Origin of the sequence: Micromonospora sp. NBC_01699 (genome assembly GCF_036250065.1) — a bacterium.
Classification (GTDB): Bacteria; Actinomycetota; Actinomycetes; order Mycobacteriales; family Micromonosporaceae; genus Micromonospora_G.
In genome coordinates this window covers 1,841,526-1,898,496 of sequence record NZ_CP109199.1, presented here as the reverse complement: position 1 = coordinate 1,898,496, position 56,971 = coordinate 1,841,526, and the positions used below count along the sequence as shown (strand labels likewise).

Here is a 56,971-nt window from a genome sequence, read left to right as displayed (position 1 = left end):
CCCGGCTGGTACGCCGCTCTGGCTGCGGTCACCCCACCGTCGGTGTGGACCACGGGCTCGGACCGGGCCGACTTCGACCGCGCTCGGGTCGAACTGGGCGCGGGACCGGCGGTGCTGCGTGACTACAGCAAGTCGATGAAGCACTACTGGAACGAGGCGACGTTCATCCCCGACCTGGAGGACGGCGCGGCTGCGTGGAACGTCGCCAGCCGGTTCCTGGAACTGCGCGACGACGACTTCGTGGGCGGTTTCGTACTGCGACGCTTCGAGCGGTACACCTCCGCCGAAGTACGTACATGGTGGGTCGACGGCGTTTGCGTCCTGATCGGACCGCATCCCGACAGCCCGCACGATCCCGCCCCGGCCGGGATCGACCTGGCCCCGCTCGCACCGATGATCGCCCGGCTCGGCCTGCCCTTCGTCACCGTCGACCTCGCACTGCGCTCGGACGACGTATGGCGTGTCATGGAACTCGGCGACGGGCAGGTTAGCGACCGGCCAGCCACCATCGAACCTCAGACGATGATCACGGCCCTGCTTGCCCAGGCCCGCTGACCGGCAGCAGTGTCTGCCTGAATATCCGCTCATGCCGCTGGTCGGGCGTCGCGGCGTCCTGGTCAAAGTGCGGCACTGCGGGGTGGCCCGACGCAGCGGCACGAGATGCCGCGACTTGGGCGCACACTTCCGCCGCACCGCATCCGGCGATGCTCAGGCGTGTTGTATGGACTGAGCGGCCGCTACCACCGCGCTCAACTGCTCGCTGTCGAAACGTCGGGATCGCCAGGCCAGCGCGGCAATCTCCGCGCTGGCCGGGTGTACCCGCGCGTCCTCGACGACCGGCCCGATCCCGGTCAGCGCGACCATCTCGCTGGGCGGATAGCCCAGCAGGTGCGCGAACGCCGTCACGTACTGCGGGGTAATGACGACCGTGCCTGGGCCCAGCCCGAAGATGGTGGAGTCGGAGACGTACGGACCGTCGCCGATTGCCTTGAGGATCCGCGCATTGTGTGGGCGAATGTTGCGATTGCGCAGTAGACGAAGCAGCAACGCTCCTGGAGAGTCCGGATAGTCGTCGCCCGGCGCAGACCCGATCCGCGGCTGGGCCGGCAGCGACTTGACCAGCGCCTCCATCTGACGACGTTGGTCCGCGTCCATCCGGGCAACGTGCCGAACGATCGAGCCTACGTCCCACGGCGACGTCGGCCAAGCCGAAGCCAGGTCATCCGGCACGGGCAGCCCGGCGATGACGAAAAGGTCGGCAGCGTGAATGCCAAGCGCCGGCGCCAGGTTCCGGACGAGGTCGGGGTCTGGTACCGCACCGTCTTGGATCACCGCAGCGAGCTCCCCGCCCGGCACACCGGCGTCTCGGGCAAGGACGGCTTGCATCTGCCCGATCGACGCGGCGAAATTCGGCCGACGCTGCGACAGCAGACGCCACAACCGCACGCCGAAAGGCGACTCTCTCACGGCATACGACGCTACGGGCTGCCGGCATACGCCAACTGACCCGTCCATGCATCCGGATCTGCCGCTCTCCGGGCGGTCACCTCAACTTGCCGGGTCGTACGACCAGTGCAGCGCGACGTCGGGCTTCATCCGCAGCCACAGCGCGGAGGCCGGCGAGCCATCCGGGAAATCGAGCCGTAGCAACTCGCGACCATGGATTCGTTTGACTCCGATGCCTCGAACGCCGCGCAGATCAAGGTCGAGCAGCTCGGCTCCGTCGGGGATGGTCCGCAACCGTAGCCGTACAACCTGGTATCCCGGCGCGACGTACATCTCGATGTCGTAACTGGCTCGCGTGGTTCGGAACGTCACCGCCGTGTAGGGCCACGGCTCGCGCCAGTCGAACTTGTGGTCGGTCTCATGTTCGTCGTCCGCGTACCGATAGACCGGCTCCGCCTCGAAAGCCAGATCAGGTCCTCGTAGCTGGGAACGGGCTCCATGACCACCAGGGAATCCTTTCATGAAGATTGGAGAGGTCCGCACGGCATCCGGACATGCCGCCGGCCGTGCGCCACAGGAACGGAGGCAGTGGTACACGGCGCGGTTGTAGCACCAGTACGCACGTAGCCGCCGATCACGCGGTCACGCCACACCGGGCGGATGTGTCCTACGCTGCACCGATGGTTGACGTGTCGGGCGACTTCGAGATCCACATCACGACCTACGCCCACCATTCCGAGCAGTTGGCGTCGTTCGCTGAACGGCATCGGGTGAAGTTCTTTCATGTCCTGCTCGATCGTGGCGTGCACGTCTCTCAGCCGATGCTCACCCTGACCGGCCAGGGAACCCTGGACCGCCAGCGTTCCCTGGCGAAACGCTGGAATGATCGGATGCGCGAGGCGGGGATGTACCCGTGCCGGACCAAGATCGAGGCGACGCCATGGAGCGACGGGGTACCGCAGACGGATCCTGATGCGGCAGCCGAGCCCGGCGGCCGATACTTCGAGCATCACATCAAGGTGCTGCTGTCGAGCGTGACAGTGCCGGACCTCATGGCCATCACCGACCTCGTCGCGTCACACGGCGCGCGGTTGTCGAGAAACGCTCGACGCCAGCGAGCGGGCGGCGCACAGGAGCGGTTCGTCAACCAGCGTTGTCACGGCGTCGGCCTGGCCACAGCAAAGCAGCGGCTGGACAAGCTGGTGACCGAGCTACACGCGGCGGGATACGAGGTCCTGACGGTCGAACAGGAGTACGTCGTGTTCGACAGCAATCTCGAACACGACTCGGGTTGGCTGAGCACCACCGCACCGGACGGCTGGGCATTCGATATGGAGGCACGGATGCGCGCCAAGCCGGCAGGCTCCGAGTACTACCCACCCACCTACCAACCGCTTCCCCCAAGCCCGGTCGTACGGCAGACAGCGGCCTTCGACCCTGCCATGAAGCAGTACTCGAGCGCGTACCGCCCCGGCGAGCCGACGTTCCTGGCACCGGCGGCCGGCCGGCGATGGACAACCGCCCGGCGTACGGGCGATGAACCATGTCCTCACCGTCATCGCCGGGACCAAGTGGGCCGAGCATCTCGTGTTGCGGGGTAGCGTCACGATGACGGCCTGGGTCGGTGAGGCCGCACGCGAGCCGGGCGACCTCGACTTCGTCGTCACCCCGCACACCATCACCAGCGACAGCACCGAAGCACGAACCCTGTTCGGAGACATCGTTGCCGCGCTCACCGCCATCCCGGGCGCGGGCCTGCGGCCGGAGCGGCTGACCGAGTCGGCCATCTGGACGTACGAGCGTGCTGACGGACGTCGGCTCGTCATCCCGTTCAGTACAGCGGAGGCCCCCGACGGCAGCGTGCAGGTCGACATCGTCTTCGGCGAACGACTACCCCTCCCGCCCCACGTACTGGTACTGCCCGACGTCGACGTGCCACTACTGGCCGCGACCGCCGAACTCTCACTGGCCTGGAAGCTGTTGTGGCTGGCCACCGCCCGCTCCCGGCAGCTGACGATCGGGCCGATGACCGAGGACAAACTCCGCGAGGTGATCGTCGAGCCCGCCCGCCGCGCCCGCGCCCAGGTCGAAGAAGGTTTAGTCGAGGTGCTACTGCGCGACACCGCCCCAGGCTCCGGCTCGCTTCCGCTGCTGTCCCACGCGCTGCTCGCCACCTGGTCGCGGGGCGGCGGCCGGATGACCATCGGCGGTTATCGGCAGATCGGCGGGATCACCGGCGCCGTCTCCGATACCGCCGAGTCGGTCTTCGCCTCGCTGACCCGGCCGCAGCAGGAGCTGGCCCGCCGCCTGTTCCTGCTGCTGGTGCACGTAGCTCCGGAGACCGAGGACACCCGGCGGCGGGTCACCGCACCCGCCGGCTCACCACTGGCTCTCCTGCCGCTGCAGGCGCATTTCGAGTGGGAACTCAAGGAGACCGCGCTCAACCAGACCGCAGGCGAGCTGAAAGCCACCGCGATGTGGGCCAGCGACCAGGTCCGCAGGGACATCGACACCGCCGTACGCCAGTGGCTGGGCCCAGGCCAGCCGAGCCGCGCCCTCGCGATGAAAGCCCGGTCGGTGCTCGCCAGGGCCATGACGAAGGCCCGGCGTCACGCCGAGGCAGCCGAACACTTCGCCGCAATCGGACCACACGTCAGCGAATACCCCTGGTACGCGGGACCGAGCGAGGCTTCCTGGAGGCGCGCAAGCAGGCCGTCCGAGCCGCGCGTTGACACCAAGCTCCCACGCCCCAACGATGTCACGCTAATCAACGTGCCTACAGCGAACGCCCCCTGGGTTGGAAAGAGATCACCCTTGCGGCGCGCCACCGCTCGTAAACGTTTCTGACCCTGAGAAGAGGTCAGGACCAGGACACGCGCCGCGCGGTGACCGCTTCCGACTTCGGGAAGAGGTCCCGACCACGACACGGACCGGGCGGTGACCGCTTCCGGGTTTCGGAAGAGGTCAGCTCCCCGCATCGCACCTGACCAGCGCCTTGATCAGAAAACGACGTTGACATACACCTTCGAATCGAAGGCAACAGAGATCAACTCGGCGCCTACTCCCAGTTCTGCTCCCAACTAAACGTTCAGCAGGCCAGCAGGTCCTTACAAACGGCTCTCCCGCACCTGACTCCATCAGGAGAGATAGAGAACGGTTGAGGTCCGAACAGCGCCGTTGCACTCTTCATGTCAAGGAACGGTCCGCGACCCTCTGACCAGCATGGATGTCGCCGCCCCTGGTAGACGCCGGGACGATCACAGCAACTCAACCAGGTTGAACGCCGTTCAGCACCCTTGGGCGCGCCCCGCTGCTCCCAAACTGCTACCCAACGCCCCCCTTCGGTGGCTACGTCGGCGACAGCCATCATGGCGCAGACGCCAACGAGGATAGGCGGGCCCCACATATCCGCTCATGCCGCGATCCGCGCCTGGGGTAGCGCCACAGCCTGATGATCAGGCGGCGCCGCCCGTGCCGATGCGCCCGCGACGCTAGGGTCTCGGTGTGATGCCAGAGCAGAGGGGCCGGATCATCCTGCTCAACGGCGCCTCAAGTTCCGGCAAGAGCAGCATCGGTCGGGCACTCCTGCCACTCCTGCCCGACCCCTGGTTCCTCGTTCCCATCGACGCGGTCGGTGCCATGCGCTCCACCGTTCACACCCGTGTACTCGATGACACGGAGGTCGGCAAGATGCTGAAAAGGACTCGTCTCGGCTATCACCGAGCCGTGGCCGCGCTCGCCTCCGCAGGGAACGACGTCATCATGGACTATCCACTGAGCGAGCAGTGGCGCGTGGAGGACCTGCTCGATGTCTTGGAGGGATACGACGTCACCCTCGTCGAGGTTCGCTGCGCCCAAGTGGAACTGGACCGGCGCGAGCGGCAGCGCGGGGACCGGCCCGCCGGTCTCGCCCGTACTCAGGCCAGGGTCTACGCGCACGGCGAGTTCGACATCGCCGTAGACACCACAAGCACCGGCCCCGACGCCTGCGCAACCGCGATCGCGGATGCGCTCGGCGCGGTCCCGTCGCCAAAGGCATTCGACCGGCTCCGTCGTCGTGAAAACTGACTGCCCGCCCATGCCGCGATGCGCGCGTCGCTGAAACTGCGCGCCGTACGATCTTGGTCGTGTACACCACCGCGCTGGCACCGATCGACATGGACGCGGTCTTCCCGCAGCTGGCTGCGTTTAAGCGGATCACCACTCGACTGCATCCGCGTAAGGGCTCGCCCTCTGTCGACCACGGCTCGGTAGGCGGTCCGCTACTGTGGCCAACGGACGAACCATGGCCGACCTGTGACGACGCGGGTCTGGACGAGCACCCGGCCGACACCCCGATGCCCCTCGTTCCCGTCCTACAACTCTTTGCCGAAGATATCCCCGACCTGCCGTTCCCAGAAGGCTCGGACGTGCTGCAGGTGCTGTGGTGCCCCTTCGACCATTATCCCTCCAGTGCTCCTGTCCCTCGGTTGCGTTGGCGACGGCGGTCGACGATCGGGCCCCGGCTGGCGGCGATGCCGAACCCGCACCCCGACGCCGACACCCGGTACGTCCCCGACCCCTGTGCCATCGATCCCGAGCAGGTAGTCGAGTACCCCTCCTACGACCTACCGGAAGAGGTGTGGTCCCAAATCCGGAACACGCTAGTCCGTGTCGAGGCCGACACCGGCTGGCAGTACGACACCGACCTGGCAGTCGCCTCCGGCATCAAGACCGGCGGCTACCCGGGCTGGACCCAGTCACCCGACTGGCCGATCTGCGACTGCGGCATCCAAATGGAGCACCTGCTCACCATCGCCAGCTGGGAATTCAGCCGAGGCGACGAGCACCGCTGGCCCCCACTCGAGAACCGTCACGCCATGACCGGATGGAACTTCGACAGCCCCAATGACCACCCGTGGCGGGCGCTGCAGAACCCCACCGGTCTCATGCTCGGCGACGCCGGAGGAATCTACGTCTTCGTCTGCACATCCTGTCCAAACCGCCCCTACGACCACCGATTCGACTGCTCCTAACCCGAGAAACTCACCACCCAACAACCCACCGATCCCCTTCTGCCGCAGCGAGGGTGAAGCGGCCCGGCGACCGTGTACATGTGCGAGCCCGAGCACTTCCGACCTTGGGAAGAGATCAGGACCAGGACACGCGCCGCGCGGTGACCGCCTCCGACTTCGAGAAGAGGTCAAGCTCCACATCGACCCTGGCCAGCACCCATACCAGGCGCCGGAGCGGAGCACTCTTCCGAAGCCATGCGTGTCGAGGCAGGTCGTAACCCCTGCTCCCAAATCTGCTCCCAAGGAAACGTTCAGCAGGACGAGTGCCCGTTACCGCACTTTCCCCCGCGCCTGACTCTGTCAGGCAAGATAGAGAGCGGTTGACGTCTGTTCAGCGTCGTTGCACTCTTCATGTCAAGGAACGGTCCCCGACGCCGTGACCTGGAACAACCCGAGCACCCGCAGGTTACGCGGAGCGGATTTACGCATCTCAACCGCGTTGAGCGCCGTTCAGCGCCGTTGGGAGCGCCCCGCTGCTCCCAATCTGCTCCCCTACATCTACGCCGAACGAGCCATCGGACCACCGGCGACGGGCCGCCTATCGCACCTCCAAGATGACCGGAACTGCCAATGAGCGGATGTCGTTGGCCCTCGGGTGACGTTAGGGTTCGGCCCATGATCGCTGCTTCGTCGACGGATCCTGATCCAACCTCGACTCCGCTGTTGCGCGGCCTGGCCAGGAATCCGGCGATACCGCTGGATGTGCTGCTTCAACTGGTCCAGGTGTGGCCGGAGCAGGCGTGCGAGGGGCTGCGGCACCGGGTTCAGTTGCCGATGCCGGTTCAGGATGCCATGGCACGTCATCCGTCCCGCGCAGTTCGTGTCACGCTGGCCGAACATCCCGAGGTTGCTCCGCAAACCCGTGCCAGATTGTTGGACGACCCGGAGTGGCAAGTGTGGATTCGGGCGTTCGGGCGTCCCGGGCAGCAGCCACTTCCCGATGACGTGTTGGTGCGGTTGCTGACCGCGCTCGACGAGCTACCTGCCGAGGTGCCGTTCACCAGCGAGGAACTAATCGGGGAACTGTTCGACGCGATGCAACATGAGCGACGACTGTTCCTGCTGGCAGCCGGGCACCCACAGCCCGGGATACGCCAGTTCGCCGCTGGCTCTCTGGACCGGTTGGACGATTCATCACGGGAGACACTGCTCCGGGACCCGGTTCCCGAGGTCCGAGCGACTGCAAAGAAGGCCCGGGCGGAACAGCGGCGGATCATGCTGCCCGCAGACCTGCCCACCGAGCATTGCCATGCGTATTGGTGGGTGCTGCAGCGACCCCTTTCCCGAGCCCTGATGGACCAGGTGCTGGCCAGCGGTGACGTGGAAGCGCTGCACTTCGTTGCCACTAACCCGTCAACCTCGCCCGACGTTGTTGAGACGTTACTAGGCCACCCCGCTGCCGAAGTCCGCCGGGAAGTCGCCACTCGTGCCGACCTGACCAACGAGCAACTGCTCAGGCTCGCCGCCGACCCGACTGCCGAGGTCCGCACCGCCGTCTCCATTCATCCCAGCCTCACCGAACAGCAACGTTCCGGCATCAGCATCGACATCACGACGGTTCCAGGCGACGGGCACTACAGCGCTCGAATCGGGTGCCGCTCCGCGGTCCACTACCTGGCGGACGAGTCGGTGCCGCGTCTCGGCGACGCGCTGCGGTGGGCGAGGTCCGTCAATCCGCTACTGCGTCGCCGCGCGGCCCGTCATCCGGAACTCCCCGCGCCCCTGATCCCCGCCCTCGCTGCGGACAGCGACCTCGGCGTCAGGGTGCTGCTCGCCCAGAACCATCCCAAGGCGCCACCGACGCTGTTGCTGCGCTGCTTCCTTGAGTACGACGGCTGCGGCCGGGACCGCCTCAGCTCGCTGCCATACTTTCCCATCACGGGACTGGCCCGGTTCGCCACCCATCCCGATCCAGCAGTACGACGCCTGGTCGCCCTCGACCCACACGCCGACCCGCGACTTGTCGACCGCATGTCCACCGATCCGGCGATCGCCGTACGGCAAGCGGTGGCCAACTGCCCACGCCTTCCAATGAACCGGATCATGGCCCTGCTCGACGACCCAGACCTAGCCGAGTACGCGGCAGCCAACCCGGCCCTACCGGTTCAACAGATGCTCCACATTCTGAACAATCACGCACGATAGACGGTCGAAACGAGGCCACCACATAAGCTCAGCTATCTCAGTCGCAGACCCCGATCCGTTGCGCTCGGTGGCCCGCCGTGAACACGCTTGCCCAGCACCTCACACCTCAGACGTTCGGCCGACTCCTGTCCGACCCCCGCCCGGCACCAGCTGACCGCCGCCGCCATCCACACATGCACCCATGCGTGTGAGTCCGTACGCCGGCAGAAGTCCGATCGATCGGCTCTGCCAAGATCGAGTGTACGGATCTGCCGCCGACCGAGCGTGGAGTCCGGTATGGCCGTGACGCTCCGTGCGCTTCTCGTTGGGATCGAGCTGACTAATACGATTTCCGGGCGTCTCAGGTTCGGGTCGAGCGCGTACTGCTTTAGTTGGTCGGCTGGACCGCCGTCCAGACCTCGGGCAAGAAGTGTCCATGCAATCGCGTGGACATCCGAGCTCCCGCCGGGCACACTGCCGCGGGTGAGTGCGACGGATACCGACTTGGCCTTGCGATACCTGGCTGAATATGGGCTCACGCCGATCGGGCCCAATCGGTGGAGGTGGGGCGGCACACCCCCAGAGGAGATGTCGGACGAGGACGTGGCCTTCCACACGGCATTCGAGATCACTGCCGACGCGGGCCTGGCTGCCGTCCAACGCGTGCACACGGCGCTCGGACTGCTAGACCTGACCTGCGCCTTCGAGGTGCTGACCCATTTGAAACGCCTACGTCTGCGACAACGCCGACCCGGCGGTCGCCGACGCCTTCTGGGCCGGCTTCCGCGCCCGGATGGCAGTCCCCGAGCCGATCGAGCACCTGCGGTTGCACTTGCAGACGTACTGGTTTGTGGGGCACACCGCTGGGACCGCCTTCGACGCGCTGCTCGGCGATGATGTGCGCCGTCTCGCAGCGGCTGGCCGTCTGCACGAGCTGACCACCGGTCCGCTGCACCTGCGCGCCCGCCACGTCCTGGAAGACTCGGGTTCGGTCGGCTGGAACGACAAGCGCGACGTCTATCAGGCCGCCGCTGCTGTCGCTGAGCTTCGTCCAGCGGTCTTCCGCGCCCTGCTCGGCAGCTATCACGCCGTCTACGGCAGCCTTGCCTCGGCCGAGGTCCTGGCCCTGCTGGACAGCCTGCACCTGCCCACCGACACCGAACACCTGCCACAGCTGCGCGCGGTCCTGCGCAAGGGGGTCGAGAACCACTACAACGACCCCGCCGCCTGGCAGGCGTGACGCGTTGCACACGGCCGACCTCCAACGCCCATAGATACGCTTTGTTAGCACATCGCATCCATCCGGATCTGCCGCTGAACGCGCTGCTAACCGTCGCAGCGGCGAGGCTGGTCATCATCAATCGTGCCGACGTGGATGCGTCTGGTGGAAGACAGGTAGCGCGCGGTGGCTTACCCGCCAGCGGGACGCGGACCTACGGCAACGTCGCCGCCTTCCACGCCTCGGTAACGCACAGTTCGTCATAATCCCACCATCCGTCGCGCTCGCCCGTGTCTAGCAGTTCGCGTACCAGGTACAGATCGGCGTCGGGCGGGACGTCGATCACGGCGAGCCCGAACATGCCGGAGCCCGTGATGCCTAACACGGTGAACTTGTCCAGGATGGTGTCGACAGGAGGCTTGAACGGACCGAGTGGGCCGTCGGGTGCAAGCATCACCCGGATGGCGCAGAAGCCGGACGCCTCCAGTTTTTCCTGCGCCCACAGCTGACCGTCCGTGCCCCGCTGGACATGAAAAATGTCGCCCTTGGCAGCGTTCAGCGCGGCCCACGGCGCACTCTGCAACCGGACCCGGTCCGGCGCCAGCGCCTCGGCGCCCATGCCGCAGCCGGTCGCCGGCCCACCGGACATACGGAACCACACCTGGACCCAGCCCGGCGGCAGTTCGACTGCAACGCGACTCGACGAAGACACCGCTCAAGCATGCCGCAGCGGGCGCCTGACCTACAGCCCACCGAGGCGTGATTCCAACCAACCGTGATCAAGGCGCCATCGCGGCTCGCCACCAGACTGGCCGTAACAGCATCCGCACATGCCGCCGTCCGTACGCGCAGCCAGACGACGAGCCGTCACGGTCAGTGTTCGGCGTCCCGTGTGCCCGGCATCCTGAACTGCCGCAGGCAGGGCGCGGTAGCGCTGACCGTCCGGCACTATCAGTAACCGTCGACCAATGCGTGCCCAGAGTGCAAGAACGCCCCCGGGGCACGCCGTTGACGCGCGCTCACGGCCGTCGGTGGAACTGGTCCTCGCACTCGTCGCAGCGCAACCACTGCGCGAGCTCACCCCACGGAGGCTGTCCGGGCACAAGAACCAGGAGCTCCCACGGATACTCGCACAGGGCGTTGTCAGTATCGCGTACCTGCAGGTGGCAGGTGGCTGTCGGCTTCTCCGGTTCGACCTCGTACTCCAGCCGCGTCTGAACCTCTCCAAAGAACATAGTTAGGGCATCCCACCGCCGACTTGGTGGCCACCCGAGGCGCTCTGTGGCGACGAGGTACGGCATGTTTTGCATTCTCGCAGGGCGGTCCAGAGACTTACTCTTCTGCCGCCGATCGTGCGCGGCGGCGCCGGATCGTCCGTCACGATGGGTAGCCATCAGCGGTGGCGCGTCAGGTGCGAGGGCTTCCGGTCGTGCCGATGAGCGAGCGGTCCGGCTAGGCGGTGGCATGGGCCGTTGAGCCTCAGTGGCGGATGGTGTGGCGTGGTCAGGTTCTCCCAGGAACTCAGATCAGCAGCAGGGTTTTCCCCACGGCGGTGCGGTTTTCGACCGCGGCGTGCGCGTCGGCGGCACGCTCCAACGAGAAGGTCTGCCCGATGATCGGCCGGACGACTCGCGCCGCCGCCCGGGCAATTATCTGCTCCGCCCACCGCACGATTTCCGGCCCGAAATCGAATAGCTGCTCGATTCCGATCACCTCCACGCCCCTGTGACGCGCCTCGGCGGGCTCGATGAGCGTGACCTCACCGCTGGAGGTGCCGTGTACCGAGAAACGGCCACCGCGGGCCGTCACCTCGAACGCGGCCCGCCCGATCTGGCCGCCGACACCGTCGAACACCACATCCGGTCCCATGCCACCGGTTGCTTCGAGTACCAGCTTGGTCCAGCCCGGTTCGCAGTAGTCGACCACTGCGTCGGCGCCCAGTTTCCTGACCAGATCGAGCTTCCGCGATCCGCGAGCAGCTCCAACCACCCGCGCGCCCGCCGCACGGGCGAGCTGCACCAGCAGGCTGCCCACCCCACCCGCCGCCGCTTCGACGAGAACCCAGTCACCGGCGCCGATCTTGGCGTGTTCGGCCAGTCCCTGCGCCGTGCTGCCGTCGCTGTACAGGGCGGTGGCCTCCGGCAGCCCCAAGCCGTCCGGCACCGGAAACAGGTCCCCGACCAGTGCCACCACCCGCTCGGCGAAGGCGCCGGTCTCTCCCGTACTGGCCAAAACACGCCGCCCCAGCCAAGCCGGATCCACCTGCGCTCCGACCGCGCTCACACGCCCGGCTACCAGACCGCCCGGCACGTACGGCAACCGCGGCCGTTCATGCCACCTGTCGGTGCCACGCCGGATCTGCGTCTCGACGAACGTCATGCCCGCCACCGCCACGTCGACGACGACCTGGCCCGGTCCGGCTACCGGGTCCGGAGCCTGGCCTGGAACCAGCACCTCGGGCCCCCCAAAACGAACTGCCTGGACCACTCGCATACCACCCGCTCCCATCCCTTCGCCAACGCGAACATCGAGAGCATGCAACCTCAAGTTAGGTTGAGGTCAACCGACACATTTCGACGATACCCGGGCTCCCACCGTCGCCGCGCCAAGCCGTTGTCTGAACACAACCGAAACATCCGCACGTGCCGCAAACCATGCGCGCGAACGCCGGAGCGCCTGTCACCCTCGGTAGCCCTCGATGCTGGTACGCCCAAGTGAAAGGGCATCCGGTCGTGCCGAGGTGAGTGCGTCTGCCTGACCGGGCATCAGGTGTCGTACTCACCGCTGTCCCATGGGTCGGTGAAGGCCATGTAGTCGCCGGGCTCCAAGGTGACCCACCATGCGTCGTCGTCCTCCTCCGGCTCTCTTGGGATGAGGCCGAAGGTCGTACCGAACCGATTGATTGCGAAGGGCTCGACCTCGATGCGGGTGAACGTGACCTCCCCAAGCTCCTTCAGCCGGGCGTCGTATGCCGCCCGGCGCGCCGCGCGGTCCATCTGGGCTCTAGGCCGTGTTTCAAAAGTGATTGCTGTTTCCCTGAGCGTTGCGTTCTGCGGCGGCATGCCACCAGCCGGGCGGGGTCGGCCCGGTGACCGTCGCGGTCGGCTGGTCGGGATGCAGCCCGAGGCGGCGCAGAGCGGCAGCCTGGATACGGACGTCGAACCAGCCGTGCCAGTGACCATCAGGGCCAATACCGCAGGCCAGACCCCAGTAGACCTCGCTCGACTCGAAGGGCATCCAATCGATGCCCCGGTCACGCAGTCAAGCGCGGGCCGCAGCCAACGGCCGCGGACAGCCAGGGGTGTTCTCGTAGGCTGCGATAGTGACCCAATCAGCGTTCATGGTGACCATGATGCCTGGGCAGACCTTCTTGCGGCATGGCAGCTTCGCCGCCTGGCGGTGCATAGAAGGGGAGATCGTCGGATCCGAAGCTCGGCGTGTCGGTGATCGATAGACGGTGAGGTCTCCGGTAGGTGGTTCAACGACGAAGAAGAACCCATAACCGGAGACCTCGTGGCCACCTTAGCGGTGACGAGGCGACACGACCTGACCGACGCCCAGTGGGCGGCGCTGGTGCCGTTGCTGCCCAGGCCACGTGGGTCAGGACGTCCGCCGAAGTGGAGCAGACGGCAGTTGATCGACGGGATCCGGTGGCGGACACGGGTCGGCTCGCCGTGGCGGGACGTGCCCGCACTGTATGGGCCCTGGCAGACCATCTACGGACTGTTCCGTCGGTGGCAGCGTGCCGGGGTCTGGCGGGACGTCGTCACCGGGTTGCAGGCGAGGGCGGACGCGGCTGGGTTGATCACTTGGGACGTCAGTGTCGACTCCACCAGTGCCCGCGCCCACCAGCACGCCGCCGGCGCCCGTACCCGCCCGGAGTTACAGGTCGAGTCCCCCGGTGGTGTCGATGACGAACCCGACGATCACGCCCTGGGACGGTCCCGGGGTGGGCTGACCACGAAGCTGCATCTCGCCTGTGAGCAGGGACGCAAGCCGCTGTCGACGGTGTTGACCGCCGGACAGCGTGGGGACAGCCCGCAGTTCGTCCCAGTCCTGGCCGGTATCCGGGTTCCTCGCCCCGGCGCCGGCCGCCCCCGTACGCGACCGGACCGGGTCTTGGCCGACAAGGCATACAGCTCCCGCGCCAACCGCCTGTATCTGGCCCGTCGAGGGATCGCCGCGACCATTCCGATCAAGATCGACCAGGCCGCGAGCAGACAGAGGAAGGGCTCGAAGGGCGGAAGGCCACCAGCCTTCGACCCCATCACCTACCGGCAACGCCACGCCGTCGAATGCGGCATCAACCAGCTCAAACGCAACCGAGCCCTGGGCACCCGCTATGACAAACTCGCCGTCCGCTATCAGGCCACCGTGCACATCGCCACGATCAACGAGTGGCTCCGACCAGGCTTATGAAACACGGCCTAGCGCTCGTTGAACCATGGACAGCAGGTTCGTCAATGTCTGCCATCGCTACGGGCGATGGGCCGACGGTTGGCAGCGGGACGACGGGTGGGATGCGGATCGCGACCAACATCGTCGAGCCCGGGACGAGTTGTGCCCGGTGCTGGTAGAGGAGTGATATGCGCGCGATCGCCAAAGGGCTCACCGTGCTGGCGGCGCTGGCCGTCATGGCCGCCTGCGAGAACACGGGCAGGATCGCCGAGCCACCAGTCGACAAGCTGCAGGGGCGGCCCTTCCCGATTGTGACCGGCACTCCGGCCGTTCAGAAGGCTTGGACCTCGTGTGAGACCGACGCCCCCATGGAGATCGGCGGGCCCCCGTCGGACGCCCTCATCCTGCCGCGCCTCGACACCGGTTTCGCGGCCACCGTCGCAGTCCACTGCCAACTCGAACCCGAACGACGCGCCGACCGTGGTGAGGACCTGGTCCTGACCGAGGGCCGGGCCACCGACCTGACCACCTTGCTCGCCGCACTGCGACTACCCGACGACACGTTCATCCCCGACGCCTGCACCGCGGATATGCCCTGGGTGCCGAACCTGCTGCTACTCGACGCCCACGGCCACTGGATCCGGCCAGGGCTCCCCACGACCGGCTGCGGCAAGGCACGTACCGAGGTAGAGGAAGCCGTACGCGCCCTGCGGCTGACCACCATCAAAGAGAAGGTCATACGAGAGATCCTGTCGTCCGGGGCCGCCGTCTCCGGCTGCACCCAGGAGTGGCAAGACATGGTGGCCATCGAAACCAGCGGCCCGACGCCCCGCGCGCTCCCGAGCCACGTATCGCTTCCGTTCGAGCCCACGTCACAGATGCGTCTGTGTGTGTTCCGGGTACCGGCCGATCGACAGGGAACACCCGACGTCGCCGGAACCTTCGACTACGGTCTGCTCCTTCCGGAGCAGCGACGCGAGGTCATCGCGCGCACGTTGGCCTCGATGCCCCCGGCGCAGGAGTGCACGGGCCCGGCAGACCGGTTCGCCGTTCTGCGGGCCTCCAACAACACCGGCGGCGAGATCTACGTCGAACTCGACCACTGCCGGCGCATCCTGACAAGACCGATGTCCGGCCCACCGACCCTGGCCCAGGCCGACCACACGCTCATCGAACTACTAGGAAGATGACCGCCGGAGCCCACTGGCACGGGCGTGAGCGATCACCACCGCGTGCAACCAACTCGGGCCACGCCGTCAGGGGCGCCAGCCTTGAGAGGACGTCTGATTCACGTACTTTGCCGGTTATATGGGTTTAGCCGTATCGCCAGGTTGGGGTGGTTTCGGCGGTGAGGCGTTTGGCGAGGTTGTCGATCATGGCGATGGTGATCATGCTCTCGGAGTTGTCGGGTCGGGCTTCGTAGTCGCGCACGAGCCGGCGGTGGTGCATGAGCCAGCCGAGGGTGCGTTCGACGACCCATCGCCGTTTGACCACGCTGAAGCCTTTGACCTGCGGGTCTTTGGTGACGATCTCGACGTCGACGCCGAGTGCGGCGCCGTGTTCGACGACCCGGTTCTTGAATCCGGCGTCGACCCAGGTCTTGGTCAGGGTGGGGTAGGCGGTGGTGGCCTGGTCGAGCAGGTCCATGCCGATGGTGTTGTCGCTGGCGCTGGCGGCGGTGACGATGACGGCGAGGAGGAGGCCGAGGGTGTCGGTGATGATGCCGCGCTTACGGCCCATGATCTTCTTCCCGGCGTCGATGCCCTGTGTGGACAGTGAAACGTTGCTGGAGGTCTTCACGCTTTGGCTGTCCATGATGGAGGCTGTGGGTTCGATGGTGCGCCCGTGGTGGTCCCACGAGGCCGGTGAGGTCGTAGTTGAGTTCGGTGAAGATGCCTTCCTTGCTCCAGGCGGCGAAGTAGCCGTAGACCGTCGCGTGGGGCGGGAAGTCGTGGGGCAGGTAGCGCCAGGCGATGCCGGTGCGGTTGACGTACAGGATGGCGTTGAAGATCTCGCGTAGGTCGTGGGTGGGGGCGCGGCCACTGACGCCGGCGTCGGTGCGGGCCTGTCGCCAGGCGGTCAGGCGGGGTGCGATCAAGGCCCAGCGGGCGTCGGACAGGTCGCACGGATAGGCTCGCCGTTCAGTCATGAAGCAGGAGTACGGCGTCCGCGTGCCGGCTCAACGGACGTCATGTGCGTCGATTCCCGGCGAAGGTGAATCAGACACGATCGAGGGTCTAATTGCGCCGATTCCGGTCAGGGCTGAGTCGAGTGGGATGTGTTCTTTCTGGGTTGGATCGGGCATCTTGCGCTACCACGATCGAGACGTGAATCGGCCGCTACTGGCGCAAAGGTGAAACAAACGTCCAGTGAGAGGGCGGTTCGTGAGGTTAGATCCGTTTCGCAGTCAGGACCAGCCCCGACCAGCGGAGTCCGGCGTAGCCACCCAGGCGCCGATGGATGAATCGGCGCCTACCGGGAACTAGCTGGATCAGGCCGGCTGGTCGCCCGGGCCTCAGTACCAGTCCAGCGAAAACGAAGCATTGACCCAACGCAAGGACGAATCCACTCACAGTAATTTCGCAGCTTCCGGCATCCATCGGCGCCGATCACAGATTCCGGGGTCCACTGGGGACAGCCAACATCGACTGCTCGACATTTGTCGGCACGCGGGTCAGCATTTGCCCAGCATGACATCCGAAACGAGCCATGATCAGCCGAAGTCAACCGAAAGATCAACTCAGTCGCCGCCACGGCCCTGAGCTGGCAAAACAGCCTAAGCAATGCCGTTGAGCAGCTGTCTTGCCATGACGATCCGCTGCACTTGATTCGTACCCTCGTAGATATGGGTGATCTTCGTGTTGCCCCGCAGTAGAACGTCTGCCCAAACCACGGCCGGATGGCGATCTCACCCAGAGCAATACCCGTGCATGATCTCGATACGAGTGCGACGGTCGACACAGCCGCTACGCATAGATATATGGCGATTCATTGGCTTCGCCGGGTAGTGATACTCATGTGCGTAAGTTCTGTTACGGCGGGGGTGAGCGGCGTTGGCTGTGCTTCTTCAGGCGGGTGTGTGTATGGCGGCCAGGTAGGCGAGCGCCTCGGCGCTGCGGCTGCCCGGTGCCGGCGTGCCGACGAGCAGTTGCTGACCGGGCGCGTCGCGGACATCGAAGGTCTGGTACGTGAGCTCGATCCGCCCGGCGTCCGGGTGGTGGAAGACCTTGAACAGGCGGGTCAGGCCGCGCACGGTCTGGTCCTCCCACAGGGAGCGGAACTCCGGCGAGGCCCGCCGCAGGTCGGCGACGAGCGCCTGGATCTCCAGGTCGTCGGGGAAGAGACCGGCGTTGAGGCGCAGGGCGTGCACGGTGTTCTCCGTCAGGGTGGGCCAGTCCGGGAAGACGGTGCGTGCCTGCGGGTGCTGGAACAGCACCCGCAGCATGTTGGTCGTGCCTGCGAACGGGGAGAGCAGTGCGGCGGCGACGCTGTTGGTGGCGAGTACGTCGAATGCGGGATTGAGCACGTAGGTGGCCGCGGTGGGGAAGGCGTCCAGCAGTTGTAGCAGCGTGGGATGGACCAGGTCCCGGGAGCTGGAGCTGTTCGGGCCGAGCCGGGGATTCAGCCCGGCGAGCCGGAAGAGGTGGCCTCGTGCGTCCGGGTCGAGCCGCAGTGTCCGTCCGATCGCGTCGAGTATCTGTGGGGACGGGTTGCGCTCCCGGCCCTGTTCGAGGCGGGCGTAGTAGTCGACGCTCACGCCGGCCAGCACGGCGATCTCCTCGCGGCGCAGCCCGGCTACCCGGCGGTCGCCGCCCCCGCGCAGCCCGACATCTCCGGGGTCGACCTGGGCGCGGTGGGCTCGGAGGAACTCCCCAAGAGCGTTGCTGCTGCGCATGTCAACCAGGGTAGAGCCCCTGGTCGGAGACGTGCCAGGGTGCCGTACTCCCTGGTAGCTGGGCCCTGCCATCCACCCTGCGTCGCGCGCAGCATGGGTTCCACCGCCAGCGAATTCCGCCGGAGGACGACATCACCCCTGGAGACGCCATGCCCTTCGCCGACGACCTCATTGGGGAGCACGCGGCCAGAATGTTGATCCGGGCGGTGGCGTCCGCCGCCCCGGGGACGCCACTCACCGCGCTCCGCTCCGCCGCCGGCGACCTCGCCAGCCGTTCGCTGCGGGAACGTGCTGACCTGCTCAGAGACGCCTTCCTGGCGGACCTCCCCGGCGGGTACGCCCACCTCGCCCGTACCGTTCGCCGGGCCGGACGGGCCGGACGGGCCGGACAGCCGCCCTTCTATGGAAGGTTGATCTGGCCAGTCACCAACGCGATCGCCGCCAAGGCGGTCGCCGACGGCGGGTCGGAGGCATTCGATGACGCGATGGCCCTGCTGGCCGAGTTGACCGGCCGCCTCACCTCCGAGTTCGCCCTCCGCACGCTGCTCAACCACGACCTCGACCGCGCGCTCGCGATCATCCACACCTGGACCGCCTCACCAGCCGAGGACGTACGTCGCCTCGCTTCGGAGGGCACCCGCCCCTTCCTGCCCTGGGCGAAACGAGTCCCCGGCATCCTCAGCCGCCCCCGGGCCACCCTTCCCATCCTCGACGCCCTCTACCTGGACGAGAGCGAATACGTACGGCGTTCGGTCGCCAACCACCTCAACGACCTGAGTCGGCAGCAACCGGACATCGTCGTAGAAACCGCGTCCCGCTGGCTCGACGTGCCGGACGAGAACACCGACCGCCTGGTCCGGCGCGGACTGCGTACGCTCGTCAAGGCGGGCAATCGCGGCACCCTCGAACTGCTGGGCTTCTCCGCCGCCGCGCCGATCGAGGTCGTCGGCCCCACGCTGTCCGCCCAACGGGTCCCGTTGCGTGGCACGGTCGCCTTCACCGCCACGATCACCAACACCGGTGCCGAGAACGTGCGGGTCGCGGTCGACTACGTGGTCCTACACATGAAGGCCGACTGCCGGCCGAACGGCAAGACCTTCAAGCTCACCACCATGACACTCGCCCCGGGCCAACAACGGGTGATCTCCCGCGAGCGCTCGTTCCGCGAGATCACCACCCGGCGGTACCACCCCGGGCGCACGCGATCGAACTCCAGGTCAACGGCGTCTGCTCGGGGCGCAGCGGCTTCACCCTGCTGCCGGCCACCTGACCGGACCCGTGCTCCCCGGAGACGGCGGGGTTCGGCGTGCCTGGGTGCCGTGGACCCCGGAAGACGCGGCCTTCTCCGGTCGGGCAAAGAGCGCGAGGGTGAATTCGGGGACGAGCTGTCGTCGCCGAATTCACCCTTCGCTGGAGTCCTCCCATGTCGCAGTTGCCGACCGGTACCACCAATTTGACCATGACGATCGGCGGGGCCGGGGTGTCCGGCAGGTCGTCGTTCGACGTGATCAACCCTGCCGACGAGTCCGTTGTCGCGTCCGCGCCCGAATGCACCAGGGAGGAACTCGACGCCGCCGTTGCCGCCGCCCGCGCCGCCGCGCCAGCCTGGGCCGCCGTCTCCTTCGAGCAGCGGCAGAAGCGGCTGCTCGACTTGGCTGACGTGGTGGATGCCCACCTCGACGAACTGGGCCGGCTCGTCACCGCCGAGCAGGGCAAACCGTTGGCGGTGGCCACGGCGGAGGTGGCCGGGTTGAGCTACTGGCTGCGCGAGACCGCAGCCCTGACACTGCCGGAATCGGTCAACGAGGACAGCGCCGAGCGTCTCTCGGTGACCCGGCGGGTGCCGCTGGGCGTGGTCGCCGCGATCACCCCGTGGAACTACCCGATGGGCCAACTCTCCTTCAAGCTCGGGCCGGCGCTGCTGGCCGGCAACACAGTGGTGGTGAAACCCTCGACGTTCACCCCGCTGGCCACCCTGCGGCTCGGCGAGCTGCTGCGCGACGTACTGCCGGCCGGCGTGATCAACGTTGTCTCCGGCAGCGGCGACCTCGGCTCCTGGCTCAGCGGACACCCCGGCATCGACAAGGTCAGCTTCACCGGATCCACCCGGACCGGTCGTGCGGTCATGGCCGGCGCCGCCCCGACCCTGACCCGAATCACCCTGGAACTGGGCGGCAACGACCCGGCGATCGTACTGCCCGACGTGGACGTGCCGGCCATGGCCGAGAAGCTGTTCTGGGCGGCGTTCAGCAACACCGGCCAGATCTGCCTGGCCGCCAAGCGGGTCTACATCCACGCCGACATCTACGCGGAACTCGTCCAAGCCCTCGCCGCGTACGCCGTCACGGTCCGGATGGGTGACCCGACGCGGGAGGGAACCCGTCTCGGCCCGATCTCCAACCGCCGTCAGTACGAGACGGTGCTTGATCTGATCGAGGACTGCCGGCGACAGGGGTACGGGTTACTGACCGGCGGGACGCCCGAGCCGGGCCGGGGCTTCTTTGTTCCGGTGACGCTGGTCGACAACCCGCCGGAGGAATCCCGGATCGTATGCGAGGAGCAGTTCGGCCCCGTCCTGCCGCTGCTGCGCTTCGACGATATCGACGACGTGGTGGCCCGAGCGAACGCCGGCGAGTACGCCCTAGGAGCCTCGGTCTGGTCGGCCGACCCCGACGCGGCGCTCGCCGTCGCCCGTCGGCTCGACGCCGGAGGGGGTCACCGACCTGGCACCCGGCGACGAGGTGTACGGACTGACCGGCGGCGTCGGTGATCTTCAGGGGTCGCTCGCCGAGTACGCCGCCGTGGATGCCCGATTGCTCGCCCGCAAACCGGAGCCGCTGAGTCTGCGTGAGGCGGCGGCCCTGCCGCTGGCCGTCATCACCGCCTGGGAGGCGCTGGTGGACCGGGCACGGGTGACCACGGGCCAACAGGTCCTGGTCCACGGGGGCGCCGGCGGCGTGGGACAGGTCGCCATCCAGATCGCCCGCGCCCGGGGCGCCCAGGTCTTCGCCACCGGATCGCCCCGAAGCCTGACCACGATCGCACGCCTCGGGGCGACGCCGATCGACTACACCACCACGCCCGTCGAGGACTACGTGGCCGAACACACCGACGGCGAGGGCTTCGACGTCGTCTTCGACACCATCGGCGGCACCACCCTCGACCTGTCCTTCAGCGCCGTCCGCACCTACACCGGGCACGTCGTCAGCGCGCTGGGCTGGGGCACGCACAGCCTCGCGCCGCTGTCGTTCCGTGGCGCCAGCTACTCCGGGGTCTTCACCCTGATGCCGATGCTGACCGGTCGGGGGCGCGAGCACCACGGGAAGATCCTGCGCGAGGCCGGCGCCCTGGCCGACGCGCAGGCGCTGCGGCCGCTCCTCGATCCCCGGCGGTTCACTCTGGCCACCGTCGACGACGCCCACGCCGTCGTGGAGAACGGCACCAGCAACGGCAAGATCGTCGTCGACGTCGAGTGACGGGCCGCCTCGCGATGCACGTCCGGGGCATGTGCAGCCAGCACCGGCCGGGCCTGCCCCGGACCCGAACGTCATCGCCGCCGCCCGGGCCGTACGAACTCGCCGAACCGGGACTCCAGGTTCCCACCCGGAGCAGCAGCCGGCCTGATCGGCCGGCCGGGCGCCGACGCGAACGGCCCCGTGCCTGACATCCGTACATAGAGCTGTAATTCGGGTAAACGGTGGATATGGTGTTGGGTGCGGCCGTCGTGCGGCCTGCTGGGCGACGAGGGGCAGCGGTGGGCAACGGCAGCGGCGACACGATGGCGGTTGGCGAGCTGCTACTCAGTCGCCTCCACGACCTGGGCATACGCCACATCTTCGGGCTACCCGGCGACTACAACATGGATTTCCTCGACCAGGTCGAGGCGTTCGACGGAATTGATTGGGTCGGCAGCTGCAACGAACTCAACGCCGGCTACAGCGCCGACGGGTACGCCAGGCTCGCTGGCGTGGCCGCGATCCTCACCACGTTCGGTCCGGGCGAGTTGTCGGCGGTCAACGCGCTCGCCGGCGCCATGGCCGAGTCGGTGCCCATCGTCTCGATCGTCGGTGGCCCGACCCTGGATATCATGCGGCAGCGTACGTCCATGCACCACTCGCTCGCCGATGGCGACTTCGAGCGCTGGGTACGGATGGCGCGTGAAGTGACCGTCGCCCAGACTACGCTGACCGCCGAAAACGCCCTGGGGGAGATCGACCGGGTGCTCACCGAGTGCTGGTCACGGCAAGGCCCGGTGTACGTCCGGCTGCCCGGCGATGCGACCCGCGCCCCGGTGGCACGGCCGAGGCAACGTTTCAGCCGACCCGGCCCTGTCGTAGCACCCGCGCAGCTCGACGCCTTCGCCGCAGCCGCTCGGCGGCTGCTCGCCGCTGCCGAGCGGCCGGCACTGCTCGTCGGCAACCTACCCATCCGCTACAACCTCGGCCCCACCGTCACCGCCCTGGCGACCGAGCGGAACTGGCCGGTCGCCGCGCAGGCGCTCGGGCGGGGACTACTCGACGAATCCGACCCCCAGTACGTCGGGATCTACAACGGCGGCGACAGCGCCGACCCGGTCCGCGAGGTCGTCGAGGGCGCCGACGCGCTGGTCTGCGTCGGCACCACCTTCTTCGACTGGGACGGACTGTTCACCGCCGATCTCCATCCGAGCCGGATCATCACCCTGCACCGGGACGCCGCAGTGGTCGCCGGCACCCGTTTCGCCCCGGTCGCCCTACCGGCTGCCCTGAACTGCCTGCACGAGATCGCTCCGGACCGTACCGCCGGCTGGCCGCGCAACCCTGCCCTCACGGACGAACCGCCCGGGCTGGATCCGACCAGCGACGAACCGATCCGCCAGGCGCGACTCTGGCCGGCGATACAGGGGATGCTGTGTGCGGGGGACATCTTCGCCCCGGAGACCGGCACCTCGTCCTTCGGCGCCGCCAACATGCGGCTGCCGGCCGGGACCACCGTCCTGGCGGCACCGATCTGGGGCTCGATCGGCTACGCCACCCCGGCCGCCTTCGGTGCCCAGGTGGCTGCGCCCGGCCGACGGACGGTGCTGGTCACCGGCGACGGGTCGCTGCAACTGACGGTGCAGGAAATCAGCCGGATGCTCGCCTGCAATCACCGCCCGATCATCGTGGTGGTCAACAACGGCGGCTACACCGTCGAGCGGGCGGTCGACGGGCCGTATCAGTCCTACAACGACGTCGACAACTGGCGGTACACCGATCTGCCTGCGGTGTTCGCCCGGGACACGGCCTTCGCCGCACACCTTGCACGCACCGAGGGTGAGTTGGCGGGGATTCTGGCCGGTCTCGACGGTTCTCCCGACCGGCTGACCCTCATCGAGGTGATCACCGGCGTACGGGACCTTCCTCCCGGAATGCCGCAGTGGGGGCGGGAAACGTCGGCCGCCGACTACCACGCCAAGCTCGCCAGCACACCCAAGCTGCCCTGGGGCGGACCGCCCTGACGCCGGCACGCGGCTTAGCTGGGCGGGACCCATACCTCAGACGTCCGGCGACAGTATGACCTTGTTCTTCACCTTGCCACTCTCCACCATCTCGTGCGCTCGCGCCGCCTCACCGAGCGGCACCACCGCGCCCACCTCGACCGAGAGCCGGCCGCGCTCGACGAGGTCGGTCAACGCCAACAAACTGGAATGGTCCGGTTCGACGAGGAAGCCCGTCACCCGAACACCCGCGGCCGCACCGCCACGGACATCGTCGCTGGCGGGAGGGGACGGCACCTGGACAACTACTCCGTCGCGGTTCACGAGCGGCACGGAACGCGCCGTGTAGTCGCGGCCGACGAAGTCGAGTACCGCGTCGACCGGATCGGTCACATCCTCGAACCGGACTGAGGTGTAGTCGACGATCTCGTCCGCGCCCAACGCTCGTAATCGGTCGTGGTCACTGCCTTTGGCCACCCCGATGACGTGTGCGCCGCGAGCCTTCGCGACCTGTACGGCCAATGCGCCTACGTGGCCGGCGGCACCGTGGATCAACAACCGCTGACCCGCGTCCAGGTGAATTGTGTCCGTCACCAGCTGCCACGCGGCGAGCCCGGCCAACGGCAACGCAGCCGCCTCGGCAAACGACAGGGACGGTGGCTTCGGGGCGAACTGGCGCGAGGGTGCGGTGACGTACTCCGCGTAACCAGCGGCTTGCCGCGGGAACCACGGCATGCCATAAACCTCGTCGCCCGGCGAGAAAATGGTGACCCCGAGTCCGATCTCGGCCACCACACCCGCGACATCCCAGCCGAGAATCATGGGAAAGGATGAAAGTGGACCCTGCCCCTGACGCTGTTTCACGTCAGCCGGATTGATGCCCGCAGCGCGAACCTCCACGAGCACTTCGGTCGGCTGCGGTGTAGGTTTCGCCAGCTCCACCAGTTGGAGCACCTCGGGGCCTCCGTAGCGGTCCATGCATACAGCAAGCATGTCGCGTAAACCTCCGTACCTTCGGCCAGCATCCAGGCCCGTCGGACCAGTCAAAAGTCTCACACGAGAGGAGCACACGGAGCCAGATGTCGCCGGACCACCGGAATCGAGAGCCCTGGTAGTCGGCTCATTAAGGTCCCGAATGATACCCCCCCAGCCATCGGAAGCACTTTGATAACGACGAAATCAAGGCCCTTCGAAACATCTCCCACTGCTCAAATTACTCGAAGTTATCAAGAGCACGAAGTGGCAACGCGTTAGTTCGAGTGCGCCTACGATGGCAGACATCCGCGGCGATGTGCCGCTATGACGCAATGGCCGAGCGAGGTCAGGGTACGCAAACCAGGGCGCGCGATTGCCAAAACCGCTTCCCGGAGTCGCCGAAAGAGGAGCCGATGGACACTCCCTACGACATGATCGCCAAGGTGCCTTCGTTCACCTTGACGAGCGCCGACGTCAGGGCCGGCGAGGAGATGCCGTCGGCGCATGCCAGCGGGGTATTCGGATCCGGCGGCGAAGACGTATCGCCCCAGCTGAGCTGGAGCGGCTTCCCCACAGCCGCCAAGAGTTTCGTCGTGACCGTCTACGACCCGACCGCCCCCACCGGCAGCGGTTTCTGGCACTGGGCCGTGGCGGACATCCCGGTGAGTGTCGTGTCGTTCGCCACCGGCGCTGGCGCGGATGGCGCGGAGATGCCCGGCAATGCATGGCAGATGGCCAACGACGCGCGTATGCGTCGCTACATCGGCGCGGCACCGCCGCCGGGCAGCGGCCGACACGACTACTTCATCGCCGTGCACGCGCTCGATGTCGAAACCCTGGGTGTCGACAAGGACACCACGCCAGCCTTCCTCGGTTTCAACATGGCGGGCCACACGCTCGCCCGCGCGGTCATCACACCCTGGTTCGGGGCATAGAACGACCGGGCTGCCCCTCTGCGGCGCCCACACACCCGGGCGATCGCACCGCACGACATGAACGACGAGGCTCGCCGGCACGGATTCGGTCGACCGTCGTCGCGCGAGGCGAGACGCGAGAGACAGTGCCGGGGCACGAAGTCTGCGGCGCGTCGTCGATCAAGTACCACCGCTCAGCCATCCGCCGAGACGAGGAGCGCACCAATGACCGCAGGACCCCTGGGAGCATGGGTCGCCGCCGACTTCGAGCTCGTCGCAGACCTGGATGACCTGATGGCGACCGGCGTCACCGTCGCGGACTCGGGCCGGGTCTTCATTTCCGTGCCACGCTGGGGCGACCCGGTGCCATACACAGTCGCGGAGATCATCGATGGCAAGCCCACCCCGTACCCGAGCCAGCAGGTCAACGACGAACTGCTGGTGTCAGTCCAGAGCGTCGTGGTCGCCCCGGACGGGCACCTGTGGGCCCTCGACACCGGCAGCCTGGCATGGGCCCCATGGGTCGAGGGCGGCCCCAAACTGGTCGAGATCGACCTGGACAACAACACCGTCCTGCGCGTCATCCGACCCTCGACCGACGCGCTGACCCCGACGAGCTACCTCAACGACGTCCGCTTCGACCTGTCACGAGGCGTCGCCGGGTACGCGTACGTCACCGACTCGCAGGCCGAGGGTGCCCTGATCGTCATCGACCTTGCCACGGGCGACAGTTGGGCCAAGCTGCGCGGGCACGCCAGCACCCACGCCGAAGACGGCTTCCGCGCGATCGTGCAAGGCGTTGTACACGAGGGATACACCGTTGGCGCTGACGGCATCGCGTTCAACAGCACCGGCGACCGGCTCTACTACTGCGCGCTGTCGAGCCGCAGACTCTACAGCGTCCCGACAGCCGCCCTGATCGACCGTGAACTCGGTGACGACAAGGTGGCCGAGCAGATTGTTGACCACGGTGACAAGGGGGCTTCCGACGGCATCGAGTCGGACGCCTCCGGGAACCTTTATGTCACCGCCTACGAGCACAGCGCCGTACTGAGGCTCGCCGCCGATGGGTCGTGGTCCACGGTGCTGCACGCACCCGGTGCGCTGTGGCCGGACACCCTCTCGCTGGCCGCAGACGGCCATCTGTACGTCAGCCTCAACCAACTGCCACGCGCCCCGCTTTTCAACGGCAACGCCGACGACCGCATCCCGCCGTACCAGATTGTCCGTGTCCCGGTCGGCGCGACCCCGATCCGCCTACGTAACTCGTAATAGGCCTCGTCCGCGCCGGTCGCTGCTCGCCGTCGCGGAAGGGAAGCGCCGCGCCGCCGCGACCCTGCTCGGGAGATCGAGGCGGAGGTGCTGCCGCCGTGGCGGGAGGATCTGCTCGTGCAGACGGGCCTGCGCGGCGGTCCGGTGCAGGGATGCGGCCACCTTACGGGTGGCGAGCGCAGCCCTCGCCGATCTCGCCGCTCGCAATCCCGGAGTGGCCGGTATCGCGGGGTGCGGCGGCGCTGGCTCCACGGGCTCGGCGGCGGCCACCTGGCGCCGGCGGTCGCACTGTTGCGGCAGTCGCCACGTGCGCTGCTGGCGTGATCCGAGGCCGAGTACGTCGCGTCGCGCTGTCCGCCGGCGACCTGACCGGCGGCGTCGCCGCACTTCAGCGGGTCGAGCAGGTGTTCGAGACCTGCGGCGCGAGGGCGCCGGTCGCCAAGGTCCGACGGGCGCGGCGGCCGACGACGGGACGGCGACCCGAGACCGGCTGGGCGGCGCTCACCACCACCGAGCGCCGGGTGGCACGGCTGGTGGCGACGGGCACACGAACAAGTCCGCCTCCGCCGAGCTGTTCCTCTCCCCCAGCGCGATCACCTCCCGCTCCGCGCCGTGTTCGGCAAGCTCGGCGTGAACTCGCGGGTCCAGTTGGCCAAGGTGGTGCTGCGTACCACCGATGACGCAGGCGGGCTGAGCACCCGACCGGGTATGGCCGCAGGCACTCCCTCGATGTCTCCATCTGCGGCCGAACCGTCCGGAGGTAGTCGTGCAAGACCGCTTGGTTGGTGGCCCGGCGCGACCTGTGCAGTCCAATAGGCCGCGCCGGATCCGCCTCAGCGGTCGAAGCCGGCGACGACCACCTTGCCGATGGTCGCGGAGCTTTCCACCAGTTCGTGGGCGCGGCGCAGGTTGGCCGCGTTGATCGGGCCGAGCTGCGTCGTGAGCGTCGTACGGATCCGGCCCTGGTCGACCAGCCGCGCGGTCTGCTCCAGCAGATCGTGCTGGGTCGGGTCGGTCGGTAGGAACAGCGGCCGGGTGAACATGAACTCCCAGTGCCAGCTGATGCTCTTGGCCTTGAGCGGCAGCAACTCCAGGCCCTCCGGCTCGTCGATGGCGACGATGTGCCCCCGGGGACGGACGATCTCGGCGTACCGCTCGATGTTGCCTGCGGTGAACGGGCTGATCAGGTAGTCGACCCCGGCCGGGGCGACCGCGCCGACCGAGGCGACCAGGTCCCGGTGGTCGACCACGTGGTGAGCGCCGAGATCCTCCGCCCACCGGCGGGACTCGGGCCGGGAGGCGGTGGCGACGACGGTGACATCGGTGAGGGCCCGCGCCAACTGGATCACCATCGAGCCGACGCCCCCGGCCGCCCCGAGTACCAGCAGCGTGCCGGTGCTCCCCTTGCCCAGGGCGAACGAGTCGAACAGGGTCTCCCAGGCGGTGATGGTGGTCAGCGGCAGGGCCGCCGCCTCGGCGAAGGTGAGCGTCTCCGGCTTGTGCCCGACCACGTGTTCGTCGACCGCGTGGAACCGGGCGTTGCTGCCCGGACGGCCGACCGAGCCGGCGTAGTAGACCTCGTCGCCGACCACGAACCGGGTCACCCCGGACCCCACACCGACCACCACGCCGGCCGCGTCGAAGCCGAGCACCTTGACCTCGCCGTCGGCCGGAGCGACGTTCGCCCGGACCTTGGTGTCGGCCGGGTTCACCGACACCGCCTCGACCCGGACCAACAGGTCGTTCGGTCCCGGCAGGGGCACCGGAAGTTCGACGTCGACGAGACTTTCCGGATCGCTGACAGGAAGGTTCCGGCGGTAACCCACCGAGGGCATCAGATCGGTCATGCCCTGCACGTTATGCCCCGGTTAGCGGTAATCGCCAAGTTACCCACAGTATCCGCCGAGCGATACGCACTACACGCGCGCTCTACGCTCACCGGCTCGTGTGAGCCGAGCCATGGTCACGCTCAGCAATCTCCTAACGTTCGCGTCAGGGTTTCCCGTTGGCATGACACGTCGGCGTTCGAGGCCGGAATGGTATTGCTGACGTTCACGTGATCCGTCCCCGTGATGGCTGCGAGATGGGCCGCAGAGCTTGAAGGCGTCTGGCTGCCGTGCCGGAGTTCCCCCAGAGATTGACTCAGTGTTCCGGAAGGACCTGTATGTCGCGCGGTCCGTCCGGGGCCAGTTTGTCGCGGCTCATGCCACGCCGCGTCCTGAGCTGCGACTGCACCGACGAGCCCGGCGTGAGGGGATGCGCTGCCGTTGACATGGAGGGTGGTCTACCAGCAACGCCACGCGGTGGAGTGCGCCGTCAACCGGCTCGAACGCAGCCGTGCTGTGGCCACCCGTTCGGAAAGCTCACCGTGCGTCACGACGCCCATCTACCTCACGGCGATCAACGAACGGCTCTGATCAACCCTGATACAAGCCCGCGCCCGCCAGCCGTGCTCCCAACCAGGCGCGGCTGCGCTCCAGCAGCGCGCGGGCCACACTCGAGTCGGGAGCCCACGACTCGAAGCCGTGTGGAGCGCCAGGGACAACGTCGAGTACACAGTCCACGCCCGCGTCGCGTAGGCGCTGCGAATAGTCGTGGTTCTCGTTAGCGAACAGGTCGATGTCACCTACGCTGATCCAGGCCGGTGGCAGACCACGGAGATCGGCGCGGCGGGCCGCGACCGCGTAGTCGGGCGTCCGCGAGCCTCCAGGATCGACGCCGAGGTAGGCGCCCCATCCGACCCGGTTCGCGGCGTTGTTCCATATCCGATGCCGCAACTGGTCGAGCTCACGACGCGCGGCGGTGCGGTCGTCGAGCATCGGAGCGAACAACCACTGTGCGACCGGCTGGGCGCCGCCGGCATCGTGCAGCCGCTGCACCAGACAGGCGGCCAGACCGGCACCGGCGCTTGCACCCCCGACGGCAATGCGTTCCTGCTCGATGCCGAGGGACCCGGCCGATTGCTGCAACCACTGCCAGGCGGCGAAGGCGTCATCGAGCGCGGCCGGGAAAGGGTATTCAGGGGCGAGGCGGTAGTTCGTCGAGACCACGGCAACACCGAGTTCGCGGGCTGTCGCGGCACAGAAGGCCTCGTCCTGGACGACATCGCCGATGACATACCCGCCGCCGTGCACCCACAGCAGCGCCGCCCCCGAACCGCCACCGGCAGGAATGTACGTGCGCAGGCCCGCGCCATGGTCGACCGTTTCGATCTCGACGCCCTCGACGGGCTTGCCCGACCCGCTCCGGCGGACCAGCGCGCGCACCACGCGCCGTCCCCACGTCTGACCGAGCGGTAGCCGCGGGGTCCGCGCGACGGCGCGGCGTAGCTCTGGGTCGACCATGGTCAGCTTCATGGACATCTCTCCTCGAGTCCGGCCCCCATGGCTGGCCCCACGCGGGCCGGCACCACAGATTAAGGCAGTTGATTGACTTAAGACAGGAATGACGGCACGCTGTGAGTCAACAAACACCATCGGGAAGGTGTCGCGATGGCTCAGGGTGAGGTGGAGCAGGGATTGCGCTACCCGTTCTCCAGTCAAGCAACGATGGAGCCGCCGGCGGAGTGGGCCCGGTTACGCGAGCAGTGCCCGGTGGCTTGGGTCACACTGCCCAGCGGGGATGAGGCGGCGCTGGTCACGCGCTATGAGGACGTCAAACGGGTGTTGAGCGATCCACGGTTCACCCGGCCGACGACCGATGGTGGGGCCAGGGTCGCCGATGTCGAGTCGGGTGGGTTGTTCAACAGTGAGATGGCGACGGTGCTGCCCCAGCACGGACAGGCGCACCTGAAGTGGCGACGCATGGTCGGCAAGTGGTTCACCGCCAGGCGGATGGACGCGCTGCGGCCGAGGGTCGAGGCAATGGCCGAACAGCTTGTCGACGAGATGACCGAGCGGGGGGGCGCCGGCCGATCTCAAGGCCACCCTCGGGTTTCCGCTGCCGGTCTGGGTGATCTGCGACATGCTCGGTGTGCCGGACTCCGATCGGGACCGCTTCGGCCACTGGTCCGACCTGATGCACAGCATGACCCGCCACAGCCAGGCGGAGATGGGGGCGGCGCAGGCGGAGTTCGGCAGCTACATGGCCGGACACGTGGCCTCCAAGCGGGCAGAACCGGGTGAGGACCTGCTCAGTGCTCTCATCACGGACACCGATGCCGACGGCGAGCGGTTGTCGGACGGGGTCCTGGTGCAGACTGGCATCGGCCTACTGATGGCCGGGCACGAGACCACCTCGAACATGATCGGCAAGATGGTCGCGATGCTGCTCGTCGACCGGCGGCGTTGGGAGGCGCTGCTGGCCGACCGGTCGCTGGTGCGTACTGCTGTGGAGGAGACACTGCGGCTGGACGCCAACGCGGGCTTCGGCATGCCGCGGTACCTCACCGAGGACGTGGAGATCGCCGGGACCGTGCTGCCGAGCGGCACCACCGCGGTGTGCAGCATGGCCTCGGCCAACCGTGACGAGCGCGTGTTCGACGGCGCCGACGAGATGAACCTGCGTCGCAGCCCGAATCCGCACCTTGCCTTCGGTGCCGGCGCGCACGCGTGCCTCGGGCAGCCGCTGGCCCGAACCGAACTACGGGCGGTGCTCGACGTGCTGCTGCGCAAGCTGCCCACGCTGGAACTCGCCGTCGGAGTGGACGACCTGCGTCGGGTCGAGGGGCTCCTCATCGGCGGGCTTCGGGAACTGCCGGTGCGATGGTGATGCCGAGCAAGACCGCCGGCAACGACGCCGGCAATGACGCCGGCAGAACGTCTCGGGCGGAGCGGGTGCACGCGACCCGGGAGCTGATCATGACGGTGGCGGAGCGACTGTTCGCCGAGCACGGGGTGCTCGCCGTGTCCAACCGGCAGGTCAGCGAGGCCGCCGGGCAGGGCAACAACACGGCGGTCGGCTACCACTTCGGCACCAAGGCCGACCTGGTGCGCGCGATCGCGCGCAAGCACTCCGCGCCGATCGAGGAGAACCGCCAGCGGATGGTGGCCAGGATCGGCCACGGCGTGGACATCCGGGACTGGATCGCCTGCCTGGTCCGGCCGGTCACCGATCACCTGGCCGCGGTGGGCAGCCCCACCTGGCACGGCCGGTTCGCCGCGCAGGTGATGACCGACCCCTCGCTGCGCTCGATCATGATCGAGGAGTACGTCTCGTCACCGTCGCTGGTACGGATCATGGACGGGCTGAACAACTGCCTTCCCGAACTGCCGGCCGACGTACGCGCCGAGCGAACTGACATGTCCCGGCAACTGCTGGTGCACAGTTTCGCCGAGCGTGAGCGCGCCCTGGCCGATGGCACCCCCACCCCCCGGGCGAGTTGGCACGACGCCGCGAACGGGCTGATCGACGCACTCGTCGGGCTGTGGTTGGCACCGATCACGACCCACCCGGACGAAGGACAGGAGGAACCGTGAAGGTGACCGTGGACCAGGACAAATGCTGCGGCGCCGGCACGTGCGTGATGCTCGCGCCGGACGTGTTCGACCAGCGGGACGAGGACGGGATCGTGGTCCTGCTCGACGCGCAGCCAACCGAGCAACTGCACGGAATCATCCGCGAAGCCGCCAGCGTCTGCCCGGCGGCCGCGATCTGGGTGAGCGAAGAACCGTGAACGGAGCTCTGGCAGCAAACCGTCGAACCCGGAGCATCCCCGACAACGTGCTGGTGGTCGGCGCCTCGGCCGCCGGCCTCGGCACCGTGGAAGCCTTGCGTCGCGGAGGTTACCGGGGCCAACTGACGGTGCTGGGAGCCGAGCCGCACGCGCCCTACGACCGGCCACCGCTGTCCAAACAGATCCTCGCCGGCAGTTGGCAGGCGGATCGGGCTCAACTGCGGCCACCGGCAGCGCTGTCGGCCCTGGACGCGGAGTTCATCGTCGGTGACCCGGCGGTCGGTTTGGACACCGCGACCCGCACCGTCCACACCGCCGCCGGGCGCACGCTGACGGCGGAAGCGATCGTGGTGGCCACCGGGCTGCGGCCTCGAACCCTGCCCGGCCAGGACGACCTGGCGGGCGTGCACGTGCTACGCACGCTCGACAACGCGCTGGCGCTCCGGCAGGACCTGCTGCGCTGCTCGCGGGTCGTGGTCGTCGGAGACGGCGTGCTCGGTGCGGAGATCGCCGCCACCGTGCGCGGGATGGGCCTCCCGGTCACCATGGCCGGTCCCCAGTCGGCGCCGCTGGCGATGCAGGTCGGCCCGCTGGCCGCAGGGCTGCTCGCGGACCTGCACACCGAGCACGGGGTCGAGCTGCGGCTCGGCGCCGCGGCCACCGGGCTCGCCGGGCGGGACGGGTCGGTCACCGGCGTGTGCCTGGAGAACGGCGAGGTGCTGCCGGCGGACGTCGTCGTGGTGGCGTTCGCGCCGTACCGGCGACGGAATGGCTTGTCGGCAGCGGGCTCCGGCTGGAGAACGGGCTGGTGTGCGACTCCCGATCTCGGGCGGCGGACGGAATCTACGCCGCCGGTGACATGGCCCGCTGGCATCACGAACAGCTCGACGTGTCGCTGCGGCTGGAGAACCGGACCAACGCCACCGAGCAGGCGGTCGCCGTCGCCACCACCATCCTCGGCGAGGACCGCCCCTACACCCCCGTGCCCTACTACTGGACCGAACAGTACGACGCCAGGATCCAGGTGCACGGGGTGCTGTCACCGGACGCCGAGGCGTCGGTTGTGGACGGCGCGGTGGCGGACCGCCGTTTCGTCGCGCTGTACCGCCGGGACGGCCGGGTCACCGGCGTCCTCGGTTGGAACATGCCCAAACAAGCCCGCCTGCGCCGACAGGAACTCCTCGGCGCTTCGGCACTCGTGGAAGGAACGTCATGACCAGCACCCTCGATTCGACCGAAGCGCCGCAGTTCCCGGCAGCCAGGGCGGCGAAGTGCCCGTTCGACCCGCCGCCGACCATGCAGGCGCTGCGGGAGCGGACCCCGCTGGCGCGGGTTCGACTGTGGGACGGCACCACACCATGGTTGGTGACCCGGTACGCGGACCAGCGGGAACTGCTGGCCGATCCGAGGGTCAGCGCCGACATCACCCGCCCCGGTTACCCGAGTCCGGCGCCCATCAGCGACGCGCCCATCAGCTTCGTCCTCATGGACGACCCCGAGCACGCCCGACTGCGTCGCATGGTGACCGCACCCTTCACCATCAAGCGGGTCGAGGCCATGCGGCCGGGCGTACAGCAGGTCGTGGACGACCTGATCGACGAGATGCTGACCGGCCCGAAGCCGGTGGACCTCGTGTCGGCGTTCGCGCTTCCGATGACGTCGCTGGTGATCTGCCAACTGCTCGGGGTGCCGTACGCGGACCACGACTTCTTCCAGGAGCACAGCAGCACTATGATCAACCGGGACGCGGCACCGGAGCAGCGGCGGGACGCTGCTGGCCGGCTCTTCGCGTACCTGGACGAGCTGATCGGCGAGAAGCTCGCCAACCCCGGCGAGGACCTGCTGTCCGGGCTCACCGAGCGGATCAGGACCGGGGAACTGACCCGACCGGACGCGGCCCAGATCGGCGTACTCATGCTGATCGCCGGGCACGAGACCACCGCGAACATGATCGCGCTCGGCACGCTGGCCCTGCTGGAGCACCCCGACCAGTTGGCGCTGCTACGCGAGTCGAACGACCTGAAGCTCGTCGCCGGCGCGGTCGAGGAACTCCTGCGGTACCTGCACATCACGCACAACGGGCGACGCCGGGTCGCACTCGAGGACATCGAGATCGCGGGCGAGACCATCCGTGCCGGTGAGGGCATCATCCTGGCCAACGACATCGCGAACCGCGACCCGGACGTCTTCCCCCACCCCGACCGGCTGGACATCCAGCGGGACGCCCGCCGGCACCTGGCATTCGGCTTCGGAGTGCACCAGTGCCTGGGGCAGCCACTGGCACGGATGGAGCTCCAGGTCGTGTACAGCACGCTGTACCGGCGTATTCCCACGCTGCGGCTGGCGGTCGAGCTGGACGAGGTCCCGTTCAAGCACGACGGCTCGGTGTACGGCGTGTACGAGCTACCCGTGACCTGGTGACCGTTCTTCCGGAGGATCCCATGAAGGTAACCATCGACCAGGACAGGTGCGTCACGTCCGGACAGTGCGTGTCGACCGCGACGGCCGTGTTCGACCAGCGCGACGAGGACGGCGTCGTCATACTGCTCAACCCCAACCCACCGGAGGAACTCGCCGACGACGTCCGCCACGCGGCAGCCGTATGCCCGGCACTGGCCATCACCCTCACGGAGTAGCACCACACGTGTCCGATCGCCGCGCTCGGGCCACGGGCGCGGCCGGCCGCGCCGCACGGTTTTCCGCCCCGGCCATCGGGCCGGGGCGGTTTGCGGTAGCGCCGCGTCACCCGCCTGGACCCCGCCGGCCATCGGGCCGATTACCCGGCCTGGATCCGCTCCGTCCTCGCCGGCGACATGGCCGACACCGAACAGCACCACCCGGAGCAGGCGGCCACCGGCGGTAGGGATGCTTCCGTCAGGACGGGTGGCGGTGCAGGCGTCGAAGGGTCAGCGCCAGCTGCAGACGCAACCGGCCCTGCGGCTCCCGCACACTCCAGCCGAGCAGGTGCTCCGCGTGCCCGATCCGGTCCTGCAGCGTCGAATGGTGCAGGCGCAACACGGTCGCCGCCGCGCGCAGGCTGGCGGTCGACGCCACCGCGTGCAGCGTGGTCAGGACCCAGGACGCGCCGCCCGCCGCGTGTTCCAGCGCCCGCACGTCCGGCACCCCGGCCGGGTCGGGTACAGCGGCGAGCACAGCCAGCGCGCCCAGCTCCTCGAAGTGCAACAACGTCTCGCCGGGGTCCTCGTCGGTGCCTTCGGCCGCGAAGCGCAACGCTGTCCGGGCCGCCCGGTGGGAATCGGGCAGGTGCAGCAACGGCACCGCCGGACCGATCCCGGCCCGGGTGGTGGGTGGCGGTGTGCCGGCCGCCGCCAGCCGGGACTCGCCCGAGGCCAGGGCCATCGCGTACGCCGTGCCGTCCACGGGCAGTCCCAGCCGGCGGGCCGCCTGCAGGCGTACGTCGGCGGGCGCGGACGCGTCCACGACCAGCTCGACCGCCGCCGGGTCGGTGGCCGGGGCCCGGCCGCGGGTGCGGTCCAGCACAGCGCCGGCGGCGCCCGCCGCCCGTTCCAGCACCATCGCGTCCACCGGACCGGGCGCCCCGGCGCGTTCCAGCCGCAGCATCGCCGTGCCGACCGGCTGGCCGGGCCAGCTCCCGTCGGCCGGGCCCGGCAGCGGGGCGGCGATCCCGTCCGGCAGCATCCGGATGTGCACCCGGCGGGCGTCGTCGTCCAGCCGGGCCGGGCAACCGGCCAGCACGGCCGCCCCACGGACGATGCTCTGCAGGCCGGCGCGTGCCTCCACCAAACTGTCGAAGTAGGCGATGACCTGCAGCGCGGCACCCGCGTCCGCGTCCAGCGCGGCGAGCCGGACGGCCAGTTCGTTCATCAGCTGAGGCTATGCGTTGAACAGCCGGTTGAGCCAGGCAACCCGTGCTCGCTTCGCGTCCCGGGAGATCTGCGCGGTCGGCATCGTCATGTCGAAACCGTGGAAGGCGCCCGGCCAGACGTGCAGTTCAGCCTGCCCGCCGGCCTGCCAGATCCGGCTCGCGTACGCCACGTCCTCGTCCCGGAAGGTCTCGGCGCTGCCCACCTCGATGAAGGCGGGCGGCAGCCCGGAGAGGTCCTCGGCACGCGCCGGTGCGGCGTACGGCGAAACGTCCGGCCCGCCCGCCGCGTCGCCGAGCAGCGCTCCCCAGCCTGTCTGGTTGGCGGTGTAGTCCCAGATGCCCAGACCGGCCATCTGCAGCGCGGACGGGGTGTTGTTGCGGTCGTCCAGCATCGGGTAGATCAGCATCTGCCCGAGCAGCGCCGGGCCGCCCCGGTCGCGGACCATCAGGGCGACCGCGGCGGCCAGTCCGCCACCCGCGCTGGCCCCGCCGATGATCAGCCGGTCCGGGTCGAAACCGAGCTCGCCGGCGTGCTCGGCGGTCCAGAGCAGCCCGGCGTAACAGTCGTTGACCGGTCCGGGGTGCTGGGTCTCCGGAGCGAGCCGGTATTCGACCGAAACCACGACGAGGTTGAACTCCTCCGCCCAGTCGAGCAGCATCTCCGGCACGCCGGAGCGGTTGTCGCCGAGGAACATGCCGCCGCCGTGGACGTGGTACAGGCAGCCCAGGGTGCCGGTGGGAGCGGTGGGCCGGAAGATCAGCAGCGAGATGTCCGGATCACCGTCCAGGCCGGGTACGGCCCGCTCCTCGATCTCGAACCGGCCGTCGCGCCGCAGATCGTCGTCGGTGGCCCGTGGCCCGGCGCCACGCTCGCGCAGGGCCGGGATCAAGTCCGGTGTCACCGCTGGTGGGAGGAAGTCGGCCATGGCCGCGAGTGTGGCGCCGAGTTCCGGGTCGAACGGGGGTGGAAGAGCCCGGGTGGTGGTCATACATCTGCCTCCGCGGATTGACAGCGATCACGGGCGTAACCGCTCCCACCAGCATGGCGGCCCCCATCGGTGTGATCGAGCGCCACATGGCGGTAATTACCCGCCAGGTGGCGGGGCGACCGAGCGCCGCGCGATCAGTCGTTGGTAGAGCGCCGAACAGTCCGCCCGTTACTTGCGGTCGGCACTGGGGCGACCGAGCGCCGCGCGATCAGTCGTTGGTAGTGGTGCTTGTCTGGATCAGGCCGTCAAGCATGACCTGGATGGCCTTCGCACGGGCTTCGTCGCTGTCGGCGGTGAGGGTCATACGGACGAAGGTGGCGATGTCCTCGGCGGTGATGCCGGCGCGTAGACCACCGGCGGCGCGCAGCCGGTCGGTGGCGGGGCCGACCACGGCGGTGATGAGGCGCTGGGCGTGTTCGTCGGCGCGGTCGCCGGCGCCGGCGAGCCGGGCAAAGGTCGCCACCTCCTGCTCGGACATGTCGCAGCTCTGGGTGAATACCGCACGGAAGGTGCCAACCGGGTCGTTGTCTCGCATGGCGCGTTCAGCGTTGTGTCGTACCGCGGCGACGAGGTCGTCGAGGACCGCCTCGATCAGGCCCTCCTTTTCGGGGAAGTGCCGGTAGAGCGTCGTGGTCCCGACGCCGGCCCGGCGGGCGATCTCCTCGAGCGCGGTCTCCGGGCCGTGCTCGGCGAAGGCCTCGCGGGCGGCGGCTATCAGCCGCTGTCGGTTGCGGAGTTGGTCCCGGCGGGGAGTCCGCATGGCTGGTACCTCCGATCGAAGTGGTGGCGGGATCACCACTTTAGCGCTACCGTTTGAAACGGAGATGCCACTACCGTTTCGTTGGAGGATGTTGTGCCCTGGAATCCGGAGGCCTTGCCCGACCTGGGCGGCCGGACGTACGCGGTCACTGGTGGCAACGCCGGGATCGGTTACTTCGTCGCCGAACAGCTCGCCGCGGCGGGAGGGCGTGTGGTGATTCTCGGTCGCAGCCCGCAGCGGTTGGGCGCGGCGGTGGAGGCGATCCGTCGCGAAATCCCGGCCGCCGAAATCGCCACGATCCCGCTGGACCTGGCCGACCTGGACTCGGTCGCGTCGGCCGCCGCCGCCCTGACGGCGCTGGACCGGCTCGACGGCCTGATCGAGAACGCCGGGATCAGTGCCCCGGGCCGGCAGCGCACGACTACGAGGCAGGGCCTGGAACTCGCCGTGGGGACCAACCACCTCGGGCACTTCGCTCTCACCGCGCTGTCCCTGCCGGTCCTGGCGGCGACGCCGGGCAGCCGGGTCGTGTCGGTCGGCAGCATCATGACCAGACGGGCGGGGTTCGATCTCGACGATCTGCTCAGCGAGCGGTCCTACAACCCACGGCAGGCGTACGTCCGGTCGAAGCACGCCGTCCAGATGTTCGGCTTCGAACTCGACCGCCGGCTGCGTCACGCCGACAGTGGAGTCCGGTCAATCGTGGTTCACCCCGGCCTCGGCCTCGACGGCGCCAGCCCACGACGGGCCGGAATCAACGAACCCACCCCGCTCGCCCGGATCGCCGGACGGCTACTCACCCCGCTCGCGCAGGGCAAGCACCGGTCCGCCCGGGTGGCCGTCCGCGCCACCGTCGACCCCGACGCCGAAGGCGGGCAGTACTACGGTCCGGCCCGCCGCGGCGTCGGCCTCCCCGTCCCGCTCCAACCGCCCCAGGTCGACCTGGACCCGGACCTGGCAGCCCGCCTCTGGACGCGGTCACAGGAACTGACCGGGGTCGACTTCCCCGTCACGGCCGGCCGGTCGTGACGGGCCGAACACCTACCGGAATGACAGGAGAAAGCAGATGAACGCAGGACAAGGCAAGGCCACCTATTGGACGCTGACCACGCTGGGCGTCCTCGGCGGGGCCCTCGGCATCCTCGGGGCGGTCAGTCCGGATCGCCAACTGCGCCTGTCCGGTTTCGGGGATCCGGCCGAGCGTGGACCGGGTGACTACACCCCAGCCGTGCTGGGCAGCAGTTCGTTCGCCGCGATCGGCGAGGGCGGGGCCTACCTGACGGGTGCCGCGAAGAGATGGCCCGGCTTTCCCACGTACGTCATGGCACGCCGGATGCTGATGGCCGGTGGCCTGGCCGGGCTCGCCGCCACCGGCCGCGCGCCCAGGGCCTTCCTCAACGCTGCCGCGTGGGAGGCGCTCGGCGCCGCCGCCATCGCGGCGGCCGGCTGGCTGGACCGTCGAACTGCCGCGAGGCCGGCATGACCGTGCCCGACCAGATCACCCGCACCCGCTACGCCACCGTGACCACCTACCGCCGCGACGGACGACCGGTCCCCACCCCGGTAGGGGTCGTCGCCCACGGCGGGGAACTGTTCGTGCTCACCCAGCGCGACAGCGGAAAGGTCAAGCGGATCCGCAACAACCCCTCCGTCGAGGTGACGCCATGCGACATGAACGGCCGGATCGCCGCCGGCGCGCTGACCGTTGAGGGCAGGGCGCGGCTGCTGGACCGGGCCGAGACCGCCCAGGTACGCCGACTCATGGCGCGCCGCTTCCCCATCGTCCGACTGGTGTTCTTGTTTGACCTGCTCCTCGGGCGACGCAATCTCAAGATCGGCATCGCCATAGCACTCGGGTCGTAGCCTCCGGCAGCCATCTTCGCCGCTGGCCATCGCCCGGATTCCTCCCGTCCGGACATTCTCGGGCGGGCCGTCGCCGTGCGCCGATCGGCCTCGGCAAGGGGCCTTCGCATCGCCACCCGCGACACTTCCGCGCGCATCTGGCACGCACATCCGCCCTGTCCGACCAGGGAACTGCGTCAAGCCGCGGGACGAGCGGTCACTCCTTCCCGCCAGTTACTTCGTCCGCAACCAGAACGCGTATAGGGGTAATCCATGTCCGACCCGGTCCACGTCAATCCTCGCCGCTGGTTGGCGTTGATCTTCATATCGCTGGCCCAGCTGATGGTCGCCCTGGACGCGACGGTGGTGAACATCGCGCTTCCCTCGGCACAGCACGAATTGGGCATCTCCGACGGCAACCGGCAATGGGTGATCACCGCCTACACCCTCGCTTTCGGAGGCCTGCTGCTCCTCGGTGGCCGGCTCGCGGACGTCGCCGGCCGCAAACGGATCTTCCTGATCGGGCTGCTCGGGTTCGCCGCCGCCTCGACACTCGGCGGCCTGGCGACCAACACCGGCATGCTGCTCGCCGCCCGCTCCCTGCAGGGTGTGTTCGCCGCACTCCTCGCCCCGGCCGCGTTGGCACTGCTCTCGGTGACCTTCACCGAAGCGAAGGAACGGGCTCGGGCGTACGCCGCGTTCGGGGCGATCTCCGCGGCCGGCGGCGGGGTCGGGCTGATCCTCGGTGGTGTCCTCACCGAATACCTGGACTGGCGTTGGTCGCTCTACATCAACATCCCGTTCGCTCTCGGGGCCGCGATCGGCGCGATCCTCACCGTCCGGGACACGATCGGTTCTCGCAACCGGAACCGCCTGGACATCCCCGGGGCGGTGCTCGCGACCACCGGCCTGATCGCCCTCGTCTACGGCTTCACCCGGGCCGAGGCTGACGGCTGGACCGCCGGCTGGACCCTCGGTTCGTTCCTCACGGCCGCCATTGCGCTGCTCGCGTTCGTGTTCGTGGAGGCGAGAGTGCCCAACCCGCTGCTACCGCTGCGGGTACTCACCGAGCGCACCCGAGCCGGCGTCTACCTGTCGATCGGCCTCTCCATCATCGGCATGTTCGGCCTCTTCCTCTTCCTGACCTACTACCTACAGGTCGTGCAGGCATGGTCGCCGGTCCGCACCGGGCTGGGCTTCCTGCCCATGATCGCCGCGATGATCATCGGCCCGACCGTGATCGGGACCTGGCTCAGCCGCCGCGTCCCACCCCAGATACTCATGGGCGGGAGCTTCCTGACCGCTGCGGTCGGCCTGCTGCTGCTCACCCAGATGGAGGTGGACAGCTCCTATCCGGCCCTGATCCTGCCCAGTCAGATCCTGCTCGGCCTCGGCACCGGGACGGCGTTCCTACCCGCGATGAGCCTCGCCACCCACGGACTGCGACCCCATGACGCCGGTATCGCATCCGCGATGATCAACACATCGCAGCAGGTCGGCGCCTCGATCGGCACCGCCCTGCTCAACACGATCGCGGCCAGCGCGACCGCAACCTGGCTCCTCGACCACGCCGGCGACCCCGGCACGGCCGACCAGGCGATCGTGCACGGCTACGCCACCGCCATCTGGTGGGCCGTAGCCATCCTGATCCTCGCCGCGCTCGTCGCGATCGCGCTCGTACGCGTCCGCCCGTCGGACAGCACGGCCCCGGCGGACGGAGCCGGCGGGGATCCCGCCGACGGGGTCACCCCGCTCCTCGTGCACTGACCCGGTCGTCGCCGCCAACGTCACGAGGAACTGACTCGACGCAGGTTCATCCGCGCCCGGAACCCACGCATCGGCTGAAACACTGGAGAAAGCCGGTACCGGGTTCCGGGCGGGTGCGCAACGATTCTCCCGTAAGGCACGGTATCCGGGTCGGTTCGCGGGCGTGGTCGGCTCTGCGGCGCCAAGCGGTTCACGCCCGGACAATCCGGCTGGTCCGGCCCGGTGTCGGGTCACACCGGGAAGGCGACGCCGGTCAGCTCTTCGGAAATTGTCCACAGCCGTCGCTGGCCAATTTCGTCGTGAGACGGCGCACTCGATCGGACCACCTTCGGGTATCCCTTGCTCTCAAGGAACCCACCCGGGCCGTAGTACTCGCCGCCCGCAACGGTCGGGTCGGTCGCGGCACGTAGCGTGGGAAGCGCGCCCATCTCGGCGTTCTGGAGCATCAGTGGTCGGATCGCCATGGTGAACGCCATCCGGAGGAATGCCGAGAACTGCGCGGTCGCCGTCCTGGATCCCTCCGTGTCCGAGCCGCCGGGATGCGCGGCGGTGGCGATGGTGTGGCTGCGACCGGACAGCCTGCGCTGAAGTTCGTAGGTGAACATCAGGTTCGCCACCTTGGAGTGGGCGTACGCGGTGACTCGGTGGTACTCGCGGGTGTTCCAGTTCGGGTCGTCGAGGTTGATGGCACCGCCCCGCCGGTGGTCTGCGCTGCTGACGGTGACCACGCGGGAGTGCGGAACCGCCAGCATCATGTCGAGCAACAGCCCGGTGAGTGCGAAGTGACCCAGGTGGTTGGTCCCGAAGTGCAGTTCGAAGCCGTCTGCGGTGAGCCCGCGCGGGGTGCGCATCACGCCGGCGTTGTTGATTAGCAGGTCGATGCCGGTGTGGGTGGCGCGGAGTTGGTCGGCTGCGGCTCGGACCGAGGCCAGTGACGCCAAATCGAGGTGCAGCACCGTGACGTTGGCTCCCGGGATGTCGGCGGCGATTCGGGTCGCGGCCCGTTTGCCCTTGTCGACGTCCCGTGCGCCGAGTACGACCGCGGCGCCGCGCGAGGCGAGCAGCTTGGCCGTCTCGAAGCCAATGCCGCTGTTGCCGCCGGTGATTACAGCTACCCGGCCGTGTTGGTCCGGTACGTCGTCGCCAGTCCACTCGGATCGCGGCATGCTTTCCTCCAGTTACAATCGGGGCGCACGTTCCGATTGAGCTTAGCGGAACGTACGCCCCGTTTACCAGGAGGACCATTGACGGAGAAAACCCGGCCACTACGCGCGGACGCGGCCCGCAACCGGGCACGAGTACTGCAGGTCGCCTACGAGACCTTCGCCGAGGAAGGTGCGGGTGTCCCGATCGACGAGATCGCCCGGCGGGCCGGCGTGGGCGCGGGTACCGTGTACCGGCACTTTCCGACCAAGGAGTCGTTACTTCAGGCAATCGTGGCCGACCGGATGCACCAGGTCGTCGAACGGGCCCGCGCCCAGGCGGAGACCGACCCGGGCGAGGGGCTGCACGCATTCCTGCTCCAGATGGCCGAACAGGGCGCGACCGATCTCGGGTTCGCGGACGCACTGGCGGGGACCAGCTTCGACCTGACGAAGGCCATGCCGGACGCCGAGCGCGAGTTCATGGGAACCGTCGCGGAACTCCTCGCGCAGGCGCAGAGGGCCGGTACGGTTCGCCCCGATCTGGAGGCCGCCGACATCAAGACCCTGATCGTCGGTCTGCAGTCGATGCGACGTTTCCGCGCCGACGGGGATCTCATGCGGCACGTCTACCAGGTGATCCGGGCCGGCCTGGCCGCACCCGGACCACTTGCCGGCCCGATTCCGCAACCAAGCAGAGCGGACTGACTCGGACGCGGAACTGTCGTACGACACCCTCTGAACAGTCGCCAATCGCCGCCGTACTCCCGCCCCGGCGTGGCGCCGCCTGGGCAGCGGAGGTCCACCCGAGCCCTGCCCGTGGGGGATTGCGCGGTAGAAACCTGTCCCCGCCAGTTTCGCGGAGCACGACCTAGGAAATCCCGGGGGCAGCGAGGCACCCAAACCAGGGCCGCAGCGAACACGTGACGTTTGGCTCAGCCGACGAGATCCCGGTCGGAGAACTCGCTTCGCCAGCCGTATCGAGCGCATCGCGATCCGCCGGCGCCAGCTGATCGTATGGCTGAGCACACCGCTGCGCGGCTCCGATACCGGCCCGTGGCGTCCAGACGTTCAAACCTCGCCGGCTCCCGATCGCTCCGCCGTCCCTACCTCCTTACCGCTGGCCTTTGCCGCCGGCCGGCGGGGACGTCGGCGTACTCGGCGGGCTGATCGGGCTCGGGGCTCCGAGTTTCGGAGCCCCTTCTCGGCGTGGGCGCGGTGACGGCGAGGTAGGGGTGGGCCACCATAACCAGCGTTGTGTGCTGGTACCAGGCGTCGTAGCGGCGGGCCTGGTAGTGATCGAGGCCGACCTCGTTCTTCGCGGTCGGGAAGCATTTGCGTGACGCGGAGACGTCGATCTCATACCGCCCGTCCGACACGGACACGGACTCTTCCCTGATTGCATAGCCGGAAGTGAGCCAGAGCCAAATTTCGGACAGGCTCACGGCGGGGACGAGTTGAGCTCTGGCCAGCGTCATCGAGCGGGGGCTGCGCGGCCTAACTCGAGACCAAGGTCAGCTGATCCGGGGCTACCGCGTATCCGCCGGTACGGCCGGAACCGGTCAGCGTAGAGCGAATAACGTGGCAGCCGGGGCATAGCGTCGCTCGACCAGGCTCGGACTGCCGCCACTATAACATCGATTGACTTGAGTTCAAGGATGCCCTCTGGATGGCACACAAGCTTCCCCTGACATAGAGGAGGTTCGACGTCCAACCGATAACAGATACAGCGAAGATCGACAACCTGCTATCCCGTGTCGCCTCGTGGTGTTTCGTCTGCCCGGACTGTGCCCGGAAGGAGATCAAAAACCCCGCCCCCATGATTTGGGGGCGGGGCTCTGACCTGCACTTTCAGTTGTAGCGGGGACAGGATTTGAACCTGCGACCTCTGGGTTATGAGCCCAGCGAGCCGCTCGGCACTTCCGGCCCGCGTCGCCGCGCAAACCCCAGGGCGCAGCTGAACACCCGCTTTGCGGCGCCCCGACCAGGCGGGCAGGGACTTGGCTGCGGTAACACCGAGCCCCCGCGACCCCGACGCATCATCCCAGGGAGGGATGACGATCATGTGCTCCCAGTTTGCTCCCAATGTAAGGGGCACAACCAGAACGGCTCGTTACCGGAGATCCGGTAACGAGCCGTTGACCTGCTGGTCTAGCTGGTGGGCGATACTGGGTTTGAACCAGTGACCTCTTCCGTGTCAAGGAAGCGCGCTCCCACTGCGCCAATCGCCCTCGCATATCCTTGCCGAGGTGGAGACGGGATTTGAACCCGTGTACACGGCTTTGCAGGCCGTTGCCTCGCCTCTCGGCCACTCCACCGAGGTAGCCCCCGACGTGCGTGGCGGCATCTCCGAGCGGACGACGGGACTCGAACCCGCGACCCTCACCTTGGCAAGGTGATGCGCTACCAACTGCGCTACGTCCGCTTGTCTCCGGTGTTTCCTGGTGACGGATGAGAACTTTAGCCGAGCGCGCGAACATGTGCCAAATCGGGGGTGGCCGAGGCGGGTCGGTCCGCTCACGTACGGGCGTTCTCGCAGGTGAAAGCCGTTCAACCGGGACGGAACCGGGCTACCCGGTTGGACGTACGACACACTCCGTGAAGTGTCCTAGGAACCTGGTGTGGTGGGAAGGTCGTACGAGTGGACGATGGGTGGGGGGCTGGATGGGCTACTGGGCTACTTTGGGGCGTTGAGGTCGTCCAGGGCCTTGGTGGCGCCTCGGTGCAGCGGCACCGGGGTGGTCTTGCGGGCGGTTTCCAGGCTGATCTCCCTGGCCGCGGCGTTGGCCTGTTCGAGTTGCGGCTTGCGGTCGAACAGCGCCCGGGTCAGTACGCAGACCAGGTTCGGATCGAGGTCGCTCTTCACCAGCAGCAGGTTCGGCACCACGATGGTCCGTACGGCGGCGGGGGTGCCGTAGGTGGCGGCCGGGATGGCGCCTTCCTCGTACACCGGGTTGATCTTTTTCAGCTCGCTCAGCAGCGGCGTGATGTCCAGGAAGGTGACCTGGTCCCGGGCGGTGGTGAGCAGGTCGGTGATGCCGGGGGTGGGCAGTCCGCCGGACCAGAAGAAGGCGTCGATCGAGCCGTCCTTGACGCCGTCGACGGTCTTGGTCAGGTCGAGCCGCTGCGCCTGGATGTCCCGGGCCGGGTCGAGACCGGCCGCCTGGAGCAGCCGGTTCGCGATCACCTCGGTGCCCGACTTCGGCGAGCCGGTGGAGATCCGCTTACCCTTCATGTCGGCGACCGAGGTGATCCCGGAGCCGGTACGCGCCACCACCTGGGTGTAGTTGGTGTAGATCCGGGCGAGCGCCTGCACCGGCTGCGCCTGGCCCTCGAAGCTGCCCCGACCCTCGACGGCGTCGGCGGCCGTGTCGGCCAGCGAGAACGCCACCGCGTAGCTCCCGGCGACCAACTGCTGGATGTTCTGCACCGAGGCGCCGGTTTCGGCGGCGGTGGCCTTGACCCTGCCGTCGGTGGCGGTGCCGATCTGCTCGGCGTACGCGTTGCCGAGCGCGAAGTAGACGCCGGTGGAGTTTCCGGTGGCGATGCCGATCCGGGTGTCGGCGCCGACCTCGCAGGTCACCTCGCCGCCGGCGTCGGTGGTGGCCCCGTCCTGCCGGCCGCCGCAGCCGACCAGGCCGGCCAGGCCGAGGCCGATCGCCGCGATTCCCGCGACGGCCCTCGTGGCACGGTTCATGAGCTCTCCCTTTTCCGGGGTGACCGGTCCGGCGGCGAAGCCGACCGGGAAGTTGACGTCGCCTCGACCGACTCGGCCTGCGCCGCCGGGTCCGGCGGGCGCCGGTCGGTGCGGCGGCGGGCCAGGGCCAGGGCGGCGGTGGCGGCGAGCAGCGCGACACCGGTCGCGATCGAGACCGGGTGCAGGTAGAGCAGGAGCAGGCCGCCCAGGCCGGCGAGGATCCGACCGGGTACGCCAACCGGGCCGATGCCGAGCAGCCAGCCGCCGCTGGCCGTGGCGACGGCGGCGATGCCGAGGCAGGCGACGGCGGCGGCCCAGAGCACGCCGAGCACCGGTCCCCGGCCGAGCAGGTGTTCCCCCGGCCCGGTCAGCACGAAGGCGATCGGGGCGAGGAAGGCTGGTAGCGCGTACTTCAGTGCCTGCCACATCGTGGGCACGGTCCGGCCGCCGGTGATCGCGGCGGCTCCCACCGCGGCGAGCGCGGTCGGCGGGGTGACCTCGGAGAGCACGGAGTAGTAGAAGACGAACATCGCCGCCGCCGGGGCGGGTACGTCGAGCGCCAGCAGCGCCGGTCCGATGATCACCCAGCCGATGATGAACGAGGCGGTGACCGGTACGGCGAGACCGAGCAGCGCGAGCGCGACGGCGGCGAAGACCACGGTCAGCGCGAGTACGACGGCGGGGCGGTCGGCCAGGGTCTCGGCGGCGCGGACCAGCAGCCCGGCGAACTGGGCACCGAGGCCGGTCTTGGTGGTGGTGGCGGTGATGATGCCGGCGGCGCCGCAGACGGCGACGACCGGCAGCACGCCGCGTACGCCGGTGGCGAGGGCGGTGAACAGCCGGTCGGGGGTGAGCCAGCCGCGCCGGTCGAGGAAGGAGAGGGCGAACGCCAGTGCGGTCGCGTAGACGACCGAACGGGTGGCGCTGACCCCGATCGCGAGCAGCACCACGATCACGATCAGGGAGGAGAAGTGGTAGCCGAAGCGGAGCAGCAGGCGCCCCGGCGAGCCGGCGACGACCTCGACCGCCCGTACCCCGAACCGGCGGGCGTCGATCTCCACGGCGAGCAGGATGCCGAGGTAGTAGAGCAGGGTCGGGATCATCGCCCAGCCGAGCACCGTCAGGTAGGACACGCCCAGGTATTCGGCGACGATGAACGCGGCGGCGCCGAGGGTGGGCGGGGAGAGGATGGCTCCGACACCGGCGGCGGCGAGCATGCCACCTGCCTGCTCGGGAGGGTAGCCGGCGCGGCGCAGGATCGGCCAGCTCACCGCGCCGACGCTGACGGCGGTGGCCGTACCGGATCCGGAGACCGTGCCGAGCAGGAAGCCGGCGGCGACGGCGGTGCGGCCGGCGGCGCTGCGCGAGCGGCGGAACGCGGCGACCGACAGGTCGACGAAGAACCGGCCGGCGCCGGAGAGGTCGAGCACGGCGCCGTAGATCGTGAACAGCACGATGTAGGTGGCGGCGACGTCGAGCGGGGTGCCGTAGAAGCCGCTGCCGGAGTTGTAGAGCGCGTCGATGATCTGGGCGAAGTCGAGTCCGGCGTGGGCGATCGCCCAGTGCTGGGGCAGCAGGCCGCCGTAGTAGCCGTAGCCGAGGAAGATCAGGCAGACCACGGGCAGCACCCAGCCGGTGGTGCGCCGGCAGGCTTCGATCAGCAGGGCCAGCAGCAGCGCGCCGAGCAGCACGTCGGTCGGGGTGAGCAGGCCCTGCCGGTCGAGGAAGGCGTCGTAGCCGCCGCCGGCGCCGGCGATCGGGAACGGCAGGACCGGGTAGAGGCAGACCAGCAGGGCCAGCCCGGCCAGCAGCCAGTCGCCGATCGTGGGCCGGTCCGGCCGGCCGCGCGCGGGCAGGTCGGCCGGGTCGCCCGGTGGCGCCGGGCCGCGCCGGGTCAGCCGCGCCGGCCGGCGCAGGCCGGACCGGTAGGCGAGGAAAACCAGCGGCAGTACGCCCGCCAGGAAGATGATCAAGTAGTACTGGCTGCCCTGCGCCAGCGGCCGGAACACCTGGGTGAGGACGATCAGCGCGACGGTGAACGCGACCACGGCGACCACGGTGGCGGGCGCGCCGGTCAGCTCCCGGGCCGGGCGTTCCTCGTCGTCGTGGCCGGCCCCGGCCGGTCCGGTGGGCTCGCCCGCGAGCGCGGGCCCGGGTGGCGGCTCGGCGGCACCGCCCGGTCGGACCGGGCCGGTGGCCGGTTGCTCCACCGTCGACACTCGTGCCGCTCGGTCCCGCTTCGCCTTGGCCGTTGGTGGGACGGGGTCCTGACCCTCGGGCATGAGCGGACCCTACTACGAGCCACCGATGAACTCCGATACCTTCACGGATGAAGATCGATGTGATCGGCCGAGCGCACCACCGAGCCGACGAATAGCACATCGGGTTACGAACCAAAGACCGTCAGTGTTGGTGACTTACCGTATTCACATCGATAGGTTAACGTAACCGCGTGACAAGACGTGCGGCCGAGGTCCGCCTAGATGCGCTGCTGCGTACCGCCTGTGCGGTGATCAAGGAGCGCGGGTTGGCCAACACCCGTACGGCCGACGTGGCGCAGGCCGCGGGGGTGAGCCAGGCGCTTGTTTTCTACCACTTTGCCACGAAGGAGCGGCTGCTCGCGCAGGCGTTCGCGTACGCGGCCGAGCAGGATCTGGCCCGGCTCGACGCGGTGGTCCGGTCCTCGGCCGGTCCGCTGGAGAAGCTCCGGAAGATCCTCAAGCTGTACGCCCCGACCGGCCGGTCGAAGTCGTGGGGAATGTGGATCGACGGCTGGTCGGAGTCGCTGCGTACGCCCGAGCTGGAGAAGGTGTCCCGTCGGTTGGACCTGCGCTGGCGGGAGGACCTCGCCGACATCATCTCGGCCGGCGTGGACGAGGGCGTCTTCGTCTGCGACGACCCGGCCGGCGCCGCCTGGCGGATCAACGCGCTGATCGACGGGCTCGCGGTGCAGTCGGCGGTCCACGACCGGCTGATCTCCCGCCGCCTGCTCTCCGAGTGGGTCCACCTCAGCACCGCCCGCGAACTCGGCCTCTCCCCCGAACAGCTGGACGGATAGCCACCACCCCCACCCGTGGCGACGAACGGCGGCCGATGGAACGGCTGACAGCGGACGACGGAAAGGCTGCCGGTGGAAAGGCTGACAACGGACGGCGGAAAGGCTGCCGGCGGAAAGGCTGCCGGCGGGGCGGAACCGGAGCAGAATCGGGCGCATGGACCTGCTGGAGACCTATCGGCGCAGCCTGGGCGAGTTCACCGACCGGGTGGCCGAGGTCGGCTTCGACCAGTGGGCGCTGCCCACACCGTGCGGCGACTGGGACGTACGCACGCTGGTGAACCATGTGGTGGTCGAGGACCGGTGGACCGTCCCGATGCTGGCCGGGGCGAGGATCGAGCAGGTCGGCGACGAGTTCGAGGGTGACCTGCTGGGCGCCGACCCGGCCGGCGCGGCGCGGGATGCCGCAGCGGCCGCCGTACGGGCGGCGGGCGAGCCCGGTGCGCTCGACCGGACGGTGTTTCTCTCGTTCGGCGACACCCCGGCCCGCGAGTACCTGCAACAGCTGCTCGCCGAGCACCTGGTGCACGGCTGGGACCTGGCGGTGGCGATCGGGGTGGACCCGAAGCTGGACGCCGAGGCGGTACGCGGGTGCGCCCGCTGGTTCGCCGAGCAGGTGGGGACGTACCGGCAGGGCGGTCTGGTCGCCTCGGCGGTGCACGTACCGGAGAATGCCGGGGAGCAGGACCGGCTGATGGCGGCGTTCGGGCGGGACCCGGACTGGGCTCCGGGCGACTGAGGTCGACGGGGTGCCGGCCGTACTTTTTCGGGTCCCGAATGAAACGATTCATCCTCGCGCCCTCCTGCTCACCGCCACTCGGTGAATGTTTCACGGCCGTGTCCATTTCGTTGACAGGACCTCCGGCCGCCGGTACGTTCCCCGTCATTGAATGGTTTCACGCGCGCCGCCACGGGAGTGCGCCGCCCCTGCGGCGCGGGCGTCACGAGCCGATCGGATTGCCACGCCATGACGACTGAGACACTGCGCCGGCCGCCCCCCGGGCCCGCCGAACCGACCGCCGGCACCGGGCGCAACCGCCCGCGCTACCGGCGCCACCGGCCCGGGATCGCGTACCTGTTCCTCTCCCCCTGGGTCTGCGGCGCGCTGCTGCTCACCCTGGGCCCGATGCTCGCCTCGCTCTACCTGTCGTTCACCGACTATGACCTGTTCACCAGTCCCAACTGGGTCGGCCTGGACAACTACAAGCGGCTGTTCACCGACGACGCCCGGTTCCTCGCCTCGGCCAAGGTGACGGCGACGTACGTGCTGATCTCCGTACCGTTGAAGTTGGCCGCCGCCCTGGCGGTGGCGATGCTGCTCAACAACGCGCGGCGCGGACAGGGTTTCTACCGGTCGGCGTTCTACGCTCCCTCGCTGCTGGGTACCGGGGTGGCGATCGCGCTGGCCTGGCGGGCACTGTTCACCGACGACGGCGTGGTCGACTCGCTCACCGGCCGGGTCGGCCTGGACACCGGCGGTTGGATCAACGAACCGGACTACGCGATCTACGTGCTGATCATCCTCGCGGTCTGGCAGTTCGGCGCCCCGATGGTGATCTTCCTGGCCGGGCTGAAGCAGGTCCCGCAGGAGCTCTACGACGCGGCCGCCGTCGACGGCTCGGGCCGCTGGCGTACGTTCCGCTCGGTGACCCTGCCGATGCTCTCCCCGATCATCCTGTTCAACCTGGTGCTGGAGACCATCCACGCGTTCCAGGCGTTCACCCCCGCGTTCATCGTCAGCGGCGGGCGCGGCGGGCCGAGCAACTCCACCCTGTTCTACACGCTCTACCTCTACGAACGCGGCTTCTCCCAGTTCCGGATGGGCTACGCCTCGGCGATGGCCTGGATCCTGCTGATCACCGTCGCCCTGATCACCGCGCTCTTCTTCGGCACCTCCCGCCGCTGGGTCTTCTACGCCGGGGAGAACAAATGACCACCTACCCCCAGTCCAGCACCACCGGCAGCCGCCTGCGCGGCCTGGGCTGGCACGCGCTGATCATCGCCATGCTGTTACTGCTGCTCTACCCGATCGTGTGGCTGCTCACCGCGTCGGTCAAACCGACCGACGAGATCCTGTCCAGCCTCGACCTGCTGCCGACCCGGTTCGTGCCGGAGAACTACTCCACCGCGCTGGACGGCATCGCCGGCATCAGCGTCTGGCGGTTCTTCGGCAACTCGGTGATCGTCGCGGTCGGCGCGGTGCTGGGCAACCTGATCTCCTGCTCGCTGGCCGCGTACGCCTTCGCCCGGCTGCGGTTCAGGCTGCGCGGGCCGCTGTTCGCGCTCACCCTGCTCACCATCATGCTGCCGTACCACGTGGTGCTGATCCCGCAGTACACGATCTTCCAGAAGCTCGACCTGGTCGGCACGTTCGTGCCGCTGATCCTGCCGAAGCTGCTGGCCACCGACGCGTTCTTCATCTTCCTCATGGTGCAGTTCATCCGGGGGCTGCCCCGCGAACTCGACGACGCGGCCGAGATCGACGGCTGCGGACCGGTGCTGACCTTCCGGTACGTCATCCTGCCGCTGCTGAAGCCGGCCCTGGTCACCACGACGATCTTCACGTTCATCTGGACCTGGAACGACTTCTTCAGCCAACTGGTCTACCTGAACGACCCGGAGACGTACACGCTGCCGCTGGCGCTGCGGCTGTTCATCGACCAGACCAGCGAGTCGGCGTTCGGCCCGATGTTCGCCATGTCGGTGCTGAGCATCGTGCCGGTGGTGCTGTTCTTCCTGGCCTTCCAGCGTTACCTGGTGGAGGGCATCGCCACCTCCGGGCTGAAGGGCTGAGCGATGACCGGACCGCACCAGGTGGACGACACCTCGGCGCCGTACCGGTCCGGCGGGTTCGCCGCCGGGCTGGCCCGGCTCGCCGAGGTGCTGGTACTCGGCCTGCTCACCCTGGTCGCCAGCCTGCCCCTGGTGACCGCCTACGTCGCGGTCACGGCCGCGACCACGGTGCTGCGCGACCGGTCCGACATCGACGGTACGGGCGTGACCGTACGGGGCTACCTGCGGGCGCTGCGCGCGGCGGCGGGCAGCGGCTGGTGGCCGTACCTGGTGCCGGTCGCGCTCGCTGCGGTGCTCGCCCTCGACGCCGTGGCGGTCCGGGCCGGACTGCCCGGCGCCACCGTGATCGGACCGGCACTGCTGCTGGCCACCGGACTGCTGACCACGGTCGCGCTGCGCGCCGCGGTCGCCTGGCAACCGCAGACCACCTGGCCCGCAGCGGCCGAGCAGGCCCTCACCCGCACCCGATCCGACCCGACCGGCACCGCCCTACTACTACTCGCCCTGCTAGCGGTAACACTGACCGCCTCCCTGGGCCCAATCCTCTGGCCCCTACTCCCCGGCCTCCCAGCCCTGGCCGCAGTAGCAGTCGACCGCCGCCACCCAACCCCACACCCCCAGTAACAGTCGACCACCACCCGACCCACCCCACCGCCGCAACGCCCGCGACCACCCGGGGTTCGGGCCCGCCGTGACCGGCGCGGGGATCAAGCCTGACGGCCCGCGCCGGGCACGGCGGGCCCGAACCCCCACCCGACGACCGCACCCGCTCAGCTCAACCCGACAAGCTGATCGCGAGCAAGCGCACCATCCACCACCGCCACCCGATGCCGCCGACTGATCCGCCCTCCCGCCGGAATCGTCAACGTCCGCCGGTAGGCCAGCGCGATATTCACCCCCGGATACCCGTAGGCGCGGGTGAACCAGTCGTCACCGTCGCCCAACCCCGAGAAAACCAGGGTGTACGGCGCCCCGCCCGCACCCTCGCCGATCAGGGCCAACCACGGCTCGGAGGTCCCGTTCACCTGGTCCTCGCCCTCGCCGGTGGCGGTGAGTACCCGCACCTTGCCCAGGGCCGCCCGCCAGAAGAACCCGCCGTAGCCCGCGCCGTCCGGGCGGCCGTTGGTCGCCGGGCTGCCCAGGGTGACGTCCCGGTCGGCCGGTGCGGTCAGGGTGTACGCGAAGTCGAGCAGCCAGGCGTCGTCGCGGCCGGCGATCGCCCCGGCGAAGACGGTCCGGTCCTCGGTGAGCAGCAGCCGCCCGTCCCGGCCGAGCCAGCGTAGGCGCTGGCCGAAGCCGTTGTCCGCCTGCCGTCCCCAGCTCTGCGGCACTATCCGCCCGTGGTCGTCGAGCCAGGTGTAGCCCTGGTCGCGGACGTAGGTCCTGCCGCCCCAGAGGTTGTCGCCGTCGACGTCCTGCACGCCGATCGAGACGCCGAGGTGGTGCGGGTGGTCCTCGGGCAGGATGTCGGTGACCACCACCCCGCCGAGGGTCCGTACGGGGTGCAGGTAGGGCCGGGGCGACAGGCGCTGGTCGAGGTCCGGCTCGGGCACGTACTCGGCGACGGTCCTGCCGCGTACGCGCAGCAGGGTGCTGGTGGTTTCGTGGCTCATCGGTCCGCCTCTCGTGGTCGACCGCCCCGAGGGTGGGTCGATCAGCCCGCTACGTCTGGGAAAGCGCTTGCCCCCGATCGCCGTCACCCTACCCGCCGCGCCGGCCCGAATGCTGCCGGTAGGGTCGGCGCCACGACGCGCGACCGGCGGGCGTGAGGCATCGAGCCGGCAACGCTATTGTTGACACGTTTCAGTCGCGGCGCACCGCCCCGACTGCGAAAAGGAGGCAACGGTGGCGGGACCAGCCGTGAGCATCCGTGACGTGGCCACCCGCGCGGGTGTGTCGGTCGGCACGGTTTCCAACGTGCTCAATCGGCCCGACATCGTCGCGGCGTCGACCCGGACCCGGGTCCTCGCCGCAATCAGCGACCTGGGCTTCGTGCCGAACGACGCGGCCCGACAGTTGCGCCGGGGGCGGGGACGCACCCTCGGTCTGGTCGTGCTCGACGTGGCCAACCCGTTCTTCACCGACGTCGCCAAGGGCGTCGAGGAGGCCACCGGCGCGGCCGGGATGGCGGTCATCTTCTGCAACAGCGACGGCGACCCGGTACGCGAGAGCGCCTACCTGGACCTGCTGGAGGAGCAACGGGTCCAGGGGGTGCTGATCACCCCGGTGGACGACGCCAACGAGCGACTGGTGCGGCTGCGCGACCGGGGCGTACTGGTGGTGTTGCTGGACCGGCGCTCGACCCGGCCGGACGTCTGCTCGGTCTCGGTGGACGACCGGCTCGGCGGCGAGCTGGCCGCCCGGCACCTGGTCGAGACCGGGCACCGGCAGATCGCCTTCGTCGGCGGGCCGTGGCGGCTGGAGCAGGTCCGCGACCGGCACGCCGGTGCGGTGCACGCGTTGCGGGAGGCCGGTCTGGGCGAAGACCAGCTGCGCCGGTTCGACACGCCCAGCCCGACCGTGGCCGCCGGCCGGGACGCCGCCGCCCGGATCCTGGGCCAGCCCCGCTCGGCCCGCGCCACCGCGGTCTTCTGCGCCAACGACCTGCTCGCCCTCGGCGTGTTGCAGGAGCTGACCCGCCAGCAGGTCCGGGTGCCCGAGGAGATCGCCCTGGTCGGCTACGACGACATCGAGTTCGCCGCCGCGGCGGCGGTGCCGCTGTCCTCGGTCCGCCAGCCCCGGCAGCGGCTCGGCCGGACCGCGGCCGCGCTGATGCTGGAGGAGTCCAACGAGCCGGACGTGCACCAGCACCAACAGGTGATCTTCGAGCCCGAGCTGGTGGTCCGCGAGTCCAGCCGGTACACCCGGCGGGAGAGCTGAGCGCGGTCGCCGGTGGCCCTCGCCATCGACGCCGTGGGTCTCGTTTCCTTGACATCCGCGCGCGGTCGCTCGTAGTTTGAGGGCGGGATTATTGAAACGGTTCACAACTAAGGGGGCCCGGTGCGGAGAGTCTGCTTCGTCCTACGGGTACGACCCGATCGGCTGACCGAGTACACCGCGCGGCACGCCGCCGTCTGGCCGGACATGCTGGCCGCGCTCCGGTCCGCCGGTTGGTACGACTACTCGATCTTCCTGCACACCGACGGCCTGCTGGTCGGGCACTTCCGTACCGACGACCTGGCGCAGTCGCTCGCCGCGATGGAACGTACCGAGGTCAACGCGCGGTGGCAGGCGGAGATGGCGCCGTTCTTCGAGGGACTCGACGGGCGCCGCCCGGACGAGGGATTCACCGTGCTGACGGAGATCTTCAACCTCGACGCGCAACTCGACGCGCTCACCGCCGACGGATCCGCGCCCATCCCCGTCCGGCCCGCTTCCGATCCCGCCGCATCCGTACCCGATTCCACACAGGAGCTATCGTGACCGCCACCGCAGCCTCGCCGGAGGTCCGGGCCGCCCTGCGCGGCCAGCGAATCGAGGTGCCCTCCTGGGCGTACGGCAACTCGGGCACCCGCTTCAAGGTGTTCTCCCAGCCCGGCGTGCCGCGTACGCCGCAGGAGAAGATCGCCGACGCGGCGCAGGTGCACGCGTACACCGGGATCGCGCCGATCGTCTCGCTGCACATCCCGTGGGACCGGGTCGACGACTACAGCAAGCTCGCCGCCTACGCCGCCGACCTCGGGGTACGGATCGGCGCGATCAACGCGAACGTGTTCCAGGACGACGACTACCGGCTCGGCAGCGTCACCAACCCCGACCCGGCGATCCGGCGCAAGGCCCTTCGCCACCTGCTCGACTGCGTCGACATCATGGACGCCACCGGCTCGCGGGACCTGAAGCTATGGTTCTCCGACGGCACCAACTACCCCGGCCAGGACGACATCCGCTCCCGGCAGGACCGGCTCGCCGAGGCACTTGCCGCCACCTACGACCGGATCGGCGAGCACCAGCGGATCCTGCTGGAGTACAAGCTGTTCGAGCCGGCGTTCTACGTCACCGACGTACCGGACTGGGGCACCGCGTACGCGCACTGCCTCAAGCTCGGCGAACGGGCCCAGGTGGTGATCGACACCGGGCACCACGCCCCCGGCACGAACATCGAGTTCATCGTGGCGTTCCTGCTGCGCGAGGGCCGGCTCGGGGCGTTCGACTTCAACTCCCGGTTCTACGCCGACGACGACCTGATGGTCGGCGCGGCGGACCCGTTCCAGCTGTTCCGGATCATGCACGAGATCGTCCGGGCGGACGCCCTGCGGGTGGAGTCCGGGGTGAACTTCATGCTCGACCAGTGCCACAACATCGAGCCGAAGATCCCCGGCCAGATCCGCTCGGTGCTCAACGTCCAGGAGGCCACCGCCAAGGCGCTGATCGTCGACGCCGGGGCGCTGGCCGCCGCGCAGGCCGCCGGTGACGTACTCGGCGCCAACGCGGTGCTGATGGACGCGTACAACACCGACGTCCGGCCACTGCTGCGCGAGATCCGGGCCGAGCAGGGCCTCGACCCGGACCCGATGGCCGCGTACGCCCGGTCCGGTTACGCCGAGAAGATCGCCGCCGAGCGGGTCGGCGGACAGCAGGCCGGCTGGGGCGCATGACCCAGCCCGGTGAGACATCCGACAACGGCACACACGAGGGGAAACCGAGCACAGCGATGGGTACGCATCCGGAGGTGGCCGCGCTGCTCTCGCGCAGTCACCGGATCGGCGCCGA

At 68.8% G+C, this 56,971-nt stretch carries 52 protein-coding genes, 4 tRNA genes and 3 pseudogenes (2 of these 59 only partly in view); 36 read left to right on the top strand and 23 right to left on the bottom strand.

Annotated elements, in window-relative coordinates; all coding sequences use genetic code 11:
* Positions 1–555: the 3' portion of an ATP-grasp domain-containing protein gene (locus OG792_RS08605; protein WP_329108695.1), read on the top strand. 102 nt of this gene lie to the left of the window's left edge; only the last 555 of its 657 coding nucleotides appear in the window; its start codon lies beyond the left edge, outside the window; its stop codon occupies positions 553–555.
* A gap of 153 nt (positions 556–708) precedes the next feature.
* Here OG792_RS08605 and OG792_RS08600 read toward each other — a convergent pair whose 3' ends face one another.
* Complete coding sequence (locus tag OG792_RS08600; protein WP_329108694.1) at positions 709–1,467, bottom strand: hypothetical protein; 759 nt, start codon at positions 1,465–1,467, stop codon at positions 709–711.
* 81 nt (positions 1,468–1,548) lie between these two features.
* Positions 1,549–1,968: a hypothetical protein gene (locus OG792_RS08595; RefSeq protein WP_329108693.1), complete on the bottom strand. Its 420-nt coding sequence runs from the start codon at positions 1,966–1,968 to the stop codon at positions 1,549–1,551.
* A gap of 158 nt (positions 1,969–2,126) precedes the next feature.
* Here OG792_RS08595 and OG792_RS08590 point away from each other — a divergent pair, with 158 nt between their 5' ends.
* The 6 genes from OG792_RS08590 to OG792_RS08565 all read left to right on the top strand — a co-directional run bounded on the left by OG792_RS08590 (position 2,127) and on the right by OG792_RS08565 (position 9,864).
* Positions 2,127–3,047, top strand: a complete 921-nt coding sequence (locus OG792_RS08590) for a hypothetical protein (protein ID WP_329108692.1) — start codon at positions 2,127–2,129, stop codon at positions 3,045–3,047.
* The gene (locus OG792_RS08585; RefSeq protein WP_329108691.1) at positions 2,983–4,293 is read left to right on the top strand and encodes a nucleotidyl transferase AbiEii/AbiGii toxin family protein; all 1,311 of its coding nucleotides are present in this window, start codon (positions 2,983–2,985) and stop codon (positions 4,291–4,293) included. Before OG792_RS08590 ends, OG792_RS08585 begins: the two co-directional genes overlap by 65 nt.
* A gap of 660 nt (positions 4,294–4,953) precedes the next feature.
* Positions 4,954–5,514, top strand: a complete 561-nt coding sequence (locus tag OG792_RS08580) for a chloramphenicol phosphotransferase CPT family protein (protein ID WP_329111161.1) — start codon at positions 4,954–4,956, stop codon at positions 5,512–5,514.
* 59 nt (positions 5,515–5,573) lie between these two features.
* Positions 5,574–6,461: a hypothetical protein gene (locus tag OG792_RS08575; protein ID WP_329108690.1), complete on the top strand. Its 888-nt coding sequence runs from the start codon at positions 5,574–5,576 to the stop codon at positions 6,459–6,461.
* A gap of 654 nt (positions 6,462–7,115) precedes the next feature.
* Positions 7,116–8,645 carry a hypothetical protein gene (locus tag OG792_RS08570; RefSeq protein WP_329108689.1) on the top strand — a complete coding sequence of 510 codons (1,530 nt, stop codon included), beginning with the start codon at positions 7,116–7,118 and terminating at the stop codon, positions 8,643–8,645.
* 772 nt (positions 8,646–9,417) lie between these two features.
* Positions 9,418–9,864, top strand: coding sequence for a hypothetical protein (locus tag OG792_RS08565; protein WP_329108688.1), 447 nt, complete (start codon positions 9,418–9,420; stop codon positions 9,862–9,864).
* A 193-nt stretch (positions 9,865–10,057) separates the two neighbouring features.
* Here the strand turns inward: OG792_RS08565 and OG792_RS08560 are convergent, their stop codons facing one another.
* From OG792_RS08560 to OG792_RS08545, 4 genes are all read right to left on the bottom strand, one after another.
* Positions 10,058–10,555 (bottom strand): DUF4265 domain-containing protein, encoded by a 498-nt coding sequence (locus OG792_RS08560; protein ID WP_329108687.1) that lies wholly within the window; start codon positions 10,553–10,555, stop codon positions 10,058–10,060.
* 809 nt (positions 10,556–11,364) lie between these two features.
* The gene (locus OG792_RS08555) at positions 11,365–12,336 is read right to left on the bottom strand and encodes a zinc-binding dehydrogenase (protein WP_329108686.1); all 972 of its coding nucleotides are present in this window, start codon (positions 12,334–12,336) and stop codon (positions 11,365–11,367) included.
* A gap of 272 nt (positions 12,337–12,608) precedes the next feature.
* Positions 12,609–12,839 (bottom strand): hypothetical protein, encoded by a 231-nt coding sequence (locus OG792_RS08550; RefSeq protein WP_329108685.1) that lies wholly within the window; start codon positions 12,837–12,839, stop codon positions 12,609–12,611.
* A gap of 19 nt (positions 12,840–12,858) precedes the next feature.
* Positions 12,859–13,080, bottom strand: a complete 222-nt coding sequence (locus tag OG792_RS08545; RefSeq protein ID WP_329104148.1) for a hypothetical protein — start codon at positions 13,078–13,080, stop codon at positions 12,859–12,861.
* A 291-nt stretch (positions 13,081–13,371) separates the two neighbouring features.
* Here OG792_RS08545 and OG792_RS08540 point away from each other — a divergent pair, with 291 nt between their 5' ends.
* Together OG792_RS08540 and OG792_RS08535 are read left to right on the top strand one after the other, a co-directional pair.
* A complete protein-coding gene (locus OG792_RS08540; protein WP_442932452.1) occupies positions 13,372–14,262 on the top strand; it encodes an IS5 family transposase in 891 nt (296 codons plus the stop codon).
* A gap of 167 nt (positions 14,263–14,429) precedes the next feature.
* On the top strand, positions 14,430–15,431 hold the full coding sequence (locus tag OG792_RS08535) for a hypothetical protein (RefSeq protein WP_329108684.1): 1,002 nt from the start codon (positions 14,430–14,432) through the stop codon (positions 15,429–15,431).
* A 124-nt stretch (positions 15,432–15,555) separates the two neighbouring features.
* On the opposite strand, the pseudogene OG792_RS08530 reads toward OG792_RS08535, so the two are convergent.
* Positions 15,556–16,390 (bottom strand): annotated as a pseudogene (locus OG792_RS08530) (IS5 family transposase).
* A gap of 918 nt (positions 16,391–17,308) precedes the next feature.
* A complete protein-coding gene (locus OG792_RS08525) occupies positions 17,309–18,136 on the bottom strand; it encodes a helix-turn-helix transcriptional regulator (protein ID WP_329108683.1) in 828 nt (275 codons plus the stop codon).
* A 149-nt stretch (positions 18,137–18,285) separates the two neighbouring features.
* Here OG792_RS08525 and OG792_RS08520 point away from each other — a divergent pair, with 149 nt between their 5' ends.
* From OG792_RS08520 to OG792_RS08505, 4 genes are all read left to right on the top strand, one after another.
* The gene (locus tag OG792_RS08520) at positions 18,286–19,593 is read left to right on the top strand and encodes a hypothetical protein (protein WP_329108682.1); all 1,308 of its coding nucleotides are present in this window, start codon (positions 18,286–18,288) and stop codon (positions 19,591–19,593) included.
* Between the two features lie 2 nt (positions 19,594–19,595).
* A complete protein-coding gene (locus tag OG792_RS08515; RefSeq protein WP_329108681.1) occupies positions 19,596–20,906 on the top strand; it encodes an aldehyde dehydrogenase family protein in 1,311 nt (436 codons plus the stop codon).
* Complete coding sequence (locus OG792_RS08510) at positions 20,878–21,612, top strand: zinc-binding dehydrogenase (RefSeq protein ID WP_329108680.1); 735 nt, start codon at positions 20,878–20,880, stop codon at positions 21,610–21,612. The genes OG792_RS08515 and OG792_RS08510 overlap by 29 nt, the downstream gene beginning before the upstream one ends.
* Before the next feature lie 302 nt (positions 21,613–21,914).
* Complete coding sequence (locus OG792_RS08505; protein ID WP_329111160.1) at positions 21,915–23,615, top strand: alpha-keto acid decarboxylase family protein; 1,701 nt, start codon at positions 21,915–21,917, stop codon at positions 23,613–23,615.
* Positions 23,616–23,651: 36 nt separating this feature from the next.
* Here the strand turns inward: OG792_RS08505 and OG792_RS08500 are convergent, their stop codons facing one another.
* Entirely contained in the window at positions 23,652–24,572 is a 921-nt protein-coding gene (locus tag OG792_RS08500; RefSeq protein ID WP_329108679.1) for an NADP-dependent oxidoreductase, read from the bottom strand.
* Positions 24,573–24,982: 410 nt separating this feature from the next.
* Between OG792_RS08500 and OG792_RS08495 the strand changes: the two genes are divergently transcribed.
* Positions 24,983–25,504: a YbhB/YbcL family Raf kinase inhibitor-like protein gene (locus tag OG792_RS08495; protein WP_329108678.1), complete on the top strand. Its 522-nt coding sequence runs from the start codon at positions 24,983–24,985 to the stop codon at positions 25,502–25,504.
* 204 nt (positions 25,505–25,708) lie between these two features.
* A complete protein-coding gene (locus OG792_RS08490; RefSeq protein WP_329108677.1) occupies positions 25,709–26,755 on the top strand; it encodes an SMP-30/gluconolactonase/LRE family protein in 1,047 nt (348 codons plus the stop codon).
* Positions 26,756–27,588: 833 nt separating this feature from the next.
* Here the strand turns inward: OG792_RS08490 and OG792_RS08485 are convergent.
* The gene (locus tag OG792_RS08485; protein ID WP_329108676.1) at positions 27,589–28,602 is read right to left on the bottom strand and encodes a zinc-binding alcohol dehydrogenase family protein; all 1,014 of its coding nucleotides are present in this window, start codon (positions 28,600–28,602) and stop codon (positions 27,589–27,591) included.
* Positions 28,603–29,172: 570 nt separating this feature from the next.
* On the bottom strand, positions 29,173–30,111 hold the full coding sequence (locus OG792_RS08480) for an alpha/beta hydrolase (RefSeq protein ID WP_329108675.1): 939 nt from the start codon (positions 30,109–30,111) through the stop codon (positions 29,173–29,175).
* A gap of 607 nt (positions 30,112–30,718) precedes the next feature.
* Between OG792_RS08480 and OG792_RS08475 the strand changes: the two genes are divergently transcribed.
* The 7 genes and pseudogenes from OG792_RS08475 to OG792_RS08450 all read left to right on the top strand — a co-directional run bounded on the left by OG792_RS08475 (position 30,719) and on the right by OG792_RS08450 (position 35,005).
* Complete coding sequence (locus tag OG792_RS08475; RefSeq protein ID WP_329108674.1) at positions 30,719–31,465, top strand: cytochrome P450; 747 nt, start codon at positions 30,719–30,721, stop codon at positions 31,463–31,465.
* Positions 31,465–32,172 (top strand): TetR/AcrR family transcriptional regulator, encoded by a 708-nt coding sequence (locus OG792_RS08470; protein WP_329108673.1) that lies wholly within the window; start codon positions 31,465–31,467, stop codon positions 32,170–32,172. Before OG792_RS08475 ends, OG792_RS08470 begins: the two co-directional genes overlap by 1 nt.
* Complete coding sequence (locus OG792_RS08465; RefSeq protein ID WP_329108672.1) at positions 32,169–32,369, top strand: ferredoxin; 201 nt, start codon at positions 32,169–32,171, stop codon at positions 32,367–32,369. Before OG792_RS08470 ends, OG792_RS08465 begins: the two co-directional genes overlap by 4 nt.
* Positions 32,366–33,106, top strand: a pseudogene (locus OG792_RS34630) (NAD(P)/FAD-dependent oxidoreductase); the annotation flags it as partial. The gene OG792_RS08465 and the pseudogene OG792_RS34630, both read left to right, overlap by 4 nt.
* Positions 33,107–33,177: 71 nt before the next feature.
* Positions 33,178–33,585 (top strand): oxidoreductase C-terminal domain-containing protein, encoded by a 408-nt coding sequence (locus OG792_RS08460; RefSeq protein ID WP_329108671.1) that lies wholly within the window; start codon positions 33,178–33,180, stop codon positions 33,583–33,585.
* A complete protein-coding gene (locus tag OG792_RS08455) occupies positions 33,582–34,790 on the top strand; it encodes a cytochrome P450 (protein ID WP_329108670.1) in 1,209 nt (402 codons plus the stop codon). The genes OG792_RS08460 and OG792_RS08455 overlap by 4 nt, the downstream gene beginning before the upstream one ends.
* A gap of 20 nt (positions 34,791–34,810) precedes the next feature.
* Positions 34,811–35,005 carry a ferredoxin gene (locus OG792_RS08450; RefSeq protein WP_329108669.1) on the top strand — a complete coding sequence of 65 codons (195 nt, stop codon included), beginning with the start codon at positions 34,811–34,813 and terminating at the stop codon, positions 35,003–35,005.
* A 238-nt stretch (positions 35,006–35,243) separates the two neighbouring features.
* On the opposite strand, the gene OG792_RS08445 is transcribed toward OG792_RS08450, so the two are convergent.
* The 3 genes from OG792_RS08445 to OG792_RS08435 form a co-directional block, all read right to left on the bottom strand.
* On the bottom strand, positions 35,244–36,215 hold the full coding sequence (locus OG792_RS08445) for a helix-turn-helix domain-containing protein (RefSeq protein WP_329108668.1): 972 nt from the start codon (positions 36,213–36,215) through the stop codon (positions 35,244–35,246).
* Positions 36,216–36,224: 9 nt separating this feature from the next.
* Positions 36,225–37,205 carry an alpha/beta hydrolase gene (locus OG792_RS08440; protein ID WP_329108667.1) on the bottom strand — a complete coding sequence of 327 codons (981 nt, stop codon included), beginning with the start codon at positions 37,203–37,205 and terminating at the stop codon, positions 36,225–36,227.
* A 208-nt stretch (positions 37,206–37,413) separates the two neighbouring features.
* Positions 37,414–37,965, bottom strand: a complete 552-nt coding sequence (locus OG792_RS08435; protein WP_329108666.1) for a TetR/AcrR family transcriptional regulator — start codon at positions 37,963–37,965, stop codon at positions 37,414–37,416.
* A 93-nt stretch (positions 37,966–38,058) separates the two neighbouring features.
* Here OG792_RS08435 and OG792_RS08430 point away from each other — a divergent pair, with 93 nt between their 5' ends.
* The 4 genes from OG792_RS08430 to OG792_RS08415 all read left to right on the top strand — a co-directional run bounded on the left by OG792_RS08430 (position 38,059) and on the right by OG792_RS08415 (position 41,574).
* Entirely contained in the window at positions 38,059–38,994 is a 936-nt protein-coding gene (locus tag OG792_RS08430; protein ID WP_329108665.1) for an SDR family NAD(P)-dependent oxidoreductase, read from the top strand.
* Between the two features lie 37 nt (positions 38,995–39,031).
* Entirely contained in the window at positions 39,032–39,448 is a 417-nt protein-coding gene (locus OG792_RS08425; RefSeq protein WP_329108664.1) for a hypothetical protein, read from the top strand.
* Positions 39,445–39,828 carry a PPOX class F420-dependent oxidoreductase gene (locus tag OG792_RS08420; protein ID WP_329108663.1) on the top strand — a complete coding sequence of 128 codons (384 nt, stop codon included), beginning with the start codon at positions 39,445–39,447 and terminating at the stop codon, positions 39,826–39,828. The genes OG792_RS08425 and OG792_RS08420 overlap by 4 nt, the downstream gene beginning before the upstream one ends.
* Positions 39,829–40,080: 252 nt before the next feature.
* The gene (locus OG792_RS08415) at positions 40,081–41,574 is read left to right on the top strand and encodes an MFS transporter (protein ID WP_329108662.1); all 1,494 of its coding nucleotides are present in this window, start codon (positions 40,081–40,083) and stop codon (positions 41,572–41,574) included.
* A gap of 230 nt (positions 41,575–41,804) precedes the next feature.
* On the opposite strand, the gene OG792_RS08410 is transcribed toward OG792_RS08415, so the two are convergent.
* A complete protein-coding gene (locus OG792_RS08410) occupies positions 41,805–42,740 on the bottom strand; it encodes an oxidoreductase (protein ID WP_329108661.1) in 936 nt (311 codons plus the stop codon).
* Between the two features lie 78 nt (positions 42,741–42,818).
* Here OG792_RS08410 and OG792_RS08405 point away from each other — a divergent pair, with 78 nt between their 5' ends.
* Positions 42,819–43,424, top strand: coding sequence for a helix-turn-helix domain-containing protein (locus OG792_RS08405; protein ID WP_329108660.1), 606 nt, complete (start codon positions 42,819–42,821; stop codon positions 43,422–43,424).
* Positions 43,425–43,822: 398 nt separating this feature from the next.
* Here OG792_RS08405 and OG792_RS08400 read toward each other — a convergent pair.
* From OG792_RS08400 to OG792_RS08370, 7 genes and pseudogenes are all read right to left on the bottom strand, one after another.
* Positions 43,823–44,050 (bottom strand): annotated as a pseudogene (locus tag OG792_RS08400) (IS701 family transposase); the annotation flags it as partial.
* Between the two features lie 524 nt (positions 44,051–44,574).
* Positions 44,575–44,648, bottom strand: a tRNA-Met gene (locus tag OG792_RS08395).
* A gap of 224 nt (positions 44,649–44,872) precedes the next feature.
* Positions 44,873–44,947, bottom strand: a tRNA-Val gene (locus OG792_RS08390).
* A 16-nt stretch (positions 44,948–44,963) separates the two neighbouring features.
* Positions 44,964–45,034: transfer RNA gene (locus tag OG792_RS08385), tRNA-Cys, on the bottom strand.
* Between the two features lie 34 nt (positions 45,035–45,068).
* Positions 45,069–45,141, bottom strand: a tRNA-Gly gene (locus OG792_RS08380).
* Between the two features lie 252 nt (positions 45,142–45,393).
* On the bottom strand, positions 45,394–46,413 hold the full coding sequence (locus tag OG792_RS08375) for a TAXI family TRAP transporter solute-binding subunit (RefSeq protein WP_329108659.1): 1,020 nt from the start codon (positions 46,411–46,413) through the stop codon (positions 45,394–45,396).
* The gene (locus OG792_RS08370) at positions 46,410–48,695 is read right to left on the bottom strand and encodes a TRAP transporter permease (RefSeq protein ID WP_329108658.1); all 2,286 of its coding nucleotides are present in this window, start codon (positions 48,693–48,695) and stop codon (positions 46,410–46,412) included. The genes OG792_RS08375 and OG792_RS08370 overlap by 4 nt, the downstream gene beginning before the upstream one ends.
* A 170-nt stretch (positions 48,696–48,865) precedes the next feature.
* Here OG792_RS08370 and OG792_RS08365 point away from each other — a divergent pair, with 170 nt between their 5' ends.
* The 5 genes from OG792_RS08365 (at position 48,866) to OG792_RS08345 (ending at position 52,885) form a co-directional block, all read left to right on the top strand.
* Entirely contained in the window at positions 48,866–49,471 is a 606-nt protein-coding gene (locus OG792_RS08365) for a TetR/AcrR family transcriptional regulator (RefSeq protein ID WP_329108657.1), read from the top strand.
* A gap of 154 nt (positions 49,472–49,625) precedes the next feature.
* Complete coding sequence (locus OG792_RS08360; RefSeq protein WP_329108656.1) at positions 49,626–50,207, top strand: TIGR03086 family metal-binding protein; 582 nt, start codon at positions 49,626–49,628, stop codon at positions 50,205–50,207.
* 228 nt (positions 50,208–50,435) lie between these two features.
* The gene (locus OG792_RS08355; RefSeq protein WP_329108655.1) at positions 50,436–51,401 is read left to right on the top strand and encodes a carbohydrate ABC transporter permease; all 966 of its coding nucleotides are present in this window, start codon (positions 50,436–50,438) and stop codon (positions 51,399–51,401) included.
* Entirely contained in the window at positions 51,398–52,261 is an 864-nt protein-coding gene (locus OG792_RS08350) for a carbohydrate ABC transporter permease (RefSeq protein WP_329108654.1), read from the top strand. Before OG792_RS08355 ends, OG792_RS08350 begins: the two co-directional genes overlap by 4 nt.
* A gap of 3 nt (positions 52,262–52,264) precedes the next feature.
* On the top strand, positions 52,265–52,885 hold the full coding sequence (locus tag OG792_RS08345; RefSeq protein ID WP_329108653.1) for a hypothetical protein: 621 nt from the start codon (positions 52,265–52,267) through the stop codon (positions 52,883–52,885).
* A gap of 146 nt (positions 52,886–53,031) precedes the next feature.
* Here OG792_RS08345 and OG792_RS08340 read toward each other — a convergent pair whose 3' ends face one another.
* Positions 53,032–53,874 carry a PmoA family protein gene (locus OG792_RS08340; protein WP_329108652.1) on the bottom strand — a complete coding sequence of 281 codons (843 nt, stop codon included), beginning with the start codon at positions 53,872–53,874 and terminating at the stop codon, positions 53,032–53,034.
* 232 nt (positions 53,875–54,106) lie between these two features.
* Here OG792_RS08340 and OG792_RS08335 point away from each other — a divergent pair, with 232 nt between their 5' ends.
* From OG792_RS08335 to OG792_RS08320, 4 genes are all read left to right on the top strand, one after another.
* Positions 54,107–55,141: a LacI family DNA-binding transcriptional regulator gene (locus tag OG792_RS08335; RefSeq protein ID WP_329108651.1), complete on the top strand. Its 1,035-nt coding sequence runs from the start codon at positions 54,107–54,109 to the stop codon at positions 55,139–55,141.
* 120 nt (positions 55,142–55,261) lie between these two features.
* A complete protein-coding gene (locus tag OG792_RS08330) occupies positions 55,262–55,684 on the top strand; it encodes an L-rhamnose mutarotase (RefSeq protein WP_329108650.1) in 423 nt (140 codons plus the stop codon).
* A complete protein-coding gene (rhaI, locus tag OG792_RS08325) occupies positions 55,681–56,856 on the top strand; it encodes an L-rhamnose isomerase (RefSeq protein WP_329108649.1) in 1,176 nt (391 codons plus the stop codon). The genes OG792_RS08330 and rhaI overlap by 4 nt, the downstream gene beginning before the upstream one ends.
* A gap of 56 nt (positions 56,857–56,912) precedes the next feature.
* On the top strand, positions 56,913–56,971 hold the start of the coding sequence (locus OG792_RS08320) for a bifunctional aldolase/short-chain dehydrogenase (protein ID WP_329108648.1). 1,981 nt of this gene lie beyond the right edge of the window; only the first 59 of its 2,040 coding nucleotides appear in the window; the start codon lies at positions 56,913–56,915; its stop codon lies off the right edge, out of view.

Excerpts from the sequence above, each read along its gene's own strand:
- OG792_RS08595 (WP_329108693.1), bottom strand. The coding sequence starts at position 1,968 with ATGAAAGGATTCCCTGGTGGTCATGGAGCCCGTTCCCAGCTACGAGGA.
- OG792_RS08590 (WP_329108692.1), top strand. The coding sequence starts at position 2,127 with ATGGTTGACGTGTCGGGCGACTTCGAGATCCACATCACGACCTACGCC.
- OG792_RS08585 (WP_329108691.1), top strand. The coding sequence starts at position 2,983 with ATGAACCATGTCCTCACCGTCATCGCCGGGACCAAGTGGGCCGAGCAT.
- OG792_RS08580 (WP_329111161.1), top strand. The coding sequence starts at position 4,954 with ATGCCAGAGCAGAGGGGCCGGATCATCCTGCTCAACGGCGCCTCAAGT.
- OG792_RS08570 (WP_329108689.1), top strand. The coding sequence starts at position 7,116 with ATGATCGCTGCTTCGTCGACGGATCCTGATCCAACCTCGACTCCGCTG.
- OG792_RS08565 (WP_329108688.1), top strand. The coding sequence starts at position 9,418 with ATGGCAGTCCCCGAGCCGATCGAGCACCTGCGGTTGCACTTGCAGACG.
- OG792_RS08555 (WP_329108686.1), bottom strand. The coding sequence starts at position 12,336 with ATGCGAGTGGTCCAGGCAGTTCGTTTTGGGGGGCCCGAGGTGCTGGTT.
- OG792_RS08550 (WP_329108685.1), bottom strand. The coding sequence starts at position 12,839 with ATGGACCGCGCGGCGCGCCGGGCGGCATACGACGCCCGGCTGAAGGAG.
- OG792_RS08545 (WP_329104148.1), bottom strand. The coding sequence starts at position 13,080 with ATGCCCTTCGAGTCGAGCGAGGTCTACTGGGGTCTGGCCTGCGGTATT.
- OG792_RS08535 (WP_329108684.1), top strand. The coding sequence starts at position 14,430 with ATGCGCGCGATCGCCAAAGGGCTCACCGTGCTGGCGGCGCTGGCCGTC.
- OG792_RS08525 (WP_329108683.1), bottom strand. The coding sequence starts at position 18,136 with ATGCGCAGCAGCAACGCTCTTGGGGAGTTCCTCCGAGCCCACCGCGCC.
- OG792_RS08520 (WP_329108682.1), top strand. The coding sequence starts at position 18,286 with ATGCCCTTCGCCGACGACCTCATTGGGGAGCACGCGGCCAGAATGTTG.
- OG792_RS08515 (WP_329108681.1), top strand. The coding sequence starts at position 19,596 with ATGACGATCGGCGGGGCCGGGGTGTCCGGCAGGTCGTCGTTCGACGTG.
- OG792_RS08505 (WP_329111160.1), top strand. The coding sequence starts at position 21,915 with ATGGCGGTTGGCGAGCTGCTACTCAGTCGCCTCCACGACCTGGGCATA.
- OG792_RS08500 (WP_329108679.1), bottom strand. The coding sequence starts at position 24,572 with ATGGACCGCTACGGAGGCCCCGAGGTGCTCCAACTGGTGGAGCTGGCG.
- OG792_RS08495 (WP_329108678.1), top strand. The coding sequence starts at position 24,983 with ATGGACACTCCCTACGACATGATCGCCAAGGTGCCTTCGTTCACCTTG.
- OG792_RS08490 (WP_329108677.1), top strand. The coding sequence starts at position 25,709 with ATGACCGCAGGACCCCTGGGAGCATGGGTCGCCGCCGACTTCGAGCTC.
- OG792_RS08485 (WP_329108676.1), bottom strand. The coding sequence starts at position 28,602 with ATGACCGATCTGATGCCCTCGGTGGGTTACCGCCGGAACCTTCCTGTC.
- OG792_RS08480 (WP_329108675.1), bottom strand. The coding sequence starts at position 30,111 with ATGAAGCTGACCATGGTCGACCCAGAGCTACGCCGCGCCGTCGCGCGG.
- OG792_RS08475 (WP_329108674.1), top strand. The coding sequence starts at position 30,719 with ATGCTCGGTGTGCCGGACTCCGATCGGGACCGCTTCGGCCACTGGTCC.
- OG792_RS08470 (WP_329108673.1), top strand. The coding sequence starts at position 31,465 with ATGCCGAGCAAGACCGCCGGCAACGACGCCGGCAATGACGCCGGCAGA.
- OG792_RS08455 (WP_329108670.1), top strand. The coding sequence starts at position 33,582 with ATGACCAGCACCCTCGATTCGACCGAAGCGCCGCAGTTCCCGGCAGCC.
- OG792_RS08450 (WP_329108669.1), top strand. The coding sequence starts at position 34,811 with ATGAAGGTAACCATCGACCAGGACAGGTGCGTCACGTCCGGACAGTGC.
- OG792_RS08445 (WP_329108668.1), bottom strand. The coding sequence starts at position 36,215 with ATGAACGAACTGGCCGTCCGGCTCGCCGCGCTGGACGCGGACGCGGGT.
- OG792_RS08440 (WP_329108667.1), bottom strand. The coding sequence starts at position 37,205 with ATGACCACCACCCGGGCTCTTCCACCCCCGTTCGACCCGGAACTCGGC.
- OG792_RS08435 (WP_329108666.1), bottom strand. The coding sequence starts at position 37,965 with ATGCGGACTCCCCGCCGGGACCAACTCCGCAACCGACAGCGGCTGATA.
- OG792_RS08425 (WP_329108664.1), top strand. The coding sequence starts at position 39,032 with ATGAACGCAGGACAAGGCAAGGCCACCTATTGGACGCTGACCACGCTG.
- OG792_RS08420 (WP_329108663.1), top strand. The coding sequence starts at position 39,445 with ATGACCGTGCCCGACCAGATCACCCGCACCCGCTACGCCACCGTGACC.
- OG792_RS08415 (WP_329108662.1), top strand. The coding sequence starts at position 40,081 with ATGTCCGACCCGGTCCACGTCAATCCTCGCCGCTGGTTGGCGTTGATC.
- OG792_RS08410 (WP_329108661.1), bottom strand. The coding sequence starts at position 42,740 with ATGCCGCGATCCGAGTGGACTGGCGACGACGTACCGGACCAACACGGC.
- OG792_RS08375 (WP_329108659.1), bottom strand. The coding sequence starts at position 46,413 with ATGAACCGTGCCACGAGGGCCGTCGCGGGAATCGCGGCGATCGGCCTC.
- OG792_RS08370 (WP_329108658.1), bottom strand. The coding sequence starts at position 48,695 with ATGCCCGAGGGTCAGGACCCCGTCCCACCAACGGCCAAGGCGAAGCGG.
- OG792_RS08360 (WP_329108656.1), top strand. The coding sequence starts at position 49,626 with ATGGACCTGCTGGAGACCTATCGGCGCAGCCTGGGCGAGTTCACCGAC.
- OG792_RS08355 (WP_329108655.1), top strand. The coding sequence starts at position 50,436 with ATGACGACTGAGACACTGCGCCGGCCGCCCCCCGGGCCCGCCGAACCG.
- OG792_RS08350 (WP_329108654.1), top strand. The coding sequence starts at position 51,398 with ATGACCACCTACCCCCAGTCCAGCACCACCGGCAGCCGCCTGCGCGGC.
- OG792_RS08345 (WP_329108653.1), top strand. The coding sequence starts at position 52,265 with ATGACCGGACCGCACCAGGTGGACGACACCTCGGCGCCGTACCGGTCC.
- OG792_RS08340 (WP_329108652.1), bottom strand. The coding sequence starts at position 53,874 with ATGAGCCACGAAACCACCAGCACCCTGCTGCGCGTACGCGGCAGGACC.